Source organism: Nocardiopsis sp. NPDC058631, assembly GCF_042716955.1.
Lineage (GTDB): Bacteria > Actinomycetota > Actinomycetes > Streptosporangiales > Streptosporangiaceae > Nocardiopsis.
In genome coordinates, this window is the sequence record NZ_JBHXQY010000035.1 from 1 (window position 1) to 55,695 (window position 55,695).

Below are 55,695 nucleotides of genomic sequence, written 5' to 3' on the forward strand. Positions count from 1 at the left end.
TGCGGCGGGCAGGGCTGGTCGTCGCCACTCGGCGGGGCAAGTGGACCTACTACCGCCGCGACGAGGCGAACATCGCCCGCCTTCTGGAGACCCTGCGCGACGTGTTCTAAATCCCAACGCGGCTCCGGATAGGCCGCCGTCGCGGTGCAGGGCCCCGACGCTGGACCCGGACCGGCCCGACCAGGTGACTCTGTCCGCGCTCGCCCGGCGTTTCGACGTGAAGCCGGCGAGCCTGTACTCGCACCTGAAGAACTCACACGAGCTCAAGACCCGTATTGCGCTGTTCGCGCTGGTGGGCAACCAATGGAATTCGTTGACCAGCCGTAACGTGGCTTCCGCCGGGTTGGATTCCCGCGCAGGAGTGCCCGCGTTCCCGCCCCTGGGCGTCGGCGCTGCCGCGAACGCGCCCATCATCGATGGGGCCCGCCGAACCCGACTGTGTTTCGTCACCTGGGGCGGCCTATTTCGCCGGTAACCCCAGGTGGCTGGCCTCCCACAGTCCTATGTGTCACACCTCAGTGGCACACTTGCGGCGCAACAACACCCGATGGCAGTTTTCCAACGAGCAGGAGCACTCGTCCTGGCAGTGGGATGTTCAGGAGACCACGACCGTCTCGGCCGACGGGCAGGTCGAGGTCAGGTCCGAGTTCGCCGGGCCGAGGGGAGCGTCGACGGAGCCACTGCACGCTCGAACATCCGACCCGTCGTGCGTCCCCGTGCGGCGGTTTCCGGTGCCCGTCGAAAGCTTCCTCTGCCCCGTTCCGGAATTCGGCGACTGGCAGGTGTTCGCGCCGTTCCTCGCCCAGCAGGGCCACGAGCCCGCCACGACCGTAGTCCTGAGCGACGTGTCGGTGGACGAAGGATCGGGACCGCTGCGCGCCACCGGAATCGAGCAACTGTTCAGTCCGGGCGCGTGCGTCACTCCGGATGGGCCGGCTGTCGTCGAGCCCGTTGACGCCGGCCTGCTGCGGATCACGTCAGGGCAGCTGGCGGTCTCGGACCCCGACTGGGCCGGAGAGACCCCGCGGACCGTCGCTGTGCCACCGGGCGAGTTCCCGGTCACGTTGTCGCTTTTGCGCGCGGCACGCGGGGCCGATGTCGCCGCGGCCAGGGTGACGAAGAGGTCCTTGTTCGCAAAGTTCCAGTTCTCCACGACCTGGAGTCCTTCATGGATCTCGCGCCGCATCTCGACATCCGCGAGGTAGTCGCACACGAACGCCGTGCGCACCGCGCGCCCCAGCTCTTCGATCGCCTGGTAGGTGGGGTGCTTGGGGCCGCCGCGGGTGAAGCGCCGCAGCACGTCCTTGGACAGGTTCTCTCTGGTGGCCACCGAGGTGAACTCGGCGTACTTCAGGATGTCCAGGAGGTCGATGGTGCCCCAGCCCCGTTCGATCTCGCCTTTGACGGCCACCAAGTCCCCACCGGCCGTGCCCTCACCCGTATCGCCACCGTTCCCGACAACCAGGTCCTCCGGCCGCGAGCGCGTCGCGTACGAGATCCGGTCCACCCTGCTGCGGCAGAACTGGGCCTCGAAGTCCGTGACCGCCCGGCCCACCAGCCGCTGCACTTTCGCCGGGGCCGGCGGCTCGATGTGATCATTAGTGAGTCGGGGCCGTCGCTGCCTGTGTCTCTACAGGCCCTCGCCCGGTCGCTCAGAGGAGGGCGCCGCCGGAGACCTCAACGCGCTGGGCGGTGACCCAGCGCAGGCCCTCGGAGGCCAGCGTGGCGATGGCGTCGCCGATCTCCTCAGGTTCGCCGACGCGGCCGAGCGCGGTCTGTCCGGCCAGAACCTGGCGCATCTCGGCGTCGTCCCGCATCGCTCCACCGTTGAAATCGGTGGCGGTCGGTCCCGGGGCGATGGAGTTGACCCGGATTCCGCGCGGGCCGAGTTCTGCGGCGAGGGTGCGGCTCACGGCTTCGACGGCGGCCTTCGAGGCGGAGTAGACCGAGGTGGCGGGGCTGGTGTGGCGGGTCAGTGACGTCGAGACGTTGATGACGCGACCACCCTGGGCCAGCAGCGGCGCAAGTGACTGGATGAGGAAGAACGTGCCCCGGACGTTGGTGCCCATCACCGTGTCGAAGTCGTCGGTCGTGACGTCCTCAAGTGGTCCGAAGATCCCCACTCCCGCGTTGTTGACCAAGATGTCGAGCCGCGAAGTACCCCAGCGCTCCAGCTGCTCGCTCAGTTCGCAGGTGAAGGACGCGAAAGAGGAGACGTCGCTGATGTCGAGCCGCAGAACAGCGGCAGTCCCACCCACCGCCTGCACCTGTTCCACCGTCTTCTCAGCCCCGGCCGCATCACCGCGGTGGGTGACCAAGACCCGCACCCCGCGTCTGGCCAGAGCGATGGCCGCGCCGCGTCCGAGGCCGCGATTCGCACCGGTCACCAAAGCGATCTTGTCGATCGTCATGAACTGTTCCTCCACCGCGCGGCTACCGGAGTTCACCCGGCGCCACAGATCAGGAGGCGAGTCACTCGACTCGCCTTGCTCTCGTATCGTAGGCGGGACCACCGAGGCGAGTCAAGTGACTCGCCTCGTCTCTGCGGCATACTGTCCGCATGGCAGCAGAACTCTCCGCGCACCATCGCAGGCTCGCTCAGCAAAAACGTGAGGCGATCACCACCGCAGCCACAGAACTGTTTTTGGATCGTGGCTACGACGGCACCTCACTAGCCCGGATCGCCGAAGCGGCCGGGGTCTCGAAGTCCACCCTGTTCAAGCGGTTCCCCACCAAGGCGGCCCTCTTCGAGGCCATCGTCACCGAGTCCTGGCAGCGTGACGCCGGCGACGCTCCCGCGCGGCCACAGACCGGAGATCTGCGCTCTGGACTGACAACCATCGGCCACCGCTATGCCGACCTGGTCGGCCAGCCCGGCATGACAGCCCTGTTCCGGATCGTCATCGCCGAACTGCCTCGTTTCCCCGAACTGGGACGGATGCAGTTCCAGCTCGGCAAACTGCCCTACTTCACCTCCGTTCAGCACTACTTGGAATCCGAGCACGAGGCGGGCAACGCCGATGTCCCGGACGCGGCGAGCGCCGCGAACCAGTTCCTCGGCATGATCGCCAACTACGTCCTGTGGCCCCGCATGCTGCTGACCGACTGGAACCCCGCAGCCTCCGACATCCACGACGCCGTCGAACAGGCCGTTAAGACCATGCTCGCCAGATACACCCCGACCCGCCAGCCTGACCCGAAGCCGCAACGTTGACACCGGCGCGCAACGCTCGACATCCGCGACGCCTCCACTCAGCGGCGCCTGTCGGTAAACGATCGTTTGCCGACAGGCGGCCGACGCGTCCAGTGAACCCGTGCAGGTCGGGGGTTGGCGGCGGCTCGAATCCAATCAGATCCGATGGTGATTGCTGACAGGGTTTGACGACAGGCAAGATCTGATCCTCCGCACGGAAGGGGCCCGCAGTGGCGAACCCGATGCGTGGGCCGCGCTCGAAGGGCCACAGCGCCGGGGAGCTGGCGTGGGTACAGGCTGGGCGGGCTTCCTCCACCCACTGCTCCAGCACGTCCACGATCCAGTCCATCCCGCTGATGCCCTTTCGCGGGCCGACGGTCAAGACGCTGCGGCGCTTGGGTGGTGAGCCCTTCCTGGCCTTGCCCCAGCGCACGTAGCAGACGCCGTAGCCGCCGAACTCGCGGGCGTGGGGGTTGGGGCCGAAGTCGGCCAGGTCGAGCATGCGCACCTCGCGGCGGCGGAGCCCGCAGGCGCAGGAGGTCTTGAACAGGGCAGCGTCGCGGAAGGCGGGCAGCCAGCCCTTGCGGCCGGCCCCGCACACCCGGTGGACCTGGTCGTCGGCGTGGTCGAAGAAGGCCAGGAGTTCAGCTCGGGTGAAGGCCCTGCGCCAGTATCGGCCCCAGCTGACCGACGTCCCCGACCACCGGCTGTGGAGGATCGGCCGCACCGCCGACTACGGGCCTCTGGACACCACGGCCCGCGGCCGCCTCGACACCGACAAGATCGGCAGCCGCCGGGACGACAAAGGCGCAACGGAGAATACGGATCCTCGATCAACGACTCCTGCCAGCCTCGGCCCCCCTGTTACCCCTTCCGGCTTACTTGTCCGCCCCCGACCCGGTCACAGCAAAGTTCCCGGCAACGGCGCGTTGCGCGGGGGCTGCCGCCAGATTCGGGTCCCGTTGCCGGGTGTTCGGGAGCACCAGGCCCGGATCCGGGGGTGCGCTCGCTCACGCCGGACGTGCACTCGTCGTCACGGCGTTCCACTGCCGAAGAACTGCCGGATCTCGGCGACGACCTCGGTCGCACACTCCTCGGGGATCCAGTGGCCGACTCCGGCGAGCCCGCGTCCGGTGGCATGTGGTGCGGCATCGCGCAGTGCGGTGAGGAAGGTGTCGAGCAGCGGTTCCTGGGTGAGGATCCGGACCGGAACGGTGAGCGGTTCGGTCATCGCCTCGGCGTTGTGCTGCTCGTCGCGGGTCCAGGCCCGGTACCAGCGCATGCCATGTTCGAGGACGCCGGGGCGTGAGTACACGCGGACGTACTCGTCGAGGGCGTTGGGCGGGATCGGCTGGTCGGCAGGCGACAGTGCAAGGGCGAAGTACTCCAAGAATGCGCGCTCGCGCCCGCGCAGGAGCTGTTCGGCGAGCGGGTCCTGCTGGAAGAACGCGAAGTGAAACGAGAACGTCGAGAGTGTCGCGAAACTCAGCGACCGGCCGACGACGGGGAAGTCCATGAGCAGCAGGCCGTCGAACTGGTCGCGGTAGCGGGTGAGTAGGGCGTAGGCGAGGCCGCCCCCGAAATCGTGGGCGACGAGCTGGACCCCGGTGCCGTAACCGAGGCGGACGAGCAGCTCGTGCACGTAGCGGGCAAGAGTGCGCTTGTCGTGGGCAGGAAGTTCGCCGGTACTGTCGCCGAGGCCGGGCAGGTCGACGGCGATGACGGTTCGCCCAGGAAGCAGCTCGGGCATCAGCTCGCGGTACTCGTACCAGCTCTGCGGAAATCCGTGGAGCAGGACGATCGGCTGTGGCCCGTCGCCGCCGATGACGTAGTGCATCTGTAGACCGTCGACGGTAGTGAAGCGGTGCCGGAAGGTGGCGTTGAACGCGTCGTCGTCTCGGGTCGCGGCGTCGTGGTCAAGGCTCAGCGGTGTCTCAGTGGCCAGGGACGGCATCGTCGTTCCCCCTCGTGGTCGGCGTGGTCGTGATCAGGAGACGGGGTCGCGCAGGATCGTGCGCAGCCCTGTCTGCGGCGTCTGCGGACCGAAGGCGTCGAGGTGGATCTCGTGGTGGGGCCCGCTGCGGCGCAGACCGTGCGCGTCGGCGAATGCGCCGAGGCGGGCGAGGGTCTTGTCCTCGTTGGCGAACGGACCCCGGTGCATGACTTGGACGACCTTTCCCTCGGTCATGGTGAACAGGCCGATCCGATCACCGAGCCTGAGGTCAGCGGGGAGGACGGTGTTGTCGGGGACGCGGACGAGTATCCGGTACCGGAGCGCGTCGAGCGGGGCGGTCCAGTAGAACCCGGCAATGTCGATGTCACCGTGTTCGGGGTCGAACCAGTAGAGGATCTCGACGGGACCGGGATGGCCAAGCCTGGCGGTCGCCTCGCTGAGAGCGGCCTTCTCGGCGTAGAAGTGCTCGGTGCCGGGGCGGCCCTGCCCCGTGAGGGACAAGAAGGTCGCGGCGCCGATGGTCGTGATCTCGGGCTCGTCGGGGGCGTGCGGGTTGGGGACGGTCATGGTCGGGTCTCCGTTGTGATCATCGGGTCGGCTTCAGGCGGCGAGACTGCCGCCGTCGGCGGTGAGGTCGGTGCCGGTGATGTAGGTACTCCGGTCGGAGGCCAGGAACAGTGCGGCGTCGGCGACGGCGACGGCCGGGACAAGGTCGGCCAGCGGGGTGCGGATGGTCCACGGCAGACCGGCAGCGCGGACCTCTTCCTGCGACCGGGTCATGCCGGGGGTGTCGGTCGGGCCGGGGAGCAGCGCGTTGACCCGGATCCGGCGCGGCGCGAGTTCTGCGGCCAACGAGCGGGCGAGGTTGCGGCCCGCGGCCTTGGTTGCCGCATAGACGCTCATACCCGGGGACCCGGTCACGCCTGCGACCGAGGACACGAGGACCACCGAAGCGCCGTCGACCAGCAATGGGAGGGACTTCTGCACGGTGAAGAACGTGCCCTTGACGTTGGTCGCGAAGGTCGAGTCGAACTCCTCCTCGTCGACCTCGGCGAACGCGGTGTTGCGTCCAAAGCCGGCGTTGGCGACCACGACGTCGAGCCGTCCGCTGCGCTCGCTGATGACCTGGAACAGCGCGTCGAGTGACGCCGTGTCCGCCGCGTCGGCGACCACACCGGTCGCCGAGGCGCCGACCCTTTCGACCGCGTCGTCAAGCACGTCCTTGCGGCGGCCTGTCAGGTAGACCTGGGCGCCCTCCTCGGCCAGCCGCTGCGCGATTGCGAGGCCGATACCGGAGCTGGCACCCGTGACCAGGGCGGTCTTGTCGTCGAGCTGTCCCATGGCCAAGCCTCCAAATGTAAGAAGAGCAGTTCGGTTTTAATGTAGCAGGTGATGTTACAATTTGCTTCATGAGTACCAACTCCCGAATGACGACTGCCGTCCATGTGCTGACGTGGATGGCGTTCGACCGACGGGGAACGGACAAGGAGATCGCCACGTCGCAGCGGATCGCGACGAGCGTGAACACCAACCCGGTGGTCATCCGCCGGTGCCTGGGAGAACTGCGCGACGCCGGGCTGGTCGAGTCCGTCAGGGGCCGCAGCGGCGGGTGGGTGCTCAGCTGCGATCCCGGCGAAATCACCCTGCTCGACGTGTACCGGGCAACCGGCTCCGAAGCGCTCTTCGGGATGCACGCTGCGCCCCCGGACGCCGAGTGCTACGTCGGGCACGGCATCTCGTCGGCGCTGACCGGGGTGTACGGCGAGGCGACCCGGGCGATGTGCCAGGTGCTGCGATCCACGACCATCCGCGACGTTCTGCGCAGTAGCCTCGCCGACTTCCCCGAGCTATGGGAGTCCCAGGGGCTGCAAGGCGGCATCAGCCAGAGATGAAAGCCAGTCTCGCCCGGACCGCAGAGCGGTCACCGCGCTGGCACCCGAGGGGGTCCATGCGGCCCTGCAGGCGGCGCCGTCCGCTTCTCTGCCGGACCTGGTGACCATCGTCGGCAACCCCTCCCGTGTCGTCACCGTCATCGACAGAGAGGGAGCCGCGCGTCTGGGCGTTCGCGTCGTGGACGCCGAAAACGACTCCGCCCTCCTCGAACAAGCAGCCGGCCGAGGCCGGGCGACACCGTGCACATCTTCGAGATGTTCCACCTCGTACGAGGCACAGGGCACATCCTCGGCGAGGACCGGCCGTTCTCGTCGGTCGCGGACGACGAAGTCGGCGGTGCCCTGGAACTGCTGTGGGGAGAGTCGGCGGTCAACACGTGGAACGCCCGCCGGGCGGCGGTGCTGTCGTGGCTGGGCTGGTGCACCGAGCGCGGGTACGACGGCCCGTCCGCCCCGAGTTGTCAGGTCCCCGTCGGTGGTGCGCTCATCGCCGCGGCCAGGAACGTGATCGCCCAGTGCCGGGCCGCCTCGCCCGCTACCGGGGACGGGCAGTCCGGGGCGGGCCGCTGGTAGACCTCGAGGCGGTCCACGGCCGTCACGGCGAGGACACCCCGTATCCGGAACCGCAGCTCCTCCGGGGAGAGGCCGGGCAGTGCGCGCGCGAAGGCGGCCAGGTAGCGCTCGCGGACCGTGTTCTGGCCCGCACCGGTCCAGCTGCGCACCTCCTCGGCCGGGTCGCTGAGGATCGTCACGATCAGCCGGGACCTGCGGGCGCCGCCCTCGTCGCCGGCCGGCATCTCGTCGAACAGCGGCCCCGCGAACGCCTCCACCAGCTCGGCGACCGCAGGGTCCGCAGTCCTGGCGAGCACTCGGTCGAGCCCGGCGCACTGCGCGGCGTTGATGGGCTCGACCACTCGGCGGGCGACCGCGGCCAGGAGTTCGGCCTTCGACCCGAAGTGGTACCCGACGGCGGCCAGGTTCGCTCCGGCGAGGTCGGTGATCGCGCGGACCGACGTGCCGCGGTAGCCGCGCTCGGCGAAGAGGTGCTCGGCCGCGTCGAGGATCTGTGTGCGGGTGTCAGGTGGTGCCATGACTGCGTACACTACAGACGTTCGATTCAAACGAACGTATGATTTAAACGAACGTACGAAAAAGGTGGCCATGAAAATACTCGTGTACGGTGCCGGGGTCCTCGGCAGCGTGTTCGCCGCCCGCCTGCATGAGGCCGGGCACGACGTCGCCCTCCTCGCCCGGGGCGGGCGCCTGGCCGCCCTGCGCCGAGACGGCGTGCAGCTCGCAGAGGAGGACGGCCGGGCCGTCCGGCGGGTGCCGGTTCCGGTGGTCGAGCAGCCGAACGGCGGGTACGACCTGACCGCGGTCCTGGTCCGGGCCCACCAGGTGGACGGGGTGCTGGAGTCGCTCGCCGGCCTCGACGGCGACGTGCTGTTCCTGCACAGCTGGGCGGGCGGCCCGGAGCCGCTGGGCGCGGTGATCGGCCACGAGCGGGTACTGCTCGGCTTCGGCACGGCCGGCGGCACGATGGACGGCGACGTGGTCCGCTACCGCGCACCCAATTTCCTCACCCGCCGGGTCGCGACGCCGATCGGCGAGCCCGACGGCCGGACCACCCCGCGGCTCGAACGCATCGTGCGGACGTTCCGCAGCGCCGGGGTCAACGCCAGGATCGAGCCGAGGATGGACGCCTGGCTCATGACGCACGCCGCGTTCGGGGTACCGCTCGGGCAGGCGGTGCACACGGCGGGCGGACCGGTGGTGCTGTCCCAGGACCCGGACGCGATCCGCGCCATGCTGCGCCTCATGCGGCGGAGCCTGGCCACCCTGCCCGCGCCGCCGTTGCCCCGCGGGCTCGCCGCGCTGCACACCCTGCCGGAAGGCCTGCTCGTGGCCGCGCTGGGGCGCTTCCTGAGGAGCTCGACGGCCATACACAGCGGGCTCAGCAACACCTCGCCCGCAGAGGCGGCCGAACTCGCGCGGCTGGCCGAGCAGCTCGACGCCCGTACGCGGGCCCGGTAGGCGACAGGCGGCTGCGCCTCCTCGGCCGGATCACACGTGAGTGCTGCTCTGGTCTGTTCCGGGCGCTCCTCGGCCGCCGAAGCCCGCCCGCTACACCCGCGTCTTTCCCGGCGCCCTCGCCCGCTGACCGGCCCGACCAGCGTTACTCGTCGTCGGCGGCGTCCGGATCGAGCAGCAAGCGCAGGGCCCCGGGCAGCACAGGCGAGCTCACCGGGATGCGCGCGGAGGTAGCAGCCCCACACAATCCGCTCGTAGCGGGGTCAGTACCGCCTCGGTGATGTCTTCGAGTTGTTGGGCCTGAGCAGAGGTCAGGTGTCCGAAGACATGGCTGCGCACCTCGGCGGCGTAGCCCGGCTCCGTGTCGGCCACAACATCGGCACCCGAGGCGGTCAGGCGTGCGAGCGTCCTGCGGGCGTCGCTGGGGTCGCTGCTGCGGGTGATCCATCCTCTCGTCTGGAGCCGGGCCACGATCCGCGACAGGTGGGACGGGGTGACGCTGGCGGTGGCGGCCAGACGGGTCATATGGACTTCGCGTTCTTCGCTGAGCGACAGCCAGCGCAAGACCTGGTACTCCGCATGGCTGAGCCCTGCGACGCGCTCCAGGTACACGTCCAACTCGGCCGGCAGCCACATCATGACCCCGATGAGCAAGGACCACGTGCGGTCCTGCTGAGCGGACAGTCGCTCCTCACTACCCATGGCCCCCATCCTAGCTAAATTTGCCGCAGCAAGCATTCCCGCGTACGTTTACTTTCCACGGCAAGGAAATTCCTTGTACGACGAGACAGGAGACCCCCATGCGGGCCGCGCGCTTTCATCGATACGGAGACCCCGACGTGCTGATCGTCGAGGAAGCTACCGAACCCCACGCCGCGGCGGACTCTGTTCGGATCAAAGTGCAAGCGGCGAGTGTGAACCCCATCGACTACCTGCTGCGCGCCGGCGTCCTGCAGGAGATGCTTCCTCTCGCGCTGCCTGCGATACCCGGACGCGACGCCGTCGGAGTCATCGATGAAGTCGGAGAGGGGGTGTCGAACGCGAGTGTCGGCGACCTCGTTTTCGGTCTCGGGGGCGTGAGTGACACCACGGCGGAATTCGCGGTGCTGACGGCTTGGAGCGCCGTCCCCTCCGGTTGGTCCATCGAGCAGGCCGCAGCCGCGGGGCTCGCATCCGCCACTGCGGCAGGGGCGATCAACGCGCTCGGGGACCTGACCGGCCGGACGCTACTGATCGAGGGTGCTTCAGGTGCTGTAGGAAGTGCTGCAGCCGCCTTCGCGCTGGCCGCCGGAGCACGGGTGATCGGCACTGCCCGACCTGCGAACCACCACTACCTCACCGACATCGGAGCCGTGGCGACAACCTACGGGCCCGGGCTGGCCGAACGCGTCACCGCGCTGGCACCCGAGGGGGTCCATGCGGCCCTGCAGGCGGCGCCGTCCGCTTCTCTGCCGGACCTGGTGACCATCGTCGGCAACCCCTCCCGTGTCGTCACCGTCATCGACAGAGAGGGAGCCGCGCGTCTGGGCGTTCGCGTCGTGGACGCCGAAAACGACTCCGCCCTCCTCGAACAAGCAGCCGACCTCGGCCGGCGCGGCCTGTACACCCCTCGCGTTGACCACGTACTGCCCCTCGCATCCATCCGGCAGGCGCACGAGCTGGCCGCCAGCGGCGCCGGCAAGATCGTGGCCACTCTGACCTGAGAACATCTCCGTGCCTGAAGAGCCACGATCGATGCGCCTTGAGGACCTTCCCCGGGCACGCAGCACCAGGCGCATCCCCACGGAGCTGACCTTCCCCGTCTCCCCGAATCGTTCGCTGACCTGCTGCTGCGGGCCGCAGCCGAGCGGGCCGACACCAACACCGCGAACAGCGGGATCCTCCGGCTCTTCCCGGGGACTCGGGCAGGGCGCCCTTTGCATCCGCACAGCCTCGCCGAGCCGATCCGCGACCTCAGGTCGAGCTACCTGTCACCGTCGAAGTCGGCCACCGCCGCGTAGAAATCGTCCTCGCACCGGTAGCCGATCAGGTCGCGGGGGGGTGCGCGGTTCCCCGAACCCGGATCCCTCCCCGAAGGCGATACACGGCTCGTCGCCGATGCCCCGGTGACGGCGTCGCGCCGTGCCGTGCCGGGGTCGGTCGACCGATCAGCGTAGCGTCCCGGAGGACCGTATTCCCAGCCCGGTGGGCGCTCCAGGGTGCCCGGCGACCACGCCTGATCCCGGACACGACGACGCCCCGCCCTCCACGCGATGCGGAGAGCGGGGCTTATCGGCGGTTGGAACCAGACGTCGGGTCAGGATTCGGACAGAAAAAGCAGAGCCTGCCTCAGTGCGGGACTGGCCTGGCCTCTGAACTGCGAAAACACCCGCGCGAACGCGGGCAGGACCCCTCCCTGCGGCGCCGGGCCAAAACGGCGGAGCGCCGCCCCTCGCCGCGGCTCCGGAAGAACCGGGCCGGAAAAGCCGAAAGCCCCCGCAGCGACCCGTTGCAGGGACTCAAGAGGTCCAGTGGGCGCACGAACCCGGTCGGGCGGCGTCGCACACCGTTGCGCGCACCCTCCTGGCGCACAGCCCGCTTGTAAAGCTATCCTTTACATGTGCAAGAAAAATTGACAGATGCGTTGCGGGCCTTGAAGGCGCGCACGGAGGCGTTCCTGGCCTCACGTGTCCTGACCAAGGACGACGACTGGGCCGACTCGATCGGGCGCGCCGTGAGCATGCAGACGGCCGCCGATGACGTCGTGCGCGCCGTCGTGCAGCAGGCACGCCACAACGGCGCTACGTGGCAGGTCATCGGTGACGCGCTCGGCGTGAGCCGGCAAGCGGCGTTTCAGCGCTATGGCAAACCGATCGACCCCAGAACAGGAGAACCCATGAACACCACGCCACTCCCCCGCGTTGTCGAACTGGCCGCCTCGGTGATCGAGGACCTCGCATCCGGGCGATGGACGCGCGTCACCGAGCAGTTCGATCCGGCCATGCGCGATGGCCTGTCGGAGGACGCGCTCGCGGCCGCGTGGGCGCAGCTCGTCGGCCTCTCGGGAGCTTTCGAGGGGCGTGGAGAGCCGGAGGTCGCCCGGGCCGGCGACGTGACGATCACGAACACGCCGCTCTTGTTCGAGGCGGGCGACTACACGGCACGGATCGCGTTCCGTGACGACCGCACCATCGCCGGTCTGCACATCCTCGAAGGGCACACGTCGTGACCATCGAATCTTCGGACGGATCGAAGACGACCACGACCCGAGGCGGACCCCGCATGAGCAGACGCGATCTGCGATCCATCGGCGTGTTCACCACCCTGGCGTTCGCGCTCGCCTGGCTCCTCGCACTCCCGCTCTGGTTCGGTGACGGACTCACCAGCCCCTGGTTCACCTTCGTGGCCACCGCCACGATGACGACCCCCGCGATCGCCGCCCTCGTCGTCGTGTTCTTCGTGGAGCGGCCGCAGCAGAAGGCGTGGACGCTCGGACTGTGGCCGCTCAGACCGGTCCGCCGCCTGCTCGTCTACGCGGCGCTGGGAATCTTCGTGTCCATCGCGCTGGCCCTGGTGGCGCTCCCGGTCGGCTCGCTACTGGGGGTCTATCCGGCCGACTTCACGAACTTCTCCGCGTTCCAGCAGCTCCTCGACGAGCAAGCCGGCGCCGCGGGAGCGGCCGAAATCCCGATACCGATCGGCGCGCTCATCGCCATCCAGCTCGCCACGCTCCCCGCAGCAGCGTTCATCAACCTCATCCCGGCGCTGGGCGAGGAACTGGGGTGGCGAGGGTGGCTGCTCCCGAAGCTGATGCCGCTCGGTACACTCCCGGCCCTGCTGATCTCTGGCGTGATCTGGGGCCTTTGGCACGCCCCGCTCATCCTCCTCGGGTACAACTACCCCGATGCGCCGGGCTGGCTCGGCTTGACCATGATGGTCGGCATGTGCGTCCTGGTCGGCACGGTCTTCGGCTGGCTGCGGCTGCGATCGGGATCCGTGTGGCCCGCAGCCCTGGCGCATGCCGCGTTCAACGGGGCGGGCGGGACCTACCTCCTCTTCGCCGCGGCGGGAGAGCACGTCGACACCACGCAGGCGACGGTCCTCGGCTGGAGCGGGTGGATCGTGCCGTTCGCGCTCGTCGTGGTCCTGATCGCCACGGGACAGTTCGCTCCCGCGAAGCACCCCTCCGCCCCGCCGTCGAAGAAGGTGCGCCCCCCTGAGCGCCCGGCGACGGGACAAGTATCGGGTGAGTAGTCACATCGGATCCTGCGGCCCCCCAGAGCGGGTGTAGCGGTCCAGACGGTGGAACACCAGGCTCCCGCGCGGCCGGAGTTGCCCACGGGGGCCTGGCAGACCTGGAGGGCCGCCTCGCCCGTTCGCGCAGGTCCCTGCCCGCGGTGAAGGCGGGCCTCCAGGCCACGGCGCTCTCGACTGGCCCCCCGGTCTTGGGGCCAGGGCCCCTGCTGATGGAGATCGCGACCCGCACCGGGGCGATGTCACCGGTGCGCAGCTCCTCGGCCAGGTAGCAGAAGGCCATCGCCTCGAAGTGGCACCGCCCCACCGCCCCCCGGGCGCCGGCGGTCGCACACCACGCACCACCAGCTGCCCGAGACGACGCCGGTTCTCGCCCCGCAAAGCCCGGCAGGCATGACAGATGTCATGCCCGCCCCGCGCTGAATGCGGAGAAAACCCATGATCGGCGACACTCTGGCCCGCACCGGCCCCGGCCTAGATTCGAGGCATGAACAGCGACCACCTGACCTTCTCCCCGCCACCGCGCGCACAGCCCGCCGCCCGGTCAACCCCACAGATCCCGCCGGGTGTGGAGTACCACCGGGTGCTCGCCGGTGACAAGCGCCGTATCGGGCGCGGCATTCTCGCGATCGTGCTCCTGGTGGCCGGGCTGTTCGCCTCCAACCTCGTTGTCGCCGTGGCAGCCGCCTTCGTCGACGCGCAGATGGGCAGGACCAACCCGACCTTCGGCGGTACCGACTACACGCCGCTCTACCACAGCGCCAACCTGCTCTCGATCGCCCTGCTCATCCCGTGGAGCATGCTCCTCCAACGGTGGCTCTACGGGGTGCGCGGCCCCTCGCTGCACTCGGTGACATCGCGTTTCCGGTTCGATGTGTTCGGCCGGGCATTGCTGATCATCGGCCCCGTCTGGTTGGTCCTCTCGCTCGTCGGCGTGATCTTCCTGCCCCTGACCCAGGCCGCCTGGTCCAACGCGGCGCTGCTCGCCATCTTCGCCACCACCCTCCTGCTGGCGCCCCTGCAGTCGGCCGGGGAGGAGTACGGCTTCCGCGGGCTCGTGTTCCGGGTCGCCGGGAGCTGGGGGCGGGGGCCGCGTACGGCGCTGGTCGTGGGTGTCCTCGTCTCCAGCCTGGTGTTCATGGTCGCGCACCTCTCGTCCGACCCGTGGTTGAACGTCTGGTGCTTCACGCTTTCCGTCAGCTTGGCCGTCATCACCTGGCGCACCGGCGGTATCGAGATCGCGGTCATCATCCACGCCCTGAACAACACGCTCACCTTCCTCCTCCTCACCGTCCTGCACGCCGACCAGAACGCCGCGATGGAGCGGTCGGCGGGCTCCCACTCGGCCGCCCTGCTCATCCCCTGTGCCGCCGTTGTCGCGATCGCGGCGCTGGTGTGGCTGCGCACACGCAAGACGGGACCTGCCCTGACGACACACCCGGACCCGCACCCCGCGCGGCTCTGAGGGGACGATCAGGGGCGCCCGACCAGGGCCGCCCCAAGGCACTGGCCACCGGCGGCGACGTGTTCCCGCGCCACCCCTTCCTCCTGCACGCCGCCCAGCCGCACCCGGGGCACCACCCCGCGCCCAGGCGCGCGGCGATGGCCGTCCCCTCCCGCGCAACCCACGCGGACCCCCTCCCTCGCCGCCTGGGCCGGCAACCGCTCCCGCAACACCTGCCCCGCGCAACAGGACAGCACCGTCCGCCCCTGCCCTACCGGGACAGCAGGGCGCGCAGTGCCTTGACGACCTCCGCCGGGTCCTCCTCCGCCATGAAATGGCCGCAGGAGACCGTGGAGTGGTGCAGGTTTGGCGCCCACTCCCGCCACCGCGCGGCGGCGTCGAAGCCCAGTTCGGCCCCCCAGTCCTGCTGGAGCACGCAGACGGGCATCCGCAGACGGCGCCCCGCGGCCCGGTCGGCCTCGTCATCGGCCACGTCCACACCCGCCGAGGCCCGGTAGTCGGCGACGATGGAGGGCACCGCCTCCCGGCTGGCCCGCAGGTAGGCGGCACGCACCGGGGCCGAAATCGCCTCCGGATCACGTGCCCACACGTCGAGGAAGTGGCCGAAGAACACGTCCGGTTCCGCGCCGATCAGCGCCTCGGGCACGCCGGGCGGCTGCGCCATCAGGTACAGGTGGAAACCCACCGCCGCCGACACCCCCTGCATCACGTCCCACATGTCCAGGGTCGGCAGCACGTCCAGCGATGCCAGGTGGGTGACCGCCTCGGGGTGGTCCAGGCCCGCACGGATCGCGACCAGCGCACCGCGGTCGTGGCCCGCCAGCGCGAACCGGTCATGGCCCAGGGCCGCGGCCAGCGCGACCACGTCCGCGGCCATGGTCCGCTTGGCGTAGGCCCGCCCGTCGGTGTCGGCGGGCTTGTCGCTGTCACCGTAGCCGCGCAGGTCCGGGCAGATGACGGTGTGGTCGGCGGCCAGGTCCGCCGCCACGTGGCGCCACATCAGGTGCGTCTGCGGGAACCCGTGCAACAGCACCAGGGGGCTGCCCGAGCCGCCGACGGCGGCGTTGAGCGACACCCCCTCGGCCACGGGCACGCGCTGGTAGTCGAATCCGCTGATTCTCGGTTCCACGGTTACCTCCACCGGGTCGGTTCGTCGGGGCTGTCCCCCTCCACGAATCTGCCGTGCGCCGATGAGCGTGTGATGAGCGCCCACTGAGCGCCACCACAAGCCACCACCGACCACCCGATACCGTGGGTGACATGACGGGGGAACAACAGGACAGGGCTGTGACCCTGCGTGTCCTGGGCACGCTGGAAGCCACCCTCGACGGCGCACCGCTCCCCCTGCCCGGCCCCCGCCACCGGGCCGTCCTGGCAAGACTGCTGACCGCCCGGGGCCGAGCCGTCCCCGTGGACCTGCTCGTACAGGACCTGTGGCCACACCCCCGCGAGGGCTCCGTCGCCGCGATCCGCACCTTCGTCTTCGCACTGCGCCGCTCCCTGGAACCGGACCGGCCACCCCGCAGCCCCGCCCGCCTGCTCGTGACCACCCCACCCGGCTACACCCTGCGTACAGGCCCCGACACCGTGGACGCCTGGCGGTTCGAGGCCGCCCTCACCCGCGCCGGGACCCTGCTCAAGACCGGCACCCCCGGGCCGGCCCTGTCCGAACTGGACCAGGCACTCGCGCTCTGGCGCGGCCCCGCCTACGCCGAGTTCACCACCTACCCGTGGGCGCGCGAGGAAGCCGACCGGCTGGAGGGCCTGCAGCTCATGGCGGTCGAACACCGCGCCCGCGCACTCCTGGACCTGGGCCGCCCGCAGGAGGCCACAGCCGACCTGCACACCCACACCGGCGCCCACCCCCTGCGCGAGAACGCCTGGCACCTGCTCGCCCTGGCCCTGTACCGCTGCGGCCGCCAGGGCGAGGCACTGCACGCCCTGCGCCGCGCCCGCCGCACCCTCGCCGACGAACTCGGCGTGGACCCCGGCCCCGACCTGCGCCGCCTCGAAACCGACATCCTCGCCCACGCACCCCACCTGGCTCCCCCCATCACCGACCAGGCCGCCCCCGCACCGCACCGTCCGGCAACACCCCGCCCCGCCCACCCCTTCGTGGGCCGCTCCCACGAACTGGACCTGCTCGAAGAGGCCGCCACCACCGCCACCGCACACGCCACCACCGCACTGGTCCTGGTCTCCGGCGACGCCGGAGCCGGCAAGACCGCCCTGGCCCAGACATTCACCCGCCGCCTGACCCAACGCGGATGGCGTAGCGCCTGGGGGCGCAACCCCGAACACGAAGGCGCACCGCCCGCCTGGCCCTGGACACAGATCACCACCGCCCTGACCGGCAAGGACCACACGCACACCACCGACCCCCCGCCCACCACCGACCCCCCGCCCACCGGGGCCGACCCCGCCACCGCCCGCTTCGACACCCTGCGCACCACCACCGCGCTCCTGGCCCGCACCACACACCAGGGCCCCCTCCTGCTGGTCCTGGACGACCTGCACCGCGCCGGAGAGGAAACCCTGGAACTACTCACCGCCCTGGTCGCCGAACAGATCCCCGGCCCACTCCTGCTCATCGGCACCCACCGCACCGGCGAAATCTCCCCACCCCTGGCCGCCGCCCTGGCCCGCCTGGCCCCCCACGAACCCGCACGGATCTACCTCGGCGGACTCCCCGAGGACACCACCGGCGAACTCGTACGCGCCCTCCTGGACCACGACCTCGACCCACCCACCCTGCGCGCCATCCACCGGCGCAGCGGCGGCAACCCCTTCTTCGCCCGCGAACTCGCCCGCCTCATCGGCGCCGACCCCGACACCGCCCTGGACACCGTCCCCGCCGGCGTACGCGACGTCATCCGCCACCGTCTGGCCTCCCTGCCCCCACCCACCCGCCAACTACTGCAACAGGCCAGCGTGATCGGCCGCGACGTGGACCCCGACGTCCTGGCCGCCCTGGCACCGGACGAGGACACCCACCTGGACGCCCTGGACAACGCCCTGGACGCCGGATTCCTCACCCAACAGGACACACCGCCGCTCCGCTTCGCCCACGTCCTGGTACGCGACACCCTCTACGACTCCCTCTCCCGACCGCGCAGGGCCCGATGGCACACCGCAGCCGCCCAGGCCATCACCACCCTGCACTCGGACCGGCCCGGCACCGACGCCGCCCTCGCCCACCACTACGCCCGAGCGCACACCCCCGCCACCGCCGCCCGCGCCGCACACCACGCCCGCGCCGCCGCCCTCCAGGCCGAACAACGCTTCGCCCCCCACGAGGCCGCCCGCCTGTGGCAGGACGCCCTCACCGCCCACGACCGCTCAGGCAACGGCGACGTCCGCACCCACCTGGACGCCCTCACGGGCCTGGTCCGGGCCCTGGCCCTCACCGGCCGCCTGGAATCGGCCCGCCACCACCGCGGCCGCGCCGTCGCCGCAGCCGAGGAACTCGGCGACCCCGACCTGACCGCCCGCGTCATCACCGCCTTCGACGTACCCGCCGTGTGGCCCCGCAACGACGACCCGCACCTGTCCGCGCACATCGTCGGGGCCGGCGAACGCACCCTGGCCGCACTGCCCCCCGACCGCGACGCCACCCGCGCCCGCCTCCTGGCCACCCTGGCCCTGGAACTGCGCGGAACCCCCACCGTGCGCGGCGCCGACGCCGCACACCAGGCCGAACAGATCGCCCGCCACCTCGGCGACCCCCCACTACTGGCCCTGGCACTGAACGCCCGCTTCATGCAGTCCTTCTCCCACACCGGCCAGGCACCGCAACGCAGACGCATCGGTACCGAACTGGTCGCGCTGGCCACCGAGCACGCCCTGGTCGCCTTCGAGGTCCTGGGCCACCTCATCCTCGTCCAGGCCCACTCCGCCCTGGCCGAGCCGACCAGCGCCCACACCCACATGCAGGCCGCCGACCGGTTGGGCACCCGCCACCAGATCCCACTGGTGGGCGTGTTCACCCACTGGTACACGGCACTGCGCCTGGGCGTGAGCGGCAACGCCCGAGAGGCCGAGACCGCCTACCGCACCGCGAGCGTACGCCTGGCGGGCGGCGGCATGCCCGGCATGGAGGAGGGACTGCTGGACCTGGCGCTGGTGTGCCTTCACCTCCAACACGGCCAACCCCCGCCCCCGACCGCCACCCCCGGCCCCTACACCCCGTGGATCCGCGCGCTCACCGACCCCGACCGTGCCGCACCCCCGCCCCAGGCCCCGCCCGGCCTCCTCAACGAAGCCCTGACCTGCCTGGGCGCCCGAGCCGCCATCGCCCGCGGCGACCAGGAGGCGATGAGGCACGCCCACCGCCTCCTGCTGCCCGCCGCCGCAGAACTCGCCGGTGCGGGCAGCGGCCTGCTCACCCTGGGGCCGGTCGCCCACCAACTCGGCGACCTCGCCGGCGCCCTCGGCGACCCCGACCGGGCCGGCGACCACTACCGGCGGGCCCTGGAGGTCGCCCACCGGGCGCAGGCACCGCACTGGGCGCACGCCGCACGCCGCGCCCTGGACACCCTGAACTGACCACTCCCCTGCACGAAGAACACGGGAGGCCACCCCGGCCGCGCGGTCGAGGAGGTTCAGCCGCACGCGCGTCCCATGGGTCAGCGGGTCTCTGGGTTCTCGGGGGACAGGGCCACAACGGCTCGGTTCGTTGTCAGTCGTCGATCGCCTGGTAGAGGGTGGTCCAGAAGTCGTGGATGGCCCGCATCGAATCCGGGGTGGACATCCCGGTCTGGGTGAGCAGCAGGCCGACGAGCTGGTTGTCAGGGTCTGCGTAGGTGGAGGTGCCGGCTCCGCCGTCCCAGCCGAACTGGCCGATGGGCGCGTGGTCGCCGCGGTAGGTGCGCACCGCCATCCCAAAACCCCAGCCGCCCTGCTGCCCCTGGCCGTGCGCCACATGGACGACGTCGCGGGCCCAGGCCTGTCGGGCGCCTGTCTGCTCGTGCGTGAGGCGGTTGGTGGTCATCAGTTCGACGGCGGCCCGGGACAGGATCCGTTCGCTGCCGTGCATCCCCTTGTTCAGGAGCATCCGGAAGTAGGCATGGTAGTCGTCGACGGTCGAGTCCAGGCCGCCGCCGCACGAGGGGAACTTCGGAGGCCGGCTGTGGTGTCCCCCTATCGCCTCGTCCTCCACGAGGAACTCTCCGGTCTGCGGGTCGGGGGCGTACAGGGGCGGCAGCCGGTCGATCTTGTCGGCGGGCACGTGGAAACCTGTGTCCTTCATGCCCAGGGGGTCGAGGACGCGCTCGCGCAGGAACGTCTCGAACGGCTGGCCCGTGACCCTGGCGACGAGCACGCCGAGCACGTCGCTGCTGACGTTGTACTGCCACCGCTCTCCGGGCTGGTACATCAGCGGGAGCGTGCCCAGGCGGCGCATCCACTCATCGGGCTCCGGTTCCGGCAACAACCATTCCTGGCCGTACACCCCACGTTCGAAGAACGCGTTCATCATCGGGGAGCCCGCCACCGTCATGTCCAGGCCGAGCCCGAAGGTGGAGGTCAGCAGGTCCCGAACGGTGATCGGCCGCCGTGCCGGCTCGGTGTCCTCCAGTGGGCCGTCGGGCCGCTTGAGCACCTGCCGGTCGGCGAGTTCGGGCAGCCACTCATCGACCGGGTCGTCCAGCCGCAGCCGACACTCGTCCAGCAGGATCATCGCCGGCGCGACCGCGAGCGGCTTGGACGTCGAAGCCATGCGAAAGATCGTGTTCCGGCGCATCGGCGCGCCACCCTCCTGGCGCATCGTCCCGATCGCTTCGACGTGCGTCTCGTCGCCCCGGCCGACCAGGGCGACGAGACCGGGGATCTTGCCGGACTCCACGTGCCGCTCCAGCACGTCGTGCAATCTGCGCAGCCCTCTTGCGGAGAAGCCGTTGTTGCTGTGTCCCATCATGGATCCTTCTGCGTAGGTGTTCGATCTGGTGGACCTGCCCCGGTACGGCGCTCGTGGCGTGATGAGCGACGTGCCAGGACGGGGGGCTCTGCGCGGCCGACAGCAACCGCGCGGGCCGACGTCGGGGCCTGCGCCACGGTGTCGGCGTTCTTCTGTGGACGTGCTGCTCGGGTTCAGGCCTTGGGAACACGTGGCGAGCACGTGCGCGCGTTCATCGGGCCGTCTCTTCCTCGGCGCACGCGATGGCGGCGATCAGCCGCTTGCGCTCACGGCTGGGGGCGTAGCCACCTTCCGCGTAGTTCTGGACGAACACCTCGACGAACCCGACCGGGTCCTCCCCGACAACTGCGCGGATCGGGGTTTCGTCCGCCGCAGCCTGTTCGAACAGATCGGCGAGATCTTCGAACATCGACGCGTTGCTGTCGCTGTCGGTCGGCACGAAGTGCATCAGGTACCGCTCGATCGCATCAACCGCCGTACGGTAGTTCGGCGGAAGCTGCCTCACGCGCGCCTTGTACTCCCGCCAGCGCTTCTTGGGGCCGATCACCTTGGCGATGAAGCCGCCCTTTTCGATATCGGACATGCCTACCTGCTTCCTTCTCGGAGCTGTTCGAGCCGTTCTGCGAGGAAGCTCCAGGCCCTCCAGAACTCTTCGAGGTGGTGCCGTCCCTGGGTGTTGAGGGAGTAGACCTTGCGCGGCGGCCCCTTGTCGGAGGGGACCTTCTCCACATCGACGAAGCCGCGCTTTTCGACCCTGACCAGCAGTGCGTAGACGGTGCCCTCGACGATGTCGGAGAAGCCCTGCTCCCTCAGCCGCGCCGTGATCTCGTAGCCGTAGGCGGGCCGGTCGGACAGGACCGCCAAAACGATGCCCTCCAGCGTTCCCTTGAGCATCTCCGTCATCTGCTTGCTCACGGAACAACCCCCCTTCCTGTACTCGGTGTCGCTGACTACCAGTACAAAGTAACACTGACTACTGGTACATAGCAACACTAAATAGCACCGATGCGGGGCGGGCTCGATCGTGTGGCTGGCCGTGGCACGTACCAGCGGAGAAAGGGACCGCTGGACAGGCCCTTCCGCACCCAGTGGCTTACCTGCGCGCTCTACTCATGCACCACGGGACCATCAGACGCGGGTAGAGGGAACAACGGCTCCTCGATCACCGGCCTCCGCCAGATCCGCCCCCTCGCGGGCCCCGGCCCCCCAACGGAAGGGCCCGACCGGGCGCAGCGGACCCGGGACCTAGTCTGGGCCGATGACCGAACCGATCATCGTGGCCCGCGACGTGGGTGTGCAGCTGGGCGGCGCCCCGGTACTGAGCGGAGTCGACCTCACGGTCACCCCCGGCGAGGTGGTCGCGGTACTCGGCGCCAACGGTGTCGGAAAGACAACCCTGCTGCGCTGCCTGGCGGGACTGCAACAGGCCACCGGCAACATCAGCGTGCTGGGCCGCCCACCCGCCGACGAACCGGATTTTTGGCGCGATATCGCCCTGGTCGGTGACGAACCCACCTGGTACCCGGGGCTGACCGTCAGAGAGCACCTGGAACTGATGCGGGCGGTGCACGGTCACGGACGGCTGGAGGCCGGGGCGGCCCTGCACCTGTTCGAGCTGCCCGGCTGCGCCGACCGGGCCCCCACCTCCCTGTCCACCGGCCAGCGCCAGCGCCTCTCCCTGGCCATGGCACTCCTGAGACCGAGCCGACTGCTGCTGCTGGACGAACCCGAACGCGGACTCGACACCGCCTTCCGGGAACGGCTCGCGAAGCTGCTCACCGAATACGCCGCGAACGGCGGCACCGTGGTGATGGTCACGCACGACCCCCGGTTCGCCCAGAACACCCGCCACGTCCGCCTACAGGCCGCCGCGTGAACCAGACCTCGCAGATCCGGGCGTTCGTGCGGGCCCGGGCCCGCAGCCACCGCACCTGGTCCGACCGCTACATCACCCTGTTCGCCCTGGGCCTGCTGGTGGTGGTGGCCCTCCCGATGATCACACGCACGGTGCAAGCCGTACCCGACGACGTCGACCCCGCGCGCGCGGGCGCCGGCCTGGCCCTCATCGCACTGATCCTGGCAGCCTCACTCAACCTCGCCCGTGTGGTGGGACCGGTGGGGGTCTCACCGGCGGACGCGGCGTGGCTGGTGCTCTCCCCCCTGCCGCGCCCTGGCGTGCTGGCCCACACCCTGCTGCTCCTGGCCGTGGTCGGCGCCGTGACCGGCGCGATCCTCGGCCTGGCACTGGTGAGCGCGCTCGGTGCCACCGACGCCCCGACCATCCGCCTGCTCGCCTGCGTGGTGCTGGGCATGTCCTGGACACTGGGCGGGACGGCGGCGACCGTACTGGCACAGGCCTCCCAGCCCTGGGGCGACCGCCTCCTCGCACTGCTCGCCGCCCTGGTGGTGGTGGCCGTGGCCGCCATGAGCACGGGACCCGGCCAGGGGGCACTCTCCGGTATCGCCTCGGCCCCCGCGGCGACGTGGACGACGGCGGCGTCCGTATCGGCCACAGCGGCCGCCGCCCTGGCCTGGCGGGCCTGGGCGGCCCTGGCCCGCATCCCGGCCCGCGCGGTTCTGCAGGCCTCGACCCGGGTGGGAGTTGCGGCGGGCGCACTCCTGGGCATGGATCCGGGCTCGCTGACCCTGATCGCCGAGGACGCGCACTGGCGATCGCGCGTACTGCGCTCGCGCGCGTGGCCGTCGCGGCTGCGCGGAGCGGCGGCGGTGGCCTGGCTGGACTGGCGGTCCCTGGCACGACGGCCCGGACGCCTCGCACTGGTGGCGGCGGCCACCGTCGTGCCCGTGCTGACCGCTCGGGCGGGCGGCGGCGCACCGGGCACACTGATCGTGCTCGCCGCGGGGGCGTTGGCGGTCGCCGCGACGGGCACCGCAGGGGCGCGCCGCGACGCCGGGGACGCTGCCCTGGCACGGCTGCTGGGCACCGGTCCGCGCGCACTCCTGGCCGCCCGGTCGGTGCTGCCCGCCCTGCTGGGCGGCTCCTGGCTGGCCCTGGCACTGGGCGGGCTGGACCTGGCGGGCCCCGGCGCTCTCCTCTGGCCGCTCGGAGTGCTGTGCGCGCCGGCGCTGGCGGCGGGCGCGCTGCGCCTGGCACACCGCCGCCCCATCGAGCACACGATGCCCGTCATGGACACACCCCTGGGCCCGGTGCCCCTGGGCCCGCTGGTGTGGGCCCTGACCGGCGCCGACATCGCCCTGCTCGGCTGCCTGCCCGCGCTCCTGGCCTTCACCACCGGGGTGAGCGGCCCACTCCTCGCAGCGCAGGCGGTCTGGGGCACCGCGGTACTGGCAACCTACTGCGCCGCCCCCAGGCGCACCTAGGGAGTGTTTTTTGGAGGTTTTCGGGTCGGCGAGCGGCCGTCCAGGCGATCTCTCGCAAGACGATGTGCGAAGTTCAGCCTGGTTGTGCTTCACGAGCGCAGAGGCGCGGCGAGAGGAAGCCTGGTGGACGCGAGCCCGGAAGGATCCAAAAAACACGACCTAGCGCGAACGGGCCCGACACACACCAGGACCCGAGCGACAACGCCCGCCACCGGCCCACTGCCACCTCCTGCGCTGATCCTCCCCGACCCCGTGTGGCACCATCCCTGTCATGTCCGTACGCGAACTCCTCGTCCTGGGAACCTCCAGCGCCGTACCCACCCGCCGCCGCAACCACAACGGCTACTTCCTGCGCTGGGACCGCCACGGCATCCTGTTCGACCCCGGCGAGGGCACCCAGCGCCAGATGCGCCTGGCCGGGCTCGCCGCCACCGACATCACCCGCATCTGCCTCACCCACTTCCACGGCGACCACAGCCTGGGCCTGCCCGGCACCATCCAGCGCATCGCCCGGGACCAGGTACCCCACACCGTGCGCGTGGCCTACCCCGCCCAGGACGAGGAGTACTGGCGCAGACTGCGCAACGCCACACCCTTCCGCGACACCGACGTCATCCAGCCCCAACCGGTCGGCGGCCTGGGCGCCTGCCTGCTGGGGGAGCAGGACCTGACCCTCACCGCGCTGCCGCTGCACCACTCGGTCACCGCCTACGGGTACCGGCTCGCCGAACCGGACGGGTGGCGGATGGACCCCGAGAAGCTGGCCGCCCACGGGGTACAGGGCCCCCTGGTGGGACGCCTGCAACGCGAGGGGGCGGTCACGACCGAGGACGGGCGCCGGGTCGAACTGGCCCAGTGCGCCCGACCGCGCCGCGGCCAGGTGTTCGCGTTCGTCATGGACACCGCCGTGTGCGAGGGGGCCCTGGAACTGGCACGCGGCGCGGACATGCTGGTGATCGAGTCCACCTACCTGGACTCGGAGGAGGCGCTGGCCGCCTCCTACGGGCACCTGACCGCGACACAGGCCGGGCGGATCGCCGCCCAGGCAGGGGCGCGCACCCTGGTGCTGACCCACATCTCCGAACGCTACGAGCAGGACGACGACCCGCGCTTCGCCGCCCAGGCCCGCGCGGAGTTCGACGGTCACATCGTCCTGGCCCAGGACCTGGAGCGCATCCCCGTCCCGGCCCGCGACTCCTAGGGCGTGTTCCGTGGATGCTTTCGGTTGATTCGGCGCTTGCGCCGATCGCCGCGAGCGGCCTCCAGGCAATCTCTCGCAAGACGAGTAGCGCAGGTCAGCCCGGGTCTGGCTGTCCAAGCGTGGTCGGCGCAGCGAGAGGCAGCCTGGCGGTTGCGAGCCCGGAATGATCCGCGGAACACGGCCTAGACCCCCGAAGGACCGGGGACACCCCGCCCCTCGTCCAGGAGTGCGAGGGGCCGGTGGGATAGGCTGACCGGGCACCACGACGCAGTACCGACCGAGGGGGTGAGAACGATCAGCGCAGTCGCAAGCGCGGCGTTCCCACCGCGAGGACACACGGTCCCGCAGTAACCGGAACGCCCACAGGTCTTCGAAAGGCTCACGTGGCGTCCCCACTCCCACCCATGTTTTCCCTGTCGTCCCTGGTCGGGCGCCTGCGCGCCGCCGGGTGCGTGTTCGCCGAGCAGGAGGCGGACCTGATCGCCGCCACCGCCCGCACCCCCGGCGAGGCCACCCGGATGGCGGCCCGGCGCTGTGCCGGACTCCCCCTCGAACACGTCCTGGGCTGGGCCCTGTTCTGCGGGCTGCGCATCCAGGTCGACCCCGGGGTGTTCGTACCCCGCCCCCGCACCGAGTTCCTGGCCCACCAGGCCAGCGCCCTGCTCACCCCGCACGCGCTCGCCGTCGACCTGTGCTGCGGCTCGGGAGCCCTGGGCGCGGTCCTGGCCGCAGCCCGAAGCGACATCACCCTCCACGCGGCCGACATCGACCCGGCCGGCGTGGCCTGCGCCCGCCGCAACCTGCCCGGACACAACGTCCACCAGGGCGACCTGTTCGCGGCACTGCCCCCCGACCTGCGCGGCCGCATCGACGTCCTGGTCGCCAACGTGCCCTACGTGCCCACCGACCGCATCGCCCTACTGCCCCCGGAGGCGCGCCTGCACGAGGCCCGCCACGCCCTGGACGGTGGCGCCGACGGCCTGGGCCCGGTCCGCCGCGTCGCCGCCCAGGCCCGGGAGTGGCTGGCACCGGGCGGGCACGTGCTGGTGGAGGTCGAACAGGAACAGGTGCCCGCGGCCACGGCGGCCTTCACCCGGGGCGGCCTGTCCTGCCGGGTGCACCTCGACCACGACCGGGAGGCCATCGTCCTGGTCGCGGCCCGGCCCTGAACACCGAGGCACCCAGGGGCTCCGCGACCCGCGGCCCCACGCAAGCGGGCCCCTGCGCGAGACGACCTCGCGCAGGGGCTTCGTGGGCCACAGGGCGCGGCGGCGTGTTCCGCGGCCCTCCGGTGAGAGGGCCGCCGATGGCACCCGGCCCCGGCCGGGCCTACTCCTGGACCTGGACGGCCCCGGTGTCGCACTGCACGACCTGCGGCGCAAAGAGGCCGAGGGGGACGGAGACGATCTCGGCGGAGGTGCTCTCGCAGTAGATGGTGCGGATCGGCTCGGCGACGCCCAGGCCGGTGTCGGCGGCGGCACCGGTGCCGCCCGCCAGCGCGACCGCGGCGAGTCCGGTGGCGGCAAGAAGGGTGCGAAAGCGCATGGCTCTCCTCATGTAGTCACAGCAAGCAATTGCATGATCACAGCATGAAAGGGGTGGGGTTGCAACGACGCCGGCTCCGCGTCGCCGGGACAAGGGGGACGGCAGGTCTTTCGCACCGCCCCGCACCCGTGCGGGGCGGGAAGGTTCGCCGGCGACCGCACTGTCCATGACCCCTCCTGGAAGGCATGCACGCTCCTGACGGACCCCGCCTGGCCGGACGCCTGGGGTGCGCAGTGACCGAGGCCATGACCCGCAAAGGCCTGATCCTCCAGGACACCGGATTCGCCCTCACCGGGGACGGCCTGGCCTGGTTCACCGACCAGGGCATCGCCCTGGAACGCACCGGCAGACGCCCTCTGGCCCGCCCCTGCCTGGACTGGACCGAACGCCGCCCCCACCTGGCCGGGACCGCCGGAGCAGCACTGTGCGCCCACGCCCTGGCCGCCCGCTGGCTCACACGCGTCGGCTCGGGCCGCGCCCTGAAGATGACCGACCAGGGGGAACGCGCCCTGCGGCAATCACTGGGCCTGGATCCGGACACTCTTCGCTGAGCGGCGCAACGTCCGCCCCCTAGCGTCCTCCCATGACCTCCTCACACGCCCGCCGGCGGTGGCCCGCCCCGGCAGCCGCAGGCGTCACCGTCCTGTTGTGGGCCTCGGCCTTCGTCTCCATCCGCAGCGCCGGGGAGTTCTACTCCCCCGGCGCCCTGGCCCTGGGCCGCCTGGCGGCCGGGTCCCTCGTCCTGGTCGCGGTCCTGCTGCTGACACGCACCGGTTGGCCGCCCCGTGCGGCCTGGCCGGGCATCGCCGCCTCGGGTGTGCTCTGGTTCGGTGTGTACATGGTCGCCCTGAACTGGGGAGAGCGCGAGGTCGACGCGGGCACCGCCGCCATGGTCGTCAACCTGGGACCGGTCCTGATCACGCTGCTCAGCGCCGTGTGGTTGGGCGAAGGGCTCCCCCGACCGCTCCTGTGGGGGACGGCAGTGGCCTTCACCGGGGCCGTGGTGGTGGGTGCCGCCACCGCGGGGGCCCAGGGCGCGTCCGTGCTCGGCGTCCTGCTGTGCCTGGTCGCGGCGGTGACCTACGCGGTGGGAGTGGTCCTTCAAAAACCCGCGCTGCGCCACGCCTCGGCGTTGCAGGTCTGCGCGTTCGGCTGCCTGGTGGGCACGGTGGTGTGCCTGCCCTTCGCGGGGTGGCGGACAAGATAAGCCGGAAAGGGGCAACGGGCCTACGTTTTCGCAGGTCAGAAGGTAGACCAATCCTGCTGTGTGGAGTGGTCTAGCGTTCCGGCGTGGTTCGTCCTGATATCGCACGTTTCTGGCCGCCGGTAACTGCTCTTATCAGTGCGGTCAGAATGCACCCGGACGCCGCTGGAGGACGTCCATTGCCGGTTTCCGGCGTATCCCGTCCAGCCCCCCACGGCATCGCGCCCGTGGCCGGCCACGTCTACGACCAGCACACCGACGTCGTCGAGGCCCTGGCCGCCGAGGTCGAGGAAGAGGTCGGCCTCACCGTCACCAGCTCGCGCGAGGTGGGACGCGGCCACATCCCGAACCTGTGCGCCTCCCTTCCGCACGAGCTGCGGCCGGGTCACCAGTGGTGGCTCTACCGCGCCACCGGCACCCTGAGGCCCGCCCCCGGCGAGACCAAGGGCGCCGCCTGGTACACCCCGCGCGAGGTTCGGGCCCTGGCCGACCGCACCCTCGCGCACGCCCGCGGCGAGATCACGGAGAAGGAGTTCGAGACAGACCCCGGCCTGGAGGAGATTCCCTTGCACACCGAGGTCGTGGTCGAGGCCGACGGCGACGTGGTGACCGGCTGCTTGCTCGACTACTCCACCTGGCACCTGTGGCTGCATGGCCACGACCAGGAGTACACCGACCACGACCGCCCCTGGCGGGCCCGCCTGTCCACGGTCACCGCCGTGACCCGGGTCGCCGTGCGCTGACCTGCCTCATCCGAGGACCCGTTTTTGGCACCCCGTCCCCGCCCCGGGACAGGAGTCCCGGGGCGGGGGCTTCGTGCTGTCCGGGGTGCAATCACTTGCGCCAGGCGGCACCCGCGGCCCCGCCGCGCAAGTGATTGCGCGAACGGGCCACCAGCTGCCAGCGGCGCAACGCTTTGCGCGGCGCTGGTCAGGGCTCTACCGCCACCTCCTGCAGCAATCCTTCTCGCCCCCCAGCATGCCGCGGGGTGTCGCTTCACCGGCGAGATAACTGTCGAGGGTCTTCCGGCGTTGTGCCAGGCGCAGCTCCTGCCGGGCAAGTTCGTCACGAACCTCGCGGACACGAGTGAGAAGTGCTGAGCAGTCCGCTTCCGTGCGCGTGTGTTCGGCAAGCGGAAGGCTGTCGCGGATGACCTGCGAGGACAGGCCCGCGCTGAACAGGTCTTGGATGAAGGCGACTCGCTCTACCGCGTCCAGCTCGTACTCCCGGTAGCCGTTGGCTGTACGGCGGCTTCGCAGCAGGCCCTGTTGCTCGTAGTAGCGCAGGGAGCGACTGCTCGCGCCCGTGGCCGCGCTGAGTTCTCCGATCCGCACCGCGCTTCTCCGAACATCTCCGATGTTGACCTTGACACTGATGTCACAGTTTAGCGTTCTGGGCATGACCACCGCACCGCAGATGAAAGGCCGAACCGCGGTCGTGACCGGCGCCACGTCCGGCATCGGAGCCGAGATCGCCGACCAGTTGGCCGGGCACGGCGCCCAATCTCTAGCACGGGCGCCTACCAGCCGACGCCGTACATGGCCGCCTACTCCGCGTCCAAGTCCTTCGTACTCTCATTCACCCAGGCCGTATGGGCCGAGGTCGCTGGCACTGGCGTGCGGGTTGTGGCCGTCGCCCCCGGCCCCACCGACACGCCGATGAACGCAGCGGCGTCGCCACTGCGCAAACGTCAGCCCGCAGACGTGGCCCGCACCGCTCTGGCCGCGCTGAGCCGGCGGCGGCCCGCCATTGTGGACGGCGGTGGCAACGCTCTGCAGACCTTCATCTTCAGCAGGCTGTTACCGGCCGGAATCGCCGCCCGTGTCGGGAAACGAATCATCGAATCCACGATTCTCCATCGCTGACCCGCGACCACTACCTACCTCCTTCGTGAAAGAGGAACAGCATGCCCGAACCGATCATGACGACAGCCCACGAATTGGGCGGCCTGCGCGGGCGCCGCGTTCTTGTCACCGGTGGCAGCAAAGGAATCGGGCGCGCCGTCGCCTCCCGGCTCGCAGCCGCCGGCGCGACGGTCGTCGCGACGGCCAGAAAAGATCCCGGGAACCTGCCGCCCGCAGTGCATTTCATCTCAGCCGACCTCAGCACAGCAGACGGCTGCGCCGAGCTGGTCACCGCCGCGACCGATCTGCTCGGCAGTATCGACGTACTGATCAACAACGTCGGTGCCGGTACCCCGCCACCCGACGGACTGCTATCGGCATCGGACGACATCTGGGAACAGGCACTCCAGCTGAACCTGTTGCCTTCGGTCCGCCTGGACCGCGCGGTGCTCCCCGAGATGATCGCAGGGGGCAGCGGCGCGATCATCCACGTCACCTCGGTGGGCGCCTACCTCCCGATCGGCCCTGACGCCCCCTACCAGGCAGCGAAGGCGGCGCTGTCGACCTACAGCAAAGCACTGGCCAACGAATTCGCCGGGCACGGTGTCCGGGTCAACAGGATTTCCCCCGGCCTGATCGCCAATGACGCAATTTCCGCGCTGCTCGCACAATCCGCCCACGGCGCCCCCAACGACCCCACTGCGCAGATGCTCGAAAAATGGGTCGGCGGCATTCCCCTGGGACGTCCCGGGCAACCCGCCGAGGTCGCCGACCTGGTCACTTTCCTGGTTTCCGACCAAGCCGCCTGGATCACCGGCTCGGACTTCCGTATCGACGGCGGCTCATTCCAAGCCGTGTGACCGGCGCGTCGAACGCTGACCTGGAATACACCACAAGGAACCGCAGCTCGACGAGTTCGGCCTCGGAGAACACCTGAGTAGCCAAAGGGAGACTCCGCTCGCGTCAGGGGCGGCCATCGGCGACTACTCAACCAGGCGTGGCTGCTTAGCGTTGGATTTTCCGCGAAAACTACAAGGAATCGCTATTTCATCGGATGCAAGCCTGCCAGTCTCACGCCCTGGAGAGCAGTCGGCCGACAGCCGTCGGCCGGTTGTCTGCGCGGTCAGGAAGTGCCTCCGGCGAGGACACCGCGTACGACGCGGTGGGCGTCGCGGCCGACTCCGCGCAGGCTGGCCGAGGAATAGCTGCGCTGGAACTCCAGCCCCACGTACCCCAGTGCCGAAACGGTGGTGGAGACCCCGCCGGAGTGCAGGGGACGGCCGTCGGCGTCCAGGGCCCCGGTGCCGTCCAGGAAGTCCAGCGCGGGCCGGTATCCGGTGGCCAGCAGCACCGTGTCGACCTCCTCCGCGGTGCCGTCGGCCCACTCCACGCGGTCTCCTCGCAGGCGGGTGAAGAGCGGCCGGCGGTCCGGGTTGTCGGTGGCGAACGCCGCACGGAAGCGGCCGTCATCGATGACCGGCGTTCGAACCCGCTCCCACAACCGGCCCACCGGGGCGGCGTCCACCCCGGTGACGGCGCCCCACCAGTGGACGTCACGGCCCAGGGGACGCTGGTCCACCCAGGCGATCGGGGCTCGGCTGGTGAGGCTCACCCGCGCCGTCCGCGCCAGCTCGGCGGCGATCTCCACACCGGAGTTCCCGGCTCCCACGACCACGATCCGCTGCCCGCGGAAGGGCTCGGGGGTCCGGTAGTCGCACGAATGGAGCACGGTTCCGGTGAATCCGTCCAGACCCGGCAGCGGCGGCCGGTGCGGGCGCGTGAAGGTCCCCGAGGCCGCGATGAGCGCGCGTGCGCTCCACCGGGTCCCGTCGGCCGTGGTGACGGTGAACCCGCCGCCGTCGCGTTCGACGCGTGTCACCTTCTGCCCGAAGCGGAAGTCGGCGTCCAGCCGGTCGGCGTAGTCGCGCAGGTAGGTCGTGACCTCGTCCCGGTGAGGGTAGGTCGCGCCGCCGCCGGGCATCGCCCGGCCCGGGAGGGAGGCGTAGGGGGAGGGCGAGAACAGGGTCAGGCTCTCGTAGTAGTGCGGCCACGAGCCTCCTGCCGTGTCCGCTGCCTCCAGGACCAGCGGGCGGACGCGGTGGCGGTTGGCGGCGTGGACGGCGGCCAATCCCGCCTCTCCGGCGCCGATGACGATCACGGGGGCCTCGAACATGGGGTCCTCTTCCTTCTTTCTGCGGGGCGGGATGCCGGGAAGGAAGGTACCAACGCACGCCGGGCCGGGCGCCTTGTCCGGGATGGCGAACACCTGCGCGAGGACAGTGCTCGTGGGCGGCCGCGGTGAAACGCCTCCAGGCGCGCGCCCGACTCCGGCCGACAGGGGGGCGGATCTGGCGGGGGCCGGTAATCGAGTAGTCGGTGTTCTTCCGGCTTGGCCTGCTGCTCCCGAACGCCCGGCAACAGGACATGTGACCGGCGAGTAGCTCCTGCCGAGTGGCCGTTGCCGGACACGGCGCGGCCGGGGCCGGGGCCGGCCACACCCCGGACCTACGTGCCGGGGCCAGTGCATGCTCAGGGAGCGGGCGCACCCGAGCGCCCCGGGAAGTGGGGCCTGGCCGGGGAGATCGCCCGGGTGCCCGCCGAGGCGACACTGAACATGCTCTACCTCGGGGTGTTCCCGACCGCTGTGGCCTTCACCACCTGGGGTTTCGCCCTCTCACGGATGCCCGCCGGGCGGTTGGGCGCCACCACCTACCTGGTGCCGGTCCTGGTGGTGGTGCTGTCCTGGGCGCTGCTGGAGGAGGTGCCCCCGCCGATGGCGTTCGCGGGCGGGGCCCTGTGCCTGGCCGGGGTGGCGCTCTCCCGCCGCAGGACCCCACCCCCCGTACCCGCGACCCCGTCGCCGCCCCCGCACTCCGGCCCCCGGGTGCCGCAGGTTCCCGGCCCGGCGCCCGACCGCGGCTCGGGGGCGTGAGCGGGCGGGCTCCGCGTGCGCGGGCCCGCCACAGCAGGGACCGGACACCGCCGGTCAGGCGACGTCGCGGGCGCGCACCGCCCTGCGGGTCCGCTCGGCGACCAGGTCGGCGTTGATGGCCATACCCGCGCGCACCCCGCAGGCCAGCGCGCCGACGACCTTCTCGGAAGGTGCTGTGGCGTTGCCGGCCACCCACACACCGGCAAGACCGGTGGCCCCGCAGGCGTCGGCGGGCACGTGCGTGCCGATGTCGAGCCCGCGCACGGGCTGCGCCTCCAACCCCAGCCCCTCCGGGAACCGCACCCGGGCGGCCGTGCGCGGTGCCACCACCAGGACCCGCAGCGCGATGGCGGTACCCCCTTGCAGAGTCACGCCGCTGAGCCCGGCCCCGTCGGTGTCCACCCGCGCGACCTCTGGCGCCACAGCAGGGCCTCGTGCACGGCTGAGACACCGGTGGCCAGGACACCGATCGGCTGGTCGCGGACCTCCCACCCGTGGCAGTAGGGGCAGTGCACGACATCGCGCCCCCACCGCTCGGCCAGGCCGGGCACGTCGGGTAGTTCCTCCTGCAGGCCGGTGGCGACCAGCAGGCGGTCGGCGGTGACGGCGCCACCATCGGCCAGACCCAGCAGGAACCCGCCCTCGGGGCGGTGCTCGGCGGCGGTGACCCGCCCGGCGCGCACCCGGGCACCGTAGCCGAAGACCTCGGCGCGCCCCAGGGCGAGCAGTTCGCCCGGCGGGGTGCCCTCGCGGGTCAGGAAGGCGTGCACCCCCGGGCGGGGGCGTTGCGGGGCCCGCCCTCGTCGACGACCAGGACCGAGCGCCGGGCACGGGCCAGGGTGAGGGCTCCGGAGAGCCCGGCGGCTCCCCCGCCGATGACGACGACCTCGTGGTGGTCGGTGGGCTGCTCGGCGCCGGCGGGCCGGTGTTCGGTGGCGTCCATGCGGATCCCCTGTCGTGCCTCGTCCTCGTTCAGTGGGATCCATCCTGGACAACGGCCGCCGACTCGACAAAATTATTTGCCGACCTGGTAAAACTCGGAGCGTGCGCGGACCGCGCGGCCGGAGAGCACCAAGGCCCGCGGGGGCCGCCCACGCCCCGCCCTGAGACCCAGGAGGGCGCGGGCGGAACCCACCACCGGGGCCCGGCGCGGTTCAGTCGCCCTGCGGGGCCGGCCCCACGTTGCCCAGCTCCCGGGTGACCGCGATCTCGATGGCCACACGCGCGGGGTTGGGACGCGGGGCCCGGTAGCGCCCGGTGTAGAGGCGTACCGCCTCCGCCACCGCCCCGGCCTCGCCCGTCACCGTCGCCGTGCCCTCCAGGGTGGACCAGCGCGCACCCTCCACCTGCGACACCGACACCAGCGCCCCGGGGTGCGCGGCCAGGTTGCGGGCCTTGAAGCTGGCCCCGTCCGCGATCACCCGCACCAGGCGCCGCCCTGGGTCGTAGGTCGCCCCGACAGGGACCTGGTGGATGCTGCCGTCCGGCCGGGGGCTGGCCAGCATGCACAGGCGGCGCTCGCCCCAGAAGGCGAGGAAGGGGTCGGTGGGAGTCTCGGACACGGCGGGCTCTTCTCGGGTCGGCATGGAAAACCCCAGGATCCCAGAACAGCCGGTGTGGGGTGGCACACACCACATTGACGCGTCCAACTCCGTCAATAAACTTGAGCCCATCAGCATCAAGTTACGTTTCTGAGATTATTTCGGGGGTTCACAGCATGCTCCTCACCCGCACCATCCCCTTCGACGTCACCCGCACCGCCGCCACCGCGCACAAGCCGACCGTCCCCATGGACGTCTCCCGCGCCGAGGGCGAACTCCTCGTGCAGCTCGACCTGCCCGGCGTCCGGGCCGAGAGCATCGACCTGGAGGTCGAACGCGACGTGCTCACCGTCCGCGCCCAGCGTCCCGCCCGTCAGGAAGGGGTCAGCCCCGTGGTGACCGAGCGCCCCACCGGCACCTTCACACGGCGGCTGCAGCTGGGCCAGAACCTGGACACCGACAACATCAGCGCCCACTACACCGACGGCGTCCTGACCCTGCGCCTGCCCGTCGCCGACAAGGCCAAGGCGCGCAAGATCCTGGTGGGCCAGGGCGGCACCGCCGACTGAGGCGGACTCCCAGGCCGCAGGCCGGGCAGGGGGCGCACAGCCACGGGGGCTGCGCGCCCCCTGCCGCCGCAACGCGCCGGGGCCATCTCCACCGCCCGGGCCGGGTGCGGAAAGGCGTTGCCCAGCAGTGCCGGACCCGGCCCCCTGAGGCGGGACCCGCCGCGGGAAACGATCGTTTCCCGGAGATCGCGCACAAGGCTGAGGGGCAGGTGCCTGGCCTGCCGCAGGCTCGGGCCGGTCAGTCCAGGTCGGACATGTCGAGCACGAAGCGGTACCGGACGGCGTTGCGTTCCAGGGCCGTGTTCACCGGGGACGAGGGCAGCAGCTCGATGTCGGCGGTGATGTTGTGTTCGGCGCAAAAGCCCAGCACGGCGGCGGTGGAGGGGCGACCGACACTGCCGGCGAAGCTGAGCTTCTTGCGGCCGACGAGCAGGTCGGTGGTGTTGACGGTGACCGGGCCGAGGTGGCCGAGATGGCTGAGGGTGCCGTCCATGGCGACCGTGCGCGGGTAGGGGGTCAGGTCGTGGGGAGCGGAGACGGTGTCGACGAGAACGTCGAACCGGTCCCGGACGGCTTCCATCTGCCCTGCGTCCGTGGAGACGACGAACCCTTCTGCGCCGAGGCTGCGCGCCTCGTCGGCCTTGTCCGGTGTGCGGCTGATGACGGAGGTCCTGGCGCCGAGTGCGACGGCCAGTTTGACGGCCAGATGTCCCAGGCCACCCAGCCCGGCCACGGCGACCGTGCTGCCCGGCCCCACCCCCAGGGCTTGCAGGGGTTCCCAGACGGTGACACCGGCGCAGAGCAGGGGGCTGCTCCTGCCGCGTCCAGGCCCGGGGGCAGGTGGTAGGCGAACTTCTCGCGGACCAGGTACTCGCGGCAGTAGCCGCCCAGGGTGGTCGCTCCGTCCCAGCGGTCGCTTCCGCCGTAGGTCAGGGTCGGGAAGTCACGGCAGAAGTTCTCCTGACCGGCCCGGCACATGGGGCACCTCCCGCACGAGGATGTCGCCGACGGCCACGGGGTCGCCCGGGGCGAAGCCGGTGACAGCGCTGCCGACCTCGCTCACCGTGCCCGTGAACTCGTGCCCCGGCACCAGGACCCCGTCCGTGTGGTCTTTGTGGGCGCGCCCTGTTGCGGAACTGCGTTCGCCGCACCGTTGCTCCGCGACAAGCAACCCCTGCCGCGCCCTGAACCGTGGCACGCTCCCTGCGGTATTGCGTGGCCCGAAAGACCGCGATCGTCTGCGCCCCTGCGCCCCTCGCACCCTCCCTGGCGGCGCCCACCCCTGTAGTAAAATCCCGGCCCACCCCTGCCACCGCGGAGGCCCCATGGCCCACCCCACCCCCCACGCCCAGGGCATGCTCGACACCGACGACGGCCACCACCTGTACTGGCACGAGTACGGCAACCCCCGCGGACACCCCGCCCTGGTCCTGCACGGCGGCCCCGGCAGCGGCTGCCACCCCGGCTACACCCGCTTCTTCGACACCGACCGCTACCGCGTGATCATGCTCGACCAGCGCGGCAGCGGGCGCTCCACCCCCAACGCCCGCCTCACCACCACCGACCTCACCACCAACACCACCCACCACCTCATCGACGACATCGAAGCCCTGCGCACCCTGCGGGGCATCCCCGCCTGGCACGTCCTGGGCGCCTCCTGGGGCTGCACACTGGGCCTGGCCTACGCCCAGGCCCACCCCGACCGGGTCAGCGCCCTGGCCCTGGTCGCGGTCACCAACACCACCGCCGCCGAAGTCCACTGGATCACCCACGCCATGGGCCGCGTCTTCCCCGAGGAATGGGAACTCTTCCACCAGGGCGCCGGACCCGGCGCCGACCCCCACGACCTGTCCACCGCCTACGCGCGCCGCCTCGCCCACCCCGACCCGCAGGTCCGCTTCGACGCCGCCCGCGCCTGGTGCCGGTGGGAGGACGTCCACGTCTCCACCGCCCCCGGGTACACCCCCAACGCCCGCTTCGAAGACCCCGACTTCCGGATGACCTTCGCCCGCCTGGTCACCCACTACTGGTCCCACGCCGCCTTCCTCGACCAGGGCCAACTCCAGCGCGACGCCCACCGCCTGACGGGCACACCCGGAGCCATGGTCCACGGACGCCTGGACATCAGCGGCCCCGTCGACATCGCCCACCGCCTCTCCCGCACCTGGACCGACGCCGACCTGGTGGTGGTCGAGGAAGCCGGACACGGCGCAGGCACCGTCACCCTGGCGGGGGCCGCCCGAAAGGCCACCGACCGCCTCGCCCCCTGACCCCGCCCCGGCACCGCGCGCCGGGAGAGGGCCCCGGCGCGCGGCGCCGGCACCTGGCGGGGCGCGCTCTCAGGTTCGGCCCGGCGAGGGACCGCCCTGGGCCGCCCCTGCTGCCCGCAGGTGCAGCAGGCGCACCTGGGCGGCCACAGCCGACCAGATCTGCTCGGGAAGGTCATGGCCCAGACCGGGGTAGATGACCAGGCGCGCCCCGGGGATACGGCCCGCGATGGCCCGTCCCGCTCGGGGGCGGATCAGCGGATCGCCCTGGCCGTGCAGGACGAGGGAGGGCGCCGTGATCGTGCTGATCGCGGGCCCCCGCCACTGGGCGCCGATCTGCCGGCTCTGTGCCCCGCCGTCGCGGACCCCGGGGTCCGCGGTCCGGGTGACCACCCCCCGCACGGCCTCCTCGTCGAAGGGGTAACCGGGGGAGGCCACCAGGCGTGCCACCGCCAGAGCGGCCTCGATGTCCCCCTCCCGGGTGTGGGGAAAGCGCACCCGCGCGAACCGGGCCAGTGTCCCCAGGCGTACATAGGGCAGGGTGCGCAGCCCGGCCGCGTCACCGGGCACCGCCGCCATGGAGGTCAGGGTCCGCACCCGCCCGGGGTGGCGCACCGCGATGCGCTGCGCGACGGCGCCGCCCAGGGAGTGACCCAACACGTGTGCCGACCCCCACCCCAGCGCCTCCATGACGGCGACGGCGTCGTCGGTCATCTCCTCCGCGGAGTAGGAGTCCTCCCGCCTGCCGAACAGGGCGGCCACCGGGTTCCTGCGCGCGGTGGAGGGCAGGCGCGTGGACTCGCCCGCATCGCGCTGGTCATAGCGAGCCACCGCGAACCCCTGGTCGGCCAGGGCCCGGCAGAACCCGTCGGGCCACCACAGGCGGCTCACCCCGAGCCCCATGATCAGCAGCAGCGGCTCGCGCTGCCGCTCGCCCGCACCCTCGGCCCACCGGTCGTAGGCGATACGCACACCCGCGCTGCGCGCCCAGCGGGTCCGCGTCCACGCCCCTTCGGCCGTCGCACCCATGGCACCCCCTCCACAAAACTGCGATCACTGTTCTCAGTTTAGGATAGGGGGTGTCCAGCGCACAGCAACGGAGGGGTCCTGTGACCGAAGAACCGGCGACCGTGTGGGAACGCCGCAGCCGAGGCGAACGCGGCCCCGCCCCCGAGCGCAACCGCGACCAGATCACCGCGGCCGCCGTCGCCCTGGCGGACGAGGGCGGCCTGCCGGCCGTGTCGATGCGCCAGGTGGCGGCCCGACTCCACACGGGCCCCTCCTCCCTCTACCGCTACATCACCACCCGGGACGAACTCCTGGACCTGATGGTCGACAGCCTCGCAGCCCGGATCGACCTGACCGTGCCACTGAGCGGCGACCCGGTACAGGACCTCACCGACCTCGCCCTGCGTTCCAGAGCCGTCCACCTCGACCACCCCTGGCTCTCGGACCTGGCGCCCGAACCGAGCCGGATCGGCCCCCGGGGAGCCGACCTCGTCGAGTACGCGCTCCGCGCCCTGGCTCCCACAACCCTGTCGCAGCAGGCGCGCCTGGAGACCGTCGGGCTGCTGAACGGCCTGGTGCTCCTGTTCACCCGCACAGAGATCGCCCGCCGCACCTCCCCCACCGACCACCAGGCCGCGCACGCCGCCTACCTCACCAGGACGGCCGCCCAAGGCCGCCACCCCTTCCTGGCCGCCGCCCTGGCCGCGACAGAACCGGCAGAGGAACCCGGCGCCCTCTTCCCCCGCATGATGCGCGATGTCCTGACCGCGCTACTGCGCTGACACCCCCACCCAGGACCCGCACCAGCAGCACACCCGGACACCCGCCCACACACAGCGGTGCCCCACCCGGCGGGGAACCGGGTGGGGCACAAGAACACACCGACCCCACCCCGGCCCCACCAGATGGGCCAGGGCCCGGAAGCGTCTTGCGGGGGCTCCCGGGTCCGTGAGCGACCGCCCGGGCCAGCTCCCTAGGCCGTGTTCCGCGGATCATTCCGGGCTCGCAACCGCCAGGCTGCCTCTCGCTGCGCCGACCACGCTTGGACAGCCAGACCCGGGCTGACCTGCGCTACTCGTCTTGCGAGAGATTGCCTGGAGGCCGCTCGCGGCGATCGGCGCAAGCGCCGAATCAACCGAAAGCATCCACGGAACACGCCCTAGGCGCTGCGCTCCTTCAGCTCCCGCACCAGCACCTCCACCTCCTCCTCGGTGTTGAAGTAGTGCACCGACGCCCGCACCGCCTCATCCACCCCCGCCCCGGGCTCCCACACCTGGTTCCACACCCGCGCCACACTCACATTCACCCCGGCCCCCACCAGATGGGCCCGCACATGCTCGGCCGGAACCCCCTGCACCGCGAACGTCACGATCCCCGACCGCACCGCCCCCCGATCCAACACCCGCACCCCCGCCACCTGACCCAACCTGTCGCGCGCGTACTCCGCCAGAGCCCCCACCCGCTCACGGATCCGCTCCAACCCCAACGCCACCGCGTAGTCCACCGCCACACCCAACCCGATCTGACCGGCCACACTCCGCTCAAAACTCTCAAAACGACGCGCATCGGCGCGCACCCGGTACTCCCCCTCCCCCACCCAGTGCGCCGAGGACACATCCACCACGGCCGGCTCCACCAGATCCGCCCCCGCCCGCGCATACAAGAACCCCGTCCCCCGCGGCCCCCGCAAGAACTTGCGCCCCGTCCCCGTCAACAGGTCACACCCCAACCGCTCCACATCCAGATCCCACTGCCCCACCGACTGGCACGCATCCAACAGGAACAACGCACCCGCAGCCCGGCACAACGCCCCCACCTCCTGCACCGGATTCACCAACCCGTTGTGCGTGGGCATGTGGTTCAACGCCACCAAACGCACCCCGCCCCGCCCCAACTCCCGCTCCAACGCCTCCAGATCCACCGCCCCGTCCGGCCCGTCGGGCACCACCTGCACCCGCACCCCACGCTCACGGGCCGCCTTCACCAACCCCAACGCATTACTGGGGTATTCACTCGTGGTCGTCAACACCCGGTCCCCCGCCTCCAGGCGCACCGCACCAAACCCCGCCTCCCACGCCCGCGTCGCACTCTCCACGAACGCGATCTCCTCCGGGCGCGCCCCCACCAGCCGCGCCACCGCCGTGTAGAACCCCTCCACGCGCGCCTCGGCCCGCTCGGCCGCCTCATAGCCGCCCACCCGCGCCTCCAACCGCAGGTGCCCCACCACCGCCTCCATCACCGGCACCGGCGGCAACGACGAACCCGCGTTGTTCAGATGCACCAGATCCGCGACCGCGGGAGTGTCCGCCCGCACCGCACCCACGTCGATTCCCATACACCGCCGCCTTCCAGGAGGGGACCACCAACGCCGGGGACCCTACCCAGAGCACACCGCACTCAGCGCACCAGCCCTGACCGCACCGCACACACCACCAAAATCCCCCACACCCGCGCCACCACACAGCACCCCCGGCACCGGCCACGATGTGGGCGACAACGCCCCCACACCCGACCCACCTACCCCCACCCATCAGCCACAATGACCACACGCCACGACCAGACCCACGAAAGAGCACCCCGCCATGCCCTTGCCCAAAGCCGAACTCCACCTCCACATCGAAGGCACCCTCGAACCCGAACTCGCCTTCACCCTCGCCCACCGCAACGGCATCACCCTGCCCCACCCCGGCGTCGACGCCCTACGCGCCGCCTACTCCTTCACCGACCTGCAGTCCTTCCTCGACCTCTACTACGACCTCATGGACGTCCTGCGCACCGAAGCCGACTTCACCGACCTCGCCAACGCCTATCTCGCCCGCGCCGCCACCCAAGGCGTCCGCCACGCCGAGATTTTCTTCGACCCCCAAGCCCACACCAGCCGCGGCATCCCCCTGGACACCGTCATCAACGGCCTGGCCGCCGCCCTGGACACCAGCCTCGAACACCACGGCATCAGCACCGCCCTCATCCTGTGCTTCCTGCGCGACCGCCCCGCCACCGAAGCCCTCCACACCCTCGAACAGGCCCGCCCCCACCTGCACCGCATCACCGCCGTCGGCCTGGACTCCGCCGAAGTCGCACACCCGCCCCACACATTCACCGACGTCTTCGCCGCCGCCCGCGACCTCGGCCTGCGCTGCGTCGCCCACGCCGGAGAGGAAGGCCCCGCCTCCTACATCTGGCAGGCCCTGAACCTGCTCAAAGCCGAACGCATCGACCACGGCATCCGCGCCCTGGAGGACCCCGACCTCCTCACCCACCTGGCCCGCACACAAACCCCCCTCACCGTGTGCCCCCTGTCCAACGTGCGCCTACGCGCCGTCCCCACCCTCGCCCAACACCCCCTGCCCGCCCTCATCGACGCCGGGCTCCTCGTCACCGTCAACTCCGACGACCCCTCCTACTTCGGCGGCTACGTCCACGACAACTTCGAGGCCCTGCACACCCACCTGGGCCTGGACGACGCCACCCTGCGCCAACTCGCCCGCAACTCCTTCACCGCCTCCTTCCTGCCACCCGAACGCAAAAAAGCCCTCATCGCCGAAGTCGACGCCTACCCCGCCACCTGGTAAACACATGGCCGGGCCCCTCCCACCCCAGGAAGGGACCCGGCCACACACGCTCTCCCACAGCAGGGGACCGGCGTCCTGCCCGCCCACCGCCCTGAACAGCACCACCACCGCACACGCCCAGGGCACAGCAACAACCCGAAAAGAAAAAAGGGGGAAGACCTCAGGCCGCACCCGAACCAAACCGCTCCCGGTACCGGGCCGGCGCACACCCCAGCACCCGCACGAACGCCCGCCGCATCACCTCAGCACTGGCGAACCCGCACCTGCGCGCAACCGCCACCACCGGAGCCCCGTCCTCCTCCAACAACCGCCGCGCCGTCTCCACCCGCACCCGCTCCACATACCGGCCCGGCGTACACCCCACCTCCCGAGCGAACACCCGCGCGAACTGACGCGGCGACAACCCCACCCGCGCCGCCAACACCCCCACCGACAAATCACCCTCCGGGTGCTCCGCCACCCAGTGCTGCACATCCCGCACCGGCACCCGCTGCGCCGCCTGCACCGACAGGTGCGTCGAGAACTGCGCCTGGTTCCCCGGCCTGCGCAAGAACACCACCAGATGGCGCGCCACCTCCAACGCCACCACCCGCCCCAGATCCTCCTCCACCAGCGCCAACGCCATATCGATCCCCGCCGTCACCCCCGCCGAGGTCACCACACGCCCCTGACGCACAAAAATCGGATCCGGCTCCACCCGCACCAACGGGTACTCCCGCGCCAACCGCTCACAGAACGCCCAGTGCGTCGTCGCCCGCAACCCGTCCAACACCCCCGCCCCCGCCAACAGGAACGCCCCCGTACACACCGACGCCACCCGCCCCACACCCCCGGCGTTCTCACGCAACCACCCCACCAGCTCCGGCTGTTCCTCCCGCGTGCCCGAACCCCCCGGCACCACCAGGGTGTCCACCCGCCCCACCCGCTCCAACGCCACCGAAGGCACCAACCCCACACCGCACGAGGAGGCCACCGCACCCCCGCCCAACGACGCCGTACGCACCCGATAGGCCCCCTGCGACGCGGACGAGGCCCCCGAGAACACCTCCAGCGGACCCGCCACATCCAGACTCAACACCCCGTCGAAGACGACGACCACCACCTCATGAACCATGCCCCATCCTCACCACCCCCGCCCCACGGCCGCAAGGACACACACCCCACCCTTCCTGCCACTCCGCGCCGCCCCCGCACACCACCGTGACCTCGACCAAACTTCAGATGCGAGTGGGGCCACCACACCCACCAAGGACGCCACGTCAGCACCGTCGACGATGACGCGCTCCAGCACGACCTCGCTCCTGCCGTGCGTGAAGTGCGGCCACATCGTGGTGAAGTACGGCGCGACCTCCTCCCTGCGGGAACGGCGCCCGGTCCAGGACAGCGCGCCACTGCCGGGGACGTGCCAGTCGATCTCCTCGGCGAACGGTTCCTGGATGCCCCCGGGAACCAACCCACCCCACAAGGCGTTCCACCCACCGAACCCCCCACCCACAGAGACCAAGGACACGAACAGATAACGAGAACTCTCATGCACCCAGGACAATCCCAGGCAGGTGACGACCACCCACACGAACGGACACCCGTGAGGCTCTCCAACCGCGGAAAACTGCGCCGCAGCCCCGCACGCACCCACACCCCCACCCACCCCCTCGTCGAGTTCCGCGACGTGTCCCTCACCCACGCCCGCACCCCACTCCTGGACCACCTCGACCTCACCCTCCACCCCGGCGAACACGTCGCCCTCGTCGGCCTGTCCACCACCGCCACCACAGCCCTCACCCACCTACTCACCGGCCACACCACCCCCACCCACGGCCACATCACCACCCACACCCCCACCCACCTGCTCACCCCCACCCCCCACACCACCCTCGCCCAAACCATCACCGGCCACACCACACCCGACCCCCACGACCCCCACCTCACCCACGCCCTCACCACCACCGGACTCGACCCCGCCCACCTGCACACACCCCTCACCCACCTCACCCCCCACCTCACCCCCCACATCCACCAGGCACGCACCCTCTACACCCACCACACCGGCGCCCGCCTCTTCGTCCTCACCAACCCCCCGACCCCCCACACCACCCCCACCCCCGACACCGCCCTGCTCCTACTCACCGACCAACCCACCCACGCCCGCACCGCCGACCGCATCCTCCTCCTCCGCCAAGGACGCGTCACCGAAACCGGCACCCACCACCAACTCCTCGTCCGCGGAGGCGCCTACGCACGCCTGTACGCCCTCCACGGCACCCACCGCACCCGCACCCCCTGACCCACGCACCCCACCCCCACCAACGACCTAAGATGGGCACCGTGCCACCCATCACCAAGGAACTCACCGTCGGCCAGGTCGCTGAACGCGCCGGAGTCGCCGTCTCCGCCCTGCACTTCTACGAACGCCAGGGCCTCATCCACAGCCGCCGCACCAGCGGAAACCAACGCCGCTACCGCCGCGACACCCTGCGCAGGGTCTCCTTCATCCGCATCTCCCAACGCGTCGGCATGCCCCTGGCCCGCATCCGCCAGGCCCTCGAAGAACTCCCCGACAACCGCACCCCCACCCGCACCGACTGGGCCCGCGTCTCCCACCGGTGGCGCGACGAACTCGACGCACGCATCGCCCAACTCATCCGCCTGCGCGACGACCTCACCGGCTGCATCGGCTGCGGCTGCCTGTCCCTGGACACCTGCACCCTGTCCAACCCCGGCGACGAACTCGCCGCAGCAGGCCCCGGCCCACGCCGACTCATGGTCCAGTCCCTGGCCGACGACGCCGACACCCTCTAACGCCACCCCCAGGACGCCCCTCACCCGCAACCCTCAGCCCGCGCACGGCACAGCGGACCAGGGCAGCGGGCTGCGGGCAGGACAACAGCACCGCACCACCCAGCGGTAGCCCCCCACCAGCTCACCGGTCGACGCCGCACCCCTCCAGCCCCACCCCGAACACACCGATGGCGGCGACCCCCCAGGGACCACCGCCACCGCACACCCCGAGCCGCCTACCGGCCCGCAGCCTCATCACGCCCGCGCCGCGCCAACTCGTCCGCGCGCTCGTTTCCCTCGTCGCCGCTGTGCCCGCGCACCCACCGCCACTCCACCTCATAGCGCGAGGCCACCTCGTCCAGGCGCTGCCACAGGTCGACGTTCTTCACGGGCTTCTTGTCGGCCGTCTTCCACCCGCGCTTCTTCCACCCGGGCAACCAGGTCGTGATCCCGTTGCGCACGTAGGAGGAATCGGTGTGCACCAGCACCGGCAGGGGCTTCTTCAGACTCTCCAACGCCTGGATGGCCGCCATCAGCTCCATCCGGTTGTTGGTGGTCTGCTCCTCACTCCCGTACAACTCCTTCTCGTGAGCGCCGTAGCTCAACCACACCCCCCACCCTCCCGGACCGGGGTTGCCGCTGCACGCCCCGTCGGTGTACACGACCACCCTCTGCGCCGACTCCCGGCCGGCCTCGTCCCCGTTGTGCATGCCGCGCAATCTACCGCCCCCCACGGTCACAGAAGAGTCACACCCCCCACCAGAAGAGCCACAAACAGGGCCACACCCCACGATTGGCCCCCCTAAACCCACCACTTCGGACCTCCAACACCCCCAAAGGCACCTACACCCCACCCAGCCACCAACCACCGCCAAACCCTGTTGCACCCCCCGATCCCCGCACACGACAATGGCCCACCCCACACCCCACCCGAGAAGAGCCGCATGAGCCAGCTGCACATCCGCACCTTCAGCATCGACTGCGCCGACCCCCACACCCTGGCCACCTTCTGGGCCCACGCACTGGGCCACCCCCTGCACCCCCACGACCAGCCGGGCGACGAGGAGGTCCTCATCCCCCTCCCCCAGGGACCGCCCCTGCTCTTCATCCGCGTCCCCGAACCCAAGGCCACCAAGAACCGCCTGCACCTGGACCTGCACGCCGCCCCCGGCACCACCCGCGACACCGAGGTCGCCCGCCTGCGCGCCCTGGGCGCCACGCTCGTCGACGACCTGCGCCAAGGCGACGGCACCGGCTGGGCCGTCCTGGCCGACCCCGAGGGCAACGAGTTCTGCATCGTCCGCGGCGAGCACGAGCGCTGACCACCACCCCGACAAAAAAAGGGGGGCGCCCCGGCCACCGCCGGGACACCCCCTCGCACACACGGGCTCAGTCCGCGAACTCCTGCGCCAGCTGCGCCGCACGCTCCTCACGACGCGCGAACACGTCGTGGGACATCTCGTCCATCTTCTTCAACACCCGCTTGCGCTCACGCGCCGAGAGCCGGTCCACGTACAACCGCCCCAGGGTGTGGTCGGTCTCGTGCTGAAGGCACCGGGCGAAGTACCCGTTCCCGCTCACCACCACCGGGTTGCCGTCCCGGTCCACACCCCGCACCGTCGCGTTCGCCGCCCGCCCCAGGTCCGCGTGCGGCCCCGGCACCGACAGGCACCCCTCGCTCTCGACCTCCACGGCATCGTCCAGGTCGCGCTCGTCCAACACGGGGTTGACCACGTGCCCCACATGGCGCACCCCGTCGTCGTCGGGGCAGTCATAGACGAACAGGCGCAGATCCACGCCCACCTGATTGCCCGCCAGCCCCACACCCTCGGCCGCGTACATCGTCACGAACATGTCGTCGACGAGCCGGTGCAGCTCCTCGCCGCCCAACATCTCCTCGGGCACGTCCGCGTTGCGCCGGTGCAGGACCTCCTCACCCGTCACGGTGACGCGCCGCACACGGCCGCGCGAGGCCTCCGGGGCCAGCTCGGGGAAGTCCTCCACCTCCCGGCCCTGAACGACAGCGGCGACATGGGCAGGCGTGGACTGCTCCGACATGGTCCTACTCTCAAACGCACTAGGGGAGAAAATGGTGGCACAACGCCACCAACACCCCGAAAAATAGCACGAAACGGCAGGTCAGCCGTGCACGGAACCCGGCCTCAGCGGAACCAGGAATTACCCTGGATCAGGCATCGCGCCAGGTAGTCGCGCAACGACACCACCACCAACCGCCGCCGATCGCTCTCATGATCCCACACCACGATCCCCGGACCGTAGTCCGTGTGCACGTACGCGAACTGCGGACCCATGTCCGAATCACCGAAGAAGATCATCTCGTCGAAAGGCGCGTACAACTCCAGATAGTCGGGTTCACCACGCATCGCCAGATTGTCCTCCATCAGGCGCCGCGCACTCCACACCACCGCGTCCCCGTACTCGTTGGTCACCCCGTCCGTCTCCCGCAACAGGGAGGCCAACTCGAACGGAAGAGGCAGCATCAAGTGCTTCTCCACCTCGGCAAGGGTCACCTCATCGGCCGGATCGTACAGATCGGCCTCGGGATACATCTCCAGAATCAGTTCACGCCACACACTCCCGATCATCACAGGTCGTGGCAAGACACGGGAAATCGTCAGCGGCGAGTTGCGCCAAAAACCCAAGCGAACCACGTCCGCACCGCCACAAACCCCCACCCACACCCCCACACGGACCCCACGGGAATAGCCACGCCCCTCGCCCTGTTGGACCCCACAGCGGGACGGTGCGGTAGCAAGTGTCCCCCGGGCTCCACCCGAAGCCTTCGCGGAACACCGCGCCCTCAGGGGCGGACATGGAACCGCGTTGTGCGCCACGCCGTGAGGCGACCGCCGCACCGTCCCGCCCTTCCCACACCCCCTGCGCCACATGCCGCGAGCACCCCCAACACGCCCAAATTGTCACTCTAAGTGCATGCAATGCAACAAGCAGTGACAATAGTGACCATGACCACCACACAACGCCTGCTCGCCACAGCCATCGCCACCCTCCTCGCCCTGCCCGCCCCCGCACACGCCACCACAACCCCCACAACCACCCCCACCCAAACCACCACCTACCCCGGACACACCACCAGCCGCTACGTCCCCCTCGGCCCCGCCACAGCCGACCACGCACACGACGCCGGATGCACCGAAGCCCGCACCGGCACCAACGGCGTCCGCATCCTCTTCTTCGGCACCCAGGAAACCAACAACCAACTCCGCGAACCCGGCACCAGCCACAACACCACCACACCCCGAGCAACCACCACCAAGGCCGCCGCCTACGCCCACCACTGGGCCAAGGGCTTCACCGACTGCCGCACCGGCCACACCCACGCCCACCTCGCCCTCGGCGTCAACAACAAGGACGACGGCGGCCTCACCGGCACCACCGCCGCACACCAATGGGCCACCCTCGTCGACAACACACGCCAACGCTCCACCACACCAGCCGTCACCATCACCGCCGCCCTCGACGCCGAACCCGGCTGGTCCACGCCCCGCTGGGCCCGCGACTGGATCAACACCTACACCGACACCACCCAAACCCCCCTCCACACCGCCAACTCAGCCGACGGCTGCCCCACCACCGGCACCGCCCACTGCAACAACAACTGGACCCTCGCCGACGTCCACCACCTCGCAGGAGGCGGCCAACCCACCGTCCACGCCCTCCCCCAGATCTACCGAACCGACGGCATCCAAGCCCGCCAATGGGCCCACATCAGCCGCTGGGGACACACCCACGCCAACGACCCCCTCCGCTTCGCCGGCGCCATGTCCCAACACACCGCCTGCCAACAGCGCACCTGCAACAACACCGACAACACCCCCCACCAGGCCTGGACCCAACTCACCGACGCCCTCAACGCCCACAGCAGCACCCGCATCCCCCCGCTCAAGACCGCCACCGACATCCGCTGGCCCTGACCCACCCACCACCGCGCCCGCTCCCACCGCCGGAGCGGGCCACACCCATGCCCACACCCCCACCACCCGAAAGGGGAGCCACCACCACCGCAAACACCACCCCCCACCCGCCAGAATGGACACAACACACCACACCAGCAGGAACGGAAGAACCACCCATGGCCACCGCACCCCACCACCGCGCAGGCCGCCTCACCACCCTGGCCTACCTCTTCCTCCTGCTCTCCCAGAACATCGCCGCCCTCCTACTCCTCCCCCTCGTCCTCGCCTCCGCCATCCTCACCCTCCTCTGGATCGGCCTCCCCTTCGTCATCCTCACCGGCACCCTCCTCCGCACCCTCGCCGACAGCCAACGACACACCCTCGGCCACCTCCTCCCCAAAGGCCCCATCCCCTCCGTCTACCACCCCATCCCCCCAGGAGGCCTCACCAGACGCGGAGCCACGATCATCACCGACCCCGGCACCTGGAAAGACCTCCTCTGGCTCATCTCCGGCACAGCCAACATCACCCTCATCGCCATCCCCGGCGCCCTCATCGGCCACGCCATCTACCAACTCCTCTTCGCCCTCGACCTCGCCGGCAACGCCCTCTACAGCACCTACACCCCCACCACCCTCCCCGACCAACTCATCCTCCTCGCCCCCGCAGCCCTCCTCCTCACCCTCGGACTCCTCCTCCTCCCACCCACCCTCGACATCTACATCCGCTTCAACCGCCTCCTCCTCGCCCCCTCCGAAAAAGCCCGACTCACCGCCCGCGTCGCCCACCTCGCCACCAGCCGCGCCAACACCATCGACAGCCAAGCCTCCGAAATCCGCCGCATCGAACGCGACCTCCACGACGGAGCCCAAGCCCGACTCGTCGCCCTCGGCATGCACCTCGGCATGGCCGAACAAATCGTCGAACAAGACCCCCACACCGCCCGCTCCATGCTCACCGAAGCCCGCGAAACCACCCGCCACGCCCTCACCGAACTCCGCGACCTCGTCCGCGGCATCCACCCACCCGTCCTCGTCGAACGCGGACTCGACGGAGCCGTCCACGCCCTCGCCCTCACCCACCACCTCCCCATCACCGTCACCATCGACCTCAACGGCCGCCCCGCCGACCCCGTCGAATCCGCCGCCTACTTCGCCATCGCCGAACTCCTCACCAACACCGCCAAACACGCACACGCCACCGAAGCCTGGATCCACATCAACCACGGCCGCAACCGCCTCGTCATCACCATCACCGACAACGGCACCGGCGGAGCCGACCCCGCCCCCGGCAGCGGCCTCACCGGCATCAGACGACGCCTCGACGCCTTCGATGGCACGATGAACATCACCAGCCCACAGGGCGGCCCCACCATCGTGACCCTGGAGATACCGTGCGCGTTGTCATCGCCGAAGACCTCGCCCTCCTCCGCGAGGGACTGATCAGACTCCTCGAAGCACACGACTTCACCGTCGTCGCCGCCGTCGACAACGGACCCGACCTACACGCAGCCCTCACCGAACACAAACCCGACGTCGCCGTCGTCGACGTCCGACTTCCCCCCACCTTCACCGACGAAGGACTCCAAGCCGCCATCGGAGCCCGCACCCAGGTCCCCGGGCTCCCCATCCTCGTCCTCTCCCAACACGTCGAACAGCTCTACGCCCGCGAGCTCCTCTCCGACGCCGAAGGCGGAGTCGGCTACCTCCTCAAAGACCGCGTCTTCGACATAGGCCAGTTCATCGAAGCCGTCCGCCGCGTCGCCGCCGGCGGCACCGCCATGGACCCCGCCGTCATCTCCCAGCTCCTCGCCCGCCAGGACCAGAGCGGCCCCCTCGCCCAACTCACCCCCCGCGAACGCGAAGTCCTCTCCGAAATGGCCGAAGGCCGCTCCAACTCCGCCATCGCCGGACGCCTCTACATCACCGAAAAAGCCGTCAGCAAGCACATCAACAACATCTTCACCAAACTCGACCTCCCGCCCTCCTCCGACGACAGCCGCCGCGTCCTCGCCGTCCTCGCCTACCTCAACGGCCAGTAGACACAAAAAACCGCGGCCCCGGCACAACACCGAGGGCCGCGGCCACACCCCAACCCCTACCGCTCCCGACGCACCCGATACAACCCGTCGATCTCCTCCGAGAACGCCCGCAACACCGCCTCACGACGCAACTCACCCGAAGGCTGCACCAACCCCGACTGCACGGTGAACTCCTCCGCCAACACATGGAACGACCGCACCGCCAAATGCCGCGGCACGCTCCGATTGGCCTCATACACCAACCCCTGCACCTCACGCAGCAGATCACGATCCCCCGCGATCTCCTCAGGCGCCATCGACAACGGCCGACCGTTCACCAACCGCCAGTACTCCAACTGATCACGCACCAACGTCACCAGAGCACTCGCGAACGGACGCCCCTCCACGATCACCAACACCTGACTGATCAACGGATGAGCACGCAAACGCGCCTCGAACTCCGCCACCAGCTCCGCGTCCCCACGCTCCACCGGAGCCTCCACCGTCGACGGCGGAGCAACCACACCGGAAGCCAACGCAGGAGCCCGCACCACCGGAGCCGCCTCCAACTCCGCCACAGCCCCCCCACCACCGGCCACGAACCGCCCCGGCACCCCCACCGAAGCCGCCTGCGGCCGCAACCGGCCCACCACCCTCACAAACCCGTCCTCGTCCACCTTCACCGAGAACCCCGTCGCCAACCACCCCTCACGGAACGCGCTCCGCGACGCCTCCTCGTCCCCCCAGTACCCCGAGAACAGCCCGCCACCGCGCACATACGCCTCACCCTCACGCGAGACCCACACCTCACAACCGGCCACCGCACGCCCCACCGTCCCCGGCGACCGCTCACCCACACCACCCGCCGCGAACGCCCCGGCCGTCTCCGCCGTACCGAACACCTGGAACACCGGAATCCCCACACCGCCGTAGAACGAGTCCAGACGGGCCGACAACTCACCCCCCCAGCACACCGCCATGTGCACCCGGTTCCCCAACGCCTCACGCAGCTTCGCGAACTGCCAGTCGTACATCGACCTCGACAACCGCTGCCAGGCACCCTTCTTCGGCGACCGATCGAACTGCACCGCCGAATCCACCGCCGAGTTGAACGTCCCCAGCGAGTCCCACCCCGTCGAACGCGCGCTCCCACGCTCCGCCTCGAAGACCGACTCCAACACCCCCGCACCACACACCAACACCGTCGGGCGGAACGACTCCACCCGACGCAGGAACCCACCCGGCTCCGCCAACCCCACACGCACACGACCCACCATGCACGCCAACAACGACGTCAACCCCTGAACCTGCGACAGCGGCAAATCCAACAGCGTGCTAGCCCGCCCCGGCGGCAACTCCGACAACCGCGACCACACACGGTCCGCCACACCCGCCGCCGACGACAACAGAGCACCGTGCGACAACACCACACCCCGCATCGAACGCGACACCGTACTCATCGGGTACAGCACCACCGCCGCATCCTCGGGCAACGTCCCATCCCTCCGGGACCGCACCGACGACGCATCCATGTACTGGCCCAACGAGGAGATCCCCGCCAGACCCGCCTCCATCCGCCACACACGGCCCAGGTCCGGCAACTCACGCTGCAACCCCGTCGCAGCACGCAACAGCCGGTCCCCCTGGATCACCGCAGCCGCCGGACGCGTCTGCCGCACCACATGCGCAACCCGCTGCACCGAAGCCGACTCGGGCAACGGAACCAGCACCGCCCGCACCGACCACACCGCGAACGCGACCCGCACCCAGTCCTGATGCGGCGACGCCGCCACCAACACCCGGTCGCCCTCACCCACTCCGGCGGCGACCAACCCCTTGGCCACCGCCGTCACCTCGGTCGCGAACTCACCGGCCGTCACCCGCTCCCAGCCGCCCCCGCTCCCGGGCACCGAGAACACCTCGGCATGCGCGTCGGAGTTCGCCACCTCGTACACCAGGTCGCTCAGCCCGGAAAGACCCAGGGCCCACGCACCAGGGGTGACACTCGGTTCGCCCATACCACTTCATCCTCTGCCACATCGGAAGACGGGTTCACACCAGACCAGACCCGCCTCAATCGGGGATTGTGACCTACTGTGCCCACAATCCCCACCCCACGGCAACCTGGCACCACGACCCAAAACCCCAGCACTCCTGGGGTCATCGGATCTTCGAACGCACCGTCCACACATACGCCGCCAACGACAGCGACACAGCCGACACCATCACCACCGACATACTCAACAAAGACGCCTGACCCGACGGCGTCGCACCCGCCAGGGCCGCCACACCACCACCCAGCGCGAACTGCAACGCCCCCATCAACGCCGAGGCCGTACCCGCCACCGAGGCCGGCTGCCCGTCCAGAGCCGTCACCGTCGCGTTCGGCATGATGAAACCGACACTGAACATCATCAGCGCCAACAACCCCACGGCCGTCCACAACGTCGCCGCACCGACCGCCGCCAGCACCGTGAGCGCACCCACCGACAGCAGGGCAAGCCCCAGCCCCAGACCCAGCCGACGCAACGTGTCCACCCGGCCCACCAGGAAACCGTTCGCCTGCGTCCCCGCCAACATCCCCAACGAGTTGATCGCGAACAGCCACGCATACGTCTGCGGAGACGCACCGAACTCCTGCTGCGACACGAACGAGAACGCCGACACGTACGTGAACAACATCCCGAAACTCAGACCCAGCGTCAGCACCGGACCCACAAAACGCGGCTGACGCACCAACCCCGACACCGTCGACCACAACTGACGCGGCCCCTGACGACGACGGGCCTCCACCGGCAGACTCTCCGGCAGCCACACCAGCACCAACACGAAACTGACGGCCGACATCACCGCCAACACCCAAAAACTCACCTGCCACGGGCCCACCAGCAACAGCTGCGCACCCAACAGCGGCGCCAACAGCGGCGCCAACATCATCACCAGCGCCAGCCGCGAGAAGAACCGCACCGCGTCATCGCCCTCGAACAGGTCACGCACCACCGCACGCGAGATCACCGCACCCGCGGCACCCGCCACCCCCTGCACGAACCGCAACACGATGAACACCGTCACGTCCGGCACGAACACACACAGCACCGACGTCACCGTGAACACGGCCACACCCACCAACAGCGGACCGCGACGCCCCCAGGCGTCACTCATCGGCCCCAGGATCAGCTGCCCGACCGCCAGGCCGAGCATGATCGCGGTCAGCGTCAGCTGAATCTGTGCCTCGCTCGTCCCCAGATCCCGGGTGATCTGCGGAAACGCCGGAAGATACATGTCGGTCGCCAACGGCCCGGTAGCCGCCAGCACACCCAGCACCATCACCAACAGGGCGATCGACTTACGCGACCGCGTCCAAGGCGCACTCCGGCGCTCACCAGGACTCTCGGACGTCGACGGGCTCTCGAAGATCTCACCCGCACCCTGCTCAGGGGGCGAGACGGGGGAGTTCGGGGACTGCACAGGCGCTCCAGCTCAAGGAAGGGGAAAAGGGCCGTATGGGAGCAAGCCCACCGGCCGGGACCACTCCATACCAACACCCCACAGGGAGGAATCGCTCCCCCTCGAACCGACCAATCACCTGTGATGTGTGTTACCACCCCAAAGCGTCACCGAACGAGACGGTCGAGCAACCTCTCCAACTCCGCCTCCGGGTCCTCCGCCAGCCCCCCGTGGATCGGCCCGGGCTGCACGATCGTGCTCCGCGGCGCAGTCAACCAACGGAACCGCTGCCCCGGCCGCTCACGGCCCGCGGCACCGGCCCCCGCACCACCGCGGCACATCGCCTCGACCGCCTCCAACGCACGCCGCACACCGGCCACGTCCACCCCGGGAGCAACAGCACACAGTCTCGCCTCGTCCAACGACGAACGGGCGGCCAAAAACCCCCGCTCCTGGCTGTACACGATCACGCCGGCGTTCACACACTCACCGCGCTCCAAACACGGAACCACCCGCAACAACGCGTACTCGAACACCACCCGGTCACGCTCCACACCCACACGCCCCGTCGTCACCGCATCGCTGTAACGCCTCACGCCGCTCATCCCGCCACCCCCGGCAACCACGAACGGTCGGCCACACGCGCCAACAGGTGCCTCACGTACGCCTCACGCACGTCTCCGGGAGCATCGAACCCCGGCTCGTCCACCAGCCACTCGTCGGGCACCAGGCCCACCACACCCCGCAGCAGCTCCTCGTCCACCAGGGGGGCGAACTCTGCGTCCGCCGCGGCCAGGTCCGGCGAGAACCCCGACAGCACATGGTCGGCGGCATCGTAGGCACGACCGACGAAACGGTCGGCACCACTCCAGTTGTGGTGGAAGATCAGCGTCGCGCCGTGGTCGATCAGGTACGGCCTGCCGTGCCACAGGAGCATGTTCGGGTTGCGCCACGAGCGGTCCACGTTGCCCGTCAGCCCGTCGAACCACAGGACCCGCCCGGCGAACCCAGGATCCGCCTCGAACGTCAGGGGGTCGAACCCGAGCGACCCCGGCAGGAAGTCCATACCGAGGTTGAGTCCGCCGCTGGCCTTGAGCAGCTCCTGCACCTCCTGGTCGGGCTCTCCACGGGCGATCACCGCGTCGAACTCCACCAGGGCCAACTCGGGGACCGGAAGCCCCAAGGCCCTGCCGAGCTCCCCTGCGACGACCTCGGCGACCAGCGTCTTGCGCCCCTGGCCCGCACCGATGAACTTGACCACGTACATTCCCAGGTCGTCGGCCTCGACCAGCCCCGGGAGCGAACCACCTTCACGCAGCGCGAGTACGTACCGCGTCGCGATCACCTTTTTCAGCACGCGGACCAGCATAGGCACCGGCCCGACAGGAAGCACCACCGCGGCGTCCGGCAGCCGCGACGCTCAACCGCGCACAGGGCGGGACGCCCTCCCACCCCTCCCCCGCACCCCGCACCCCGCCGGTAGGGCCGCTGAAGGACGCTGAACACGTTCTAGCCCCATGCGCCCCGACCGCGACACGCCGACACCTTCTCAGAACGAGACTCCAAGAAGCGGGCGACGTAGTCGCGCGAATTTGTCGTGCTGCTTTGTTTTGTAGAAACGAACGCCCACCTTTACGACGTAGATTTTGATGAAGGACGGGAAAGGGGGCACGGCTCCGCGGCCGTGCCCCCTCGGGTGCCCCCGGCTAGAGGCAATGCCGTTCGGTTAGGGGTTCGATCAACAGCGCAACCCCCGGCGTTTCGGCTGGCAAAACAGACGCAGCCCTTGTAGTGGTTCTCGGGTCCGC

General features: G+C 70.4%; 58 protein-coding genes. 28 read left to right on the forward strand and 30 right to left on the reverse strand.

The annotated features are described in order from the left end of the window. Positions 1–595 precede the first annotated feature (595 nt). The gene (locus tag ACFWTE_RS13850; protein ID WP_378779717.1) at positions 596–1,555 is read right to left on the reverse strand and encodes a Tn3 family transposase; all 960 of its coding nucleotides are present in this window, start codon (positions 1,553–1,555) and stop codon (positions 596–598) included. Between the two features lie 97 nt (positions 1,556–1,652). After that, entirely contained in the window at positions 1,653–2,411 is a 759-nt protein-coding gene (locus ACFWTE_RS13855) for an SDR family NAD(P)-dependent oxidoreductase (RefSeq protein WP_378779719.1), read from the reverse strand. A gap of 149 nt (positions 2,412–2,560) precedes the next feature. On the opposite strand from ACFWTE_RS13855, the gene ACFWTE_RS13860 reads away from it, so the two are divergent. Then, positions 2,561–3,214: a TetR/AcrR family transcriptional regulator gene (locus ACFWTE_RS13860; RefSeq protein ID WP_378779720.1), complete on the forward strand. Its 654-nt coding sequence runs from the start codon at positions 2,561–2,563 to the stop codon at positions 3,212–3,214. Positions 3,215–4,226: 1,012 nt separating this feature from the next. Here the strand turns inward: ACFWTE_RS13860 and ACFWTE_RS13865 are convergent. Genes ACFWTE_RS13865 through ACFWTE_RS13875 form a run of 3 tightly spaced genes read right to left on the reverse strand, consistent with a single transcriptional unit; the run spans position 4,227 to position 6,488 of the window. Continuing rightward, complete coding sequence (locus ACFWTE_RS13865) at positions 4,227–5,147, reverse strand: alpha/beta fold hydrolase (protein ID WP_378779721.1); 921 nt, start codon at positions 5,145–5,147, stop codon at positions 4,227–4,229. A 33-nt stretch (positions 5,148–5,180) separates the two neighbouring features. Continuing rightward, the gene (locus tag ACFWTE_RS13870; RefSeq protein ID WP_378779722.1) at positions 5,181–5,714 is read right to left on the reverse strand and encodes a GyrI-like domain-containing protein; all 534 of its coding nucleotides are present in this window, start codon (positions 5,712–5,714) and stop codon (positions 5,181–5,183) included. 33 nt (positions 5,715–5,747) lie between these two features. Next, complete coding sequence (locus tag ACFWTE_RS13875) at positions 5,748–6,488, reverse strand: SDR family NAD(P)-dependent oxidoreductase (protein WP_378779777.1); 741 nt, start codon at positions 6,486–6,488, stop codon at positions 5,748–5,750. A 68-nt stretch (positions 6,489–6,556) separates the two neighbouring features. Here ACFWTE_RS13875 and ACFWTE_RS13880 point away from each other — a divergent pair, with 68 nt between their 5' ends. Continuing rightward, on the forward strand, positions 6,557–7,039 hold the full coding sequence (locus tag ACFWTE_RS13880) for an Rrf2 family transcriptional regulator (RefSeq protein ID WP_378779723.1): 483 nt from the start codon (positions 6,557–6,559) through the stop codon (positions 7,037–7,039). Positions 7,040–7,500: 461 nt separating this feature from the next. Here ACFWTE_RS13880 and ACFWTE_RS13885 read toward each other — a convergent pair whose 3' ends face one another. Beyond that, positions 7,501–8,130, reverse strand: a complete 630-nt coding sequence (locus ACFWTE_RS13885) for a TetR/AcrR family transcriptional regulator (protein ID WP_378779724.1) — start codon at positions 8,128–8,130, stop codon at positions 7,501–7,503. A gap of 70 nt (positions 8,131–8,200) precedes the next feature. Between ACFWTE_RS13885 and ACFWTE_RS13890 the strand changes: the two genes are divergently transcribed. Continuing rightward, positions 8,201–9,073, forward strand: coding sequence for a ketopantoate reductase family protein (locus tag ACFWTE_RS13890; protein ID WP_378779725.1), 873 nt, complete (start codon positions 8,201–8,203; stop codon positions 9,071–9,073). 207 nt (positions 9,074–9,280) lie between these two features. Here ACFWTE_RS13890 and ACFWTE_RS13895 read toward each other — a convergent pair whose 3' ends face one another. Beyond that, complete coding sequence (locus ACFWTE_RS13895) at positions 9,281–9,772, reverse strand: MarR family winged helix-turn-helix transcriptional regulator (protein ID WP_378779726.1); 492 nt, start codon at positions 9,770–9,772, stop codon at positions 9,281–9,283. A gap of 98 nt (positions 9,773–9,870) precedes the next feature. Between ACFWTE_RS13895 and ACFWTE_RS13900 the strand changes: the two genes are divergently transcribed. The 4 genes from ACFWTE_RS13900 (at position 9,871) to ACFWTE_RS13915 (ending at position 14,768) form a co-directional block, all read left to right on the forward strand. Next, positions 9,871–10,773 (forward strand): alcohol dehydrogenase catalytic domain-containing protein, encoded by a 903-nt coding sequence (locus ACFWTE_RS13900; RefSeq protein WP_378779727.1) that lies wholly within the window; start codon positions 9,871–9,873, stop codon positions 10,771–10,773. Between the two features lie 896 nt (positions 10,774–11,669). Beyond that, entirely contained in the window at positions 11,670–12,278 is a 609-nt protein-coding gene (locus tag ACFWTE_RS13905; RefSeq protein WP_378779728.1) for a DUF3887 domain-containing protein, read from the forward strand. Between the two features lie 53 nt (positions 12,279–12,331). Further along, positions 12,332–13,303, forward strand: a complete 972-nt coding sequence (locus ACFWTE_RS13910; protein WP_378779730.1) for a CPBP family intramembrane glutamic endopeptidase — start codon at positions 12,332–12,334, stop codon at positions 13,301–13,303. Positions 13,304–13,790: 487 nt separating this feature from the next. Continuing rightward, complete coding sequence (locus ACFWTE_RS13915) at positions 13,791–14,768, forward strand: CPBP family intramembrane glutamic endopeptidase (protein WP_378779731.1); 978 nt, start codon at positions 13,791–13,793, stop codon at positions 14,766–14,768. A 250-nt stretch (positions 14,769–15,018) separates the two neighbouring features. Here the strand turns inward: ACFWTE_RS13915 and ACFWTE_RS13920 are convergent, their stop codons facing one another. Then, positions 15,019–15,897, reverse strand: a complete 879-nt coding sequence (locus tag ACFWTE_RS13920; RefSeq protein ID WP_378779732.1) for an alpha/beta fold hydrolase — start codon at positions 15,895–15,897, stop codon at positions 15,019–15,021. 131 nt (positions 15,898–16,028) lie between these two features. Here ACFWTE_RS13920 and ACFWTE_RS13925 point away from each other — a divergent pair, with 131 nt between their 5' ends. Beyond that, on the forward strand, positions 16,029–19,313 hold the full coding sequence (locus ACFWTE_RS13925) for a BTAD domain-containing putative transcriptional regulator (RefSeq protein ID WP_378779733.1): 3,285 nt from the start codon (positions 16,029–16,031) through the stop codon (positions 19,311–19,313). Between the two features lie 133 nt (positions 19,314–19,446). Here the strand turns inward: ACFWTE_RS13925 and ACFWTE_RS13930 are convergent, their stop codons facing one another. The 3 genes from ACFWTE_RS13930 to ACFWTE_RS13940 all read right to left on the reverse strand — a co-directional run bounded on the left by ACFWTE_RS13930 (position 19,447) and on the right by ACFWTE_RS13940 (position 21,597). Continuing rightward, the gene (locus tag ACFWTE_RS13930) at positions 19,447–20,679 is read right to left on the reverse strand and encodes a serine hydrolase domain-containing protein (protein WP_378779734.1); all 1,233 of its coding nucleotides are present in this window, start codon (positions 20,677–20,679) and stop codon (positions 19,447–19,449) included. Positions 20,680–20,893: 214 nt separating this feature from the next. Then, positions 20,894–21,265, reverse strand: a complete 372-nt coding sequence (locus tag ACFWTE_RS13935; RefSeq protein WP_378779735.1) for a DUF1048 domain-containing protein — start codon at positions 21,263–21,265, stop codon at positions 20,894–20,896. Positions 21,266–21,267: 2 nt separating this feature from the next. Continuing rightward, positions 21,268–21,597 (reverse strand): PadR family transcriptional regulator, encoded by a 330-nt coding sequence (locus ACFWTE_RS13940; protein ID WP_378779736.1) that lies wholly within the window; start codon positions 21,595–21,597, stop codon positions 21,268–21,270. A gap of 343 nt (positions 21,598–21,940) precedes the next feature. Here ACFWTE_RS13940 and ccmA point away from each other — a divergent pair, with 343 nt between their 5' ends. The 4 genes from ccmA (at position 21,941) to ACFWTE_RS13960 (ending at position 26,394) form a co-directional block, all read left to right on the forward strand. After that, positions 21,941–22,558 carry a heme ABC exporter ATP-binding protein CcmA gene (gene ccmA / locus ACFWTE_RS13945; RefSeq protein ID WP_378779737.1) on the forward strand — a complete coding sequence of 206 codons (618 nt, stop codon included), beginning with the start codon at positions 21,941–21,943 and terminating at the stop codon, positions 22,556–22,558. Continuing rightward, positions 22,555–24,024: a DUF6297 family protein gene (locus ACFWTE_RS13950; protein WP_378779738.1), complete on the forward strand. Its 1,470-nt coding sequence runs from the start codon at positions 22,555–22,557 to the stop codon at positions 24,022–24,024. The genes ccmA and ACFWTE_RS13950 overlap by 4 nt, the downstream gene beginning before the upstream one ends. Before the next feature lie 271 nt (positions 24,025–24,295). Further along, positions 24,296–25,225, forward strand: coding sequence for a ribonuclease Z (locus ACFWTE_RS13955; protein WP_378779739.1), 930 nt, complete (start codon positions 24,296–24,298; stop codon positions 25,223–25,225). A 404-nt stretch (positions 25,226–25,629) separates the two neighbouring features. Then, the gene (locus tag ACFWTE_RS13960; RefSeq protein WP_378779740.1) at positions 25,630–26,394 is read left to right on the forward strand and encodes a putative protein N(5)-glutamine methyltransferase; all 765 of its coding nucleotides are present in this window, start codon (positions 25,630–25,632) and stop codon (positions 26,392–26,394) included. Between the two features lie 160 nt (positions 26,395–26,554). On the opposite strand, the gene ACFWTE_RS13965 is transcribed toward ACFWTE_RS13960, so the two are convergent. Then, complete coding sequence (locus tag ACFWTE_RS13965; protein ID WP_378779741.1) at positions 26,555–26,770, reverse strand: hypothetical protein; 216 nt, start codon at positions 26,768–26,770, stop codon at positions 26,555–26,557. Between the two features lie 185 nt (positions 26,771–26,955). Between ACFWTE_RS13965 and ACFWTE_RS13970 the strand changes: the two genes are divergently transcribed. From ACFWTE_RS13970 to ACFWTE_RS13980, 3 genes are all read left to right on the forward strand, one after another. Further along, entirely contained in the window at positions 26,956–27,321 is a 366-nt protein-coding gene (locus ACFWTE_RS13970) for a hypothetical protein (protein ID WP_378779742.1), read from the forward strand. Between the two features lie 32 nt (positions 27,322–27,353). Beyond that, complete coding sequence (locus ACFWTE_RS13975) at positions 27,354–27,977, forward strand: DMT family transporter (protein WP_378779743.1); 624 nt, start codon at positions 27,354–27,356, stop codon at positions 27,975–27,977. Positions 27,978–28,123: 146 nt separating this feature from the next. Beyond that, positions 28,124–28,717: an NUDIX domain-containing protein gene (locus tag ACFWTE_RS13980; RefSeq protein WP_378779744.1), complete on the forward strand. Its 594-nt coding sequence runs from the start codon at positions 28,124–28,126 to the stop codon at positions 28,715–28,717. Positions 28,718–28,912: 195 nt separating this feature from the next. On the opposite strand, the gene ACFWTE_RS13985 is transcribed toward ACFWTE_RS13980, so the two are convergent. Continuing rightward, a complete protein-coding gene (locus tag ACFWTE_RS13985; RefSeq protein WP_378779745.1) occupies positions 28,913–29,425 on the reverse strand; it encodes a MerR family transcriptional regulator in 513 nt (170 codons plus the stop codon). 87 nt (positions 29,426–29,512) lie between these two features. On the opposite strand from ACFWTE_RS13985, the gene ACFWTE_RS13990 reads away from it, so the two are divergent. Further along, positions 29,513–29,839: an SDR family NAD(P)-dependent oxidoreductase gene (locus tag ACFWTE_RS13990; RefSeq protein ID WP_378779746.1), complete on the forward strand. Its 327-nt coding sequence runs from the start codon at positions 29,513–29,515 to the stop codon at positions 29,837–29,839. A 41-nt stretch (positions 29,840–29,880) separates the two neighbouring features. After that, positions 29,881–30,678: an SDR family oxidoreductase gene (locus ACFWTE_RS13995; protein ID WP_378779747.1), complete on the forward strand. Its 798-nt coding sequence runs from the start codon at positions 29,881–29,883 to the stop codon at positions 30,676–30,678. A 263-nt stretch (positions 30,679–30,941) separates the two neighbouring features. On the opposite strand, the gene ACFWTE_RS14000 is transcribed toward ACFWTE_RS13995, so the two are convergent. Further along, on the reverse strand, positions 30,942–31,991 hold the full coding sequence (locus ACFWTE_RS14000) for a flavin-containing monooxygenase (protein WP_378779748.1): 1,050 nt from the start codon (positions 31,989–31,991) through the stop codon (positions 30,942–30,944). 348 nt (positions 31,992–32,339) lie between these two features. On the opposite strand from ACFWTE_RS14000, the gene ACFWTE_RS14005 reads away from it, so the two are divergent. Further along, entirely contained in the window at positions 32,340–32,750 is a 411-nt protein-coding gene (locus ACFWTE_RS14005) for an EamA family transporter (protein WP_378779749.1), read from the forward strand. 54 nt (positions 32,751–32,804) lie between these two features. Here the strand turns inward: ACFWTE_RS14005 and ACFWTE_RS14010 are convergent, their stop codons facing one another. The 4 genes from ACFWTE_RS14010 to ACFWTE_RS14025 all read right to left on the reverse strand — a co-directional run bounded on the left by ACFWTE_RS14010 (position 32,805) and on the right by ACFWTE_RS14025 (position 34,336). Beyond that, the gene (locus ACFWTE_RS14010) at positions 32,805–33,122 is read right to left on the reverse strand and encodes a hypothetical protein (protein ID WP_378779750.1); all 318 of its coding nucleotides are present in this window, start codon (positions 33,120–33,122) and stop codon (positions 32,805–32,807) included. Further along, positions 33,119–33,520, reverse strand: coding sequence for a hypothetical protein (locus tag ACFWTE_RS14015; RefSeq protein ID WP_378779752.1), 402 nt, complete (start codon positions 33,518–33,520; stop codon positions 33,119–33,121). Before ACFWTE_RS14015 ends, ACFWTE_RS14010 begins: the two co-directional genes overlap by 4 nt. Further along, complete coding sequence (locus ACFWTE_RS14020; protein WP_378779753.1) at positions 33,505–33,693, reverse strand: FAD-dependent oxidoreductase; 189 nt, start codon at positions 33,691–33,693, stop codon at positions 33,505–33,507. Before ACFWTE_RS14020 ends, ACFWTE_RS14015 begins: the two co-directional genes overlap by 16 nt. A 211-nt stretch (positions 33,694–33,904) precedes the next feature. Continuing rightward, positions 33,905–34,336 carry a pyridoxamine 5'-phosphate oxidase family protein gene (locus ACFWTE_RS14025; RefSeq protein WP_378779754.1) on the reverse strand — a complete coding sequence of 144 codons (432 nt, stop codon included), beginning with the start codon at positions 34,334–34,336 and terminating at the stop codon, positions 33,905–33,907. A gap of 131 nt (positions 34,337–34,467) precedes the next feature. Between ACFWTE_RS14025 and ACFWTE_RS14030 the strand changes: the two genes are divergently transcribed. After that, entirely contained in the window at positions 34,468–34,860 is a 393-nt protein-coding gene (locus ACFWTE_RS14030; protein ID WP_378779755.1) for an Hsp20/alpha crystallin family protein, read from the forward strand. A gap of 238 nt (positions 34,861–35,098) precedes the next feature. Here the strand turns inward: ACFWTE_RS14030 and ACFWTE_RS14035 are convergent, their stop codons facing one another. Beyond that, a complete protein-coding gene (locus ACFWTE_RS14035) occupies positions 35,099–35,593 on the reverse strand; it encodes a zinc-binding dehydrogenase (RefSeq protein WP_378779756.1) in 495 nt (164 codons plus the stop codon). 210 nt (positions 35,594–35,803) lie between these two features. Further along, on the reverse strand, positions 35,804–35,950 hold the full coding sequence (locus tag ACFWTE_RS14040) for an alcohol dehydrogenase catalytic domain-containing protein (RefSeq protein WP_378779757.1): 147 nt from the start codon (positions 35,948–35,950) through the stop codon (positions 35,804–35,806). A gap of 235 nt (positions 35,951–36,185) precedes the next feature. Here ACFWTE_RS14040 and pip point away from each other — a divergent pair, with 235 nt between their 5' ends. Continuing rightward, positions 36,186–37,130: a prolyl aminopeptidase gene (gene pip, locus ACFWTE_RS14045; RefSeq protein ID WP_378779758.1), complete on the forward strand. Its 945-nt coding sequence runs from the start codon at positions 36,186–36,188 to the stop codon at positions 37,128–37,130. 69 nt (positions 37,131–37,199) lie between these two features. Here the strand turns inward: pip and ACFWTE_RS14050 are convergent, their stop codons facing one another. Continuing rightward, a complete protein-coding gene (locus ACFWTE_RS14050) occupies positions 37,200–38,156 on the reverse strand; it encodes an alpha/beta fold hydrolase (protein ID WP_378779759.1) in 957 nt (318 codons plus the stop codon). An 80-nt stretch (positions 38,157–38,236) separates the two neighbouring features. Between ACFWTE_RS14050 and ACFWTE_RS14055 the strand changes: the two genes are divergently transcribed. Next, complete coding sequence (locus tag ACFWTE_RS14055; RefSeq protein WP_378779760.1) at positions 38,237–38,917, forward strand: TetR/AcrR family transcriptional regulator; 681 nt, start codon at positions 38,237–38,239, stop codon at positions 38,915–38,917. Between the two features lie 377 nt (positions 38,918–39,294). Here ACFWTE_RS14055 and ACFWTE_RS14060 read toward each other — a convergent pair whose 3' ends face one another. Next, a complete protein-coding gene (locus tag ACFWTE_RS14060; protein ID WP_378779761.1) occupies positions 39,295–40,470 on the reverse strand; it encodes an aminotransferase class V-fold PLP-dependent enzyme in 1,176 nt (391 codons plus the stop codon). A gap of 247 nt (positions 40,471–40,717) precedes the next feature. On the opposite strand from ACFWTE_RS14060, the gene ACFWTE_RS14065 reads away from it, so the two are divergent. After that, positions 40,718–41,707, forward strand: a complete 990-nt coding sequence (locus tag ACFWTE_RS14065; RefSeq protein ID WP_378779762.1) for an adenosine deaminase — start codon at positions 40,718–40,720, stop codon at positions 41,705–41,707. A 160-nt stretch (positions 41,708–41,867) separates the two neighbouring features. Here ACFWTE_RS14065 and ACFWTE_RS14070 read toward each other — a convergent pair whose 3' ends face one another. Next, positions 41,868–42,821, reverse strand: coding sequence for a GlxA family transcriptional regulator (locus ACFWTE_RS14070; RefSeq protein ID WP_378779763.1), 954 nt, complete (start codon positions 42,819–42,821; stop codon positions 41,868–41,870). Between the two features lie 471 nt (positions 42,822–43,292). On the opposite strand from ACFWTE_RS14070, the gene ACFWTE_RS14075 reads away from it, so the two are divergent. Together ACFWTE_RS14075 and soxR are read left to right on the forward strand one after the other, a co-directional pair. Further along, on the forward strand, positions 43,293–43,991 hold the full coding sequence (locus tag ACFWTE_RS14075) for an ABC transporter ATP-binding protein (RefSeq protein WP_378779764.1): 699 nt from the start codon (positions 43,293–43,295) through the stop codon (positions 43,989–43,991). Positions 43,992–44,032: 41 nt separating this feature from the next. Beyond that, complete coding sequence (gene soxR / locus ACFWTE_RS14080; protein ID WP_378779765.1) at positions 44,033–44,506, forward strand: redox-sensitive transcriptional activator SoxR; 474 nt, start codon at positions 44,033–44,035, stop codon at positions 44,504–44,506. Between the two features lie 215 nt (positions 44,507–44,721). Here soxR and rnhA read toward each other — a convergent pair whose 3' ends face one another. After that, complete coding sequence (gene rnhA / locus ACFWTE_RS14085; RefSeq protein WP_378779766.1) at positions 44,722–45,195, reverse strand: ribonuclease HI; 474 nt, start codon at positions 45,193–45,195, stop codon at positions 44,722–44,724. A gap of 234 nt (positions 45,196–45,429) precedes the next feature. Here rnhA and ACFWTE_RS14090 point away from each other — a divergent pair, with 234 nt between their 5' ends. Beyond that, positions 45,430–45,807: a VOC family protein gene (locus ACFWTE_RS14090; protein WP_378779767.1), complete on the forward strand. Its 378-nt coding sequence runs from the start codon at positions 45,430–45,432 to the stop codon at positions 45,805–45,807. A gap of 67 nt (positions 45,808–45,874) precedes the next feature. On the opposite strand, the gene def is transcribed toward ACFWTE_RS14090, so the two are convergent. Then, positions 45,875–46,543, reverse strand: a complete 669-nt coding sequence (def, locus tag ACFWTE_RS14095) for a peptide deformylase (RefSeq protein WP_378779768.1) — start codon at positions 46,541–46,543, stop codon at positions 45,875–45,877. A gap of 104 nt (positions 46,544–46,647) precedes the next feature. Then, positions 46,648–47,091, reverse strand: a complete 444-nt coding sequence (locus ACFWTE_RS14100; RefSeq protein WP_378779778.1) for an SMI1/KNR4 family protein — start codon at positions 47,089–47,091, stop codon at positions 46,648–46,650. A gap of 378 nt (positions 47,092–47,469) precedes the next feature. Here ACFWTE_RS14100 and ACFWTE_RS14105 point away from each other — a divergent pair, with 378 nt between their 5' ends. From ACFWTE_RS14105 to ACFWTE_RS14115, 3 genes are all read left to right on the forward strand, one after another. Next, entirely contained in the window at positions 47,470–48,438 is a 969-nt protein-coding gene (locus ACFWTE_RS14105; protein ID WP_378779769.1) for a hypothetical protein, read from the forward strand. Positions 48,439–48,596: 158 nt separating this feature from the next. Beyond that, positions 48,597–49,862, forward strand: coding sequence for a histidine kinase (locus ACFWTE_RS14110; protein ID WP_378779771.1), 1,266 nt, complete (start codon positions 48,597–48,599; stop codon positions 49,860–49,862). After that, positions 49,814–50,461, forward strand: coding sequence for a LuxR C-terminal-related transcriptional regulator (locus tag ACFWTE_RS14115; RefSeq protein WP_378779772.1), 648 nt, complete (start codon positions 49,814–49,816; stop codon positions 50,459–50,461). Before ACFWTE_RS14110 ends, ACFWTE_RS14115 begins: the two co-directional genes overlap by 49 nt. 56 nt (positions 50,462–50,517) lie before the next feature. Here ACFWTE_RS14115 and ACFWTE_RS14120 read toward each other — a convergent pair whose 3' ends face one another. The 4 genes from ACFWTE_RS14120 to ACFWTE_RS14135 all read right to left on the reverse strand — a co-directional run bounded on the left by ACFWTE_RS14120 (position 50,518) and on the right by ACFWTE_RS14135 (position 55,256). Continuing rightward, positions 50,518–52,458 carry an AMP-binding protein gene (locus ACFWTE_RS14120; protein WP_378779774.1) on the reverse strand — a complete coding sequence of 647 codons (1,941 nt, stop codon included), beginning with the start codon at positions 52,456–52,458 and terminating at the stop codon, positions 50,518–50,520. Between the two features lie 142 nt (positions 52,459–52,600). Next, entirely contained in the window at positions 52,601–53,908 is a 1,308-nt protein-coding gene (locus ACFWTE_RS14125; RefSeq protein ID WP_378779775.1) for a multidrug effflux MFS transporter, read from the reverse strand. Between the two features lie 146 nt (positions 53,909–54,054). Next, positions 54,055–54,492: a DUF3037 domain-containing protein gene (locus ACFWTE_RS14130; RefSeq protein WP_378779776.1), complete on the reverse strand. Its 438-nt coding sequence runs from the start codon at positions 54,490–54,492 to the stop codon at positions 54,055–54,057. Continuing rightward, positions 54,489–55,256: a HipA family kinase gene (locus ACFWTE_RS14135; RefSeq protein WP_378779779.1), complete on the reverse strand. Its 768-nt coding sequence runs from the start codon at positions 55,254–55,256 to the stop codon at positions 54,489–54,491. Before ACFWTE_RS14135 ends, ACFWTE_RS14130 begins: the two co-directional genes overlap by 4 nt. Between the last annotated feature and the right edge of the window lie 439 nt (positions 55,257–55,695).

Excerpts from the sequence above, each read along its gene's own strand:
- ACFWTE_RS14100 (WP_378779778.1), bottom strand. The coding sequence starts at position 47,091 with ATGATCGGGAGTGTGTGGCGTGAACTGATTCTGGAGATGTATCCCGAG.
- ACFWTE_RS13885 (WP_378779724.1), bottom strand. The coding sequence starts at position 8,130 with ATGGCACCACCTGACACCCGCACACAGATCCTCGACGCGGCCGAGCAC.
- ACFWTE_RS13935 (WP_378779735.1), bottom strand. The coding sequence starts at position 21,265 with ATGTCCGATATCGAAAAGGGCGGCTTCATCGCCAAGGTGATCGGCCCC.
- ACFWTE_RS14130 (WP_378779776.1), bottom strand. The coding sequence starts at position 54,492 with ATGAGCGGCGTGAGGCGTTACAGCGATGCGGTGACGACGGGGCGTGTG.
- def (WP_378779768.1), bottom strand. The coding sequence starts at position 46,543 with ATGTCGGAGCAGTCCACGCCTGCCCATGTCGCCGCTGTCGTTCAGGGC.
- ACFWTE_RS13910 (WP_378779730.1), top strand. The coding sequence starts at position 12,332 with ATGAGCAGACGCGATCTGCGATCCATCGGCGTGTTCACCACCCTGGCG.
- ACFWTE_RS14060 (WP_378779761.1), bottom strand. The coding sequence starts at position 40,470 with ATGGGAATCGACGTGGGTGCGGTGCGGGCGGACACTCCCGCGGTCGCG.
- ACFWTE_RS13860 (WP_378779720.1), top strand. The coding sequence starts at position 2,561 with ATGGCAGCAGAACTCTCCGCGCACCATCGCAGGCTCGCTCAGCAAAAA.
- ACFWTE_RS13960 (WP_378779740.1), top strand. The coding sequence starts at position 25,630 with ATGTTTTCCCTGTCGTCCCTGGTCGGGCGCCTGCGCGCCGCCGGGTGC.
- ACFWTE_RS14025 (WP_378779754.1), bottom strand. The coding sequence starts at position 34,336 with ATGCCGACCCGAGAAGAGCCCGCCGTGTCCGAGACTCCCACCGACCCC.
- ACFWTE_RS13955 (WP_378779739.1), top strand. The coding sequence starts at position 24,296 with ATGTCCGTACGCGAACTCCTCGTCCTGGGAACCTCCAGCGCCGTACCC.
- ACFWTE_RS14135 (WP_378779779.1), bottom strand. The coding sequence starts at position 55,256 with ATGCTGGTCCGCGTGCTGAAAAAGGTGATCGCGACGCGGTACGTACTC.
- pip (WP_378779758.1), top strand. The coding sequence starts at position 36,186 with ATGGCCCACCCCACCCCCCACGCCCAGGGCATGCTCGACACCGACGAC.
- ACFWTE_RS13995 (WP_378779747.1), top strand. The coding sequence starts at position 29,881 with ATGCCCGAACCGATCATGACGACAGCCCACGAATTGGGCGGCCTGCGC.
- ACFWTE_RS14105 (WP_378779769.1), top strand. The coding sequence starts at position 47,470 with ATGACCACCACACAACGCCTGCTCGCCACAGCCATCGCCACCCTCCTC.
- ACFWTE_RS13925 (WP_378779733.1), top strand. The coding sequence starts at position 16,029 with ATGACGGGGGAACAACAGGACAGGGCTGTGACCCTGCGTGTCCTGGGC.
- ACFWTE_RS14050 (WP_378779759.1), bottom strand. The coding sequence starts at position 38,156 with ATGGGTGCGACGGCCGAAGGGGCGTGGACGCGGACCCGCTGGGCGCGC.
- ACFWTE_RS14030 (WP_378779755.1), top strand. The coding sequence starts at position 34,468 with ATGCTCCTCACCCGCACCATCCCCTTCGACGTCACCCGCACCGCCGCC.
- ACFWTE_RS14000 (WP_378779748.1), bottom strand. The coding sequence starts at position 31,991 with ATGTTCGAGGCCCCCGTGATCGTCATCGGCGCCGGAGAGGCGGGATTG.
- ACFWTE_RS13880 (WP_378779723.1), top strand. The coding sequence starts at position 6,557 with ATGAGTACCAACTCCCGAATGACGACTGCCGTCCATGTGCTGACGTGG.
- ACFWTE_RS13895 (WP_378779726.1), bottom strand. The coding sequence starts at position 9,772 with ATGGGTAGTGAGGAGCGACTGTCCGCTCAGCAGGACCGCACGTGGTCC.
- ACFWTE_RS13965 (WP_378779741.1), bottom strand. The coding sequence starts at position 26,770 with ATGCGCTTTCGCACCCTTCTTGCCGCCACCGGACTCGCCGCGGTCGCG.
- ACFWTE_RS13875 (WP_378779777.1), bottom strand. The coding sequence starts at position 6,488 with ATGGGACAGCTCGACGACAAGACCGCCCTGGTCACGGGTGCCAGCTCC.
- ACFWTE_RS14065 (WP_378779762.1), top strand. The coding sequence starts at position 40,718 with ATGCCCTTGCCCAAAGCCGAACTCCACCTCCACATCGAAGGCACCCTC.
- ACFWTE_RS13855 (WP_378779719.1), bottom strand. The coding sequence starts at position 2,411 with ATGACGATCGACAAGATCGCTTTGGTGACCGGTGCGAATCGCGGCCTC.
- ACFWTE_RS13865 (WP_378779721.1), bottom strand. The coding sequence starts at position 5,147 with ATGCCGTCCCTGGCCACTGAGACACCGCTGAGCCTTGACCACGACGCC.
- ACFWTE_RS14070 (WP_378779763.1), bottom strand. The coding sequence starts at position 42,821 with ATGGTTCATGAGGTGGTGGTCGTCGTCTTCGACGGGGTGTTGAGTCTG.
- ACFWTE_RS13870 (WP_378779722.1), bottom strand. The coding sequence starts at position 5,714 with ATGACCGTCCCCAACCCGCACGCCCCCGACGAGCCCGAGATCACGACC.
- ccmA (WP_378779737.1), top strand. The coding sequence starts at position 21,941 with ATGACCGAACCGATCATCGTGGCCCGCGACGTGGGTGTGCAGCTGGGC.
- ACFWTE_RS14120 (WP_378779774.1), bottom strand. The coding sequence starts at position 52,458 with ATGGGCGAACCGAGTGTCACCCCTGGTGCGTGGGCCCTGGGTCTTTCC.
- rnhA (WP_378779766.1), bottom strand. The coding sequence starts at position 45,195 with ATGCACAACGGGGACGAGGCCGGCCGGGAGTCGGCGCAGAGGGTGGTC.
- ACFWTE_RS13890 (WP_378779725.1), top strand. The coding sequence starts at position 8,201 with ATGAAAATACTCGTGTACGGTGCCGGGGTCCTCGGCAGCGTGTTCGCC.
- ACFWTE_RS14110 (WP_378779771.1), top strand. The coding sequence starts at position 48,597 with ATGGCCACCGCACCCCACCACCGCGCAGGCCGCCTCACCACCCTGGCC.
- ACFWTE_RS13930 (WP_378779734.1), bottom strand. The coding sequence starts at position 20,679 with ATGGGACACAGCAACAACGGCTTCTCCGCAAGAGGGCTGCGCAGATTG.
- ACFWTE_RS13970 (WP_378779742.1), top strand. The coding sequence starts at position 26,956 with ATGCACGCTCCTGACGGACCCCGCCTGGCCGGACGCCTGGGGTGCGCA.
- ACFWTE_RS14020 (WP_378779753.1), bottom strand. The coding sequence starts at position 33,693 with ATGGACGCCACCGAACACCGGCCCGCCGGCGCCGAGCAGCCCACCGAC.
- ACFWTE_RS13900 (WP_378779727.1), top strand. The coding sequence starts at position 9,871 with ATGCGGGCCGCGCGCTTTCATCGATACGGAGACCCCGACGTGCTGATC.
- ACFWTE_RS14090 (WP_378779767.1), top strand. The coding sequence starts at position 45,430 with ATGAGCCAGCTGCACATCCGCACCTTCAGCATCGACTGCGCCGACCCC.
- ACFWTE_RS13980 (WP_378779744.1), top strand. The coding sequence starts at position 28,124 with ATGCACCCGGACGCCGCTGGAGGACGTCCATTGCCGGTTTCCGGCGTA.
- ACFWTE_RS13915 (WP_378779731.1), top strand. The coding sequence starts at position 13,791 with ATGAACAGCGACCACCTGACCTTCTCCCCGCCACCGCGCGCACAGCCC.
- ACFWTE_RS13975 (WP_378779743.1), top strand. The coding sequence starts at position 27,354 with ATGACCTCCTCACACGCCCGCCGGCGGTGGCCCGCCCCGGCAGCCGCA.
- ACFWTE_RS13990 (WP_378779746.1), top strand. The coding sequence starts at position 29,513 with ATGGCCGCCTACTCCGCGTCCAAGTCCTTCGTACTCTCATTCACCCAG.